This window comes from Sphingobacterium sp. JB170 (assembly GCF_900163865.1).
Lineage (GTDB): Bacteria > Bacteroidota > Bacteroidia > Sphingobacteriales > Sphingobacteriaceae > Sphingobacterium.
In genome coordinates, this window is sequence record NZ_FUKU01000014.1 from 115,344 (window position 1) to 173,014 (window position 57,671).

General features: G+C 42.0%; 52 protein-coding genes and 1 tRNA gene (2 of these 53 cut by a window edge). 25 read left to right on the forward strand and 28 right to left on the reverse strand.

All coding sequences use genetic code 11. The annotated features are described in order from the left end of the window. Positions 1-389, reverse strand: partial view of a ribose-phosphate pyrophosphokinase gene (locus tag FM107_RS04380; RefSeq protein WP_086947308.1) — the beginning only. Its footprint begins 568 nt before the window's first position; only the first 389 of its 957 coding nucleotides appear in the window; the start codon lies at positions 387-389; its stop codon lies off the left edge, out of view. A 625-nt stretch (positions 390-1,014) separates the two neighbouring features. Here FM107_RS04380 and FM107_RS04395 point away from each other — a divergent pair. The 10 genes from FM107_RS04395 (at position 1,015) to FM107_RS04440 (ending at position 15,185) form a co-directional block, all read left to right on the forward strand. After that, complete coding sequence (locus FM107_RS04395) at positions 1,015-4,044, forward strand: DUF2723 domain-containing protein (protein WP_086947309.1); 3,030 nt, start codon at positions 1,015-1,017, stop codon at positions 4,042-4,044. 108 nt (positions 4,045-4,152) lie between these two features. Beyond that, complete coding sequence (gene pyrR, locus FM107_RS04400; RefSeq protein WP_086947310.1) at positions 4,153-4,698, forward strand: bifunctional pyr operon transcriptional regulator/uracil phosphoribosyltransferase PyrR; 546 nt, start codon at positions 4,153-4,155, stop codon at positions 4,696-4,698. Positions 4,699-4,722: 24 nt separating this feature from the next. Continuing rightward, positions 4,723-5,661, forward strand: coding sequence for an aspartate carbamoyltransferase catalytic subunit (locus FM107_RS04405; RefSeq protein ID WP_086947311.1), 939 nt, complete (start codon positions 4,723-4,725; stop codon positions 5,659-5,661). Positions 5,662-5,883: 222 nt separating this feature from the next. Next, entirely contained in the window at positions 5,884-8,913 is a 3,030-nt protein-coding gene (locus tag FM107_RS04410) for a tetratricopeptide repeat protein (protein ID WP_086947312.1), read from the forward strand. A 16-nt stretch (positions 8,914-8,929) separates the two neighbouring features. Beyond that, positions 8,930-10,663, forward strand: coding sequence for a TonB-dependent receptor (locus tag FM107_RS04415; RefSeq protein WP_086947313.1), 1,734 nt, complete (start codon positions 8,930-8,932; stop codon positions 10,661-10,663). 41 nt (positions 10,664-10,704) lie between these two features. Beyond that, the gene (locus tag FM107_RS04420; protein WP_086947314.1) at positions 10,705-11,745 is read left to right on the forward strand and encodes a hypothetical protein; all 1,041 of its coding nucleotides are present in this window, start codon (positions 10,705-10,707) and stop codon (positions 11,743-11,745) included. Between the two features lie 29 nt (positions 11,746-11,774). Further along, the gene (locus tag FM107_RS04425; protein WP_086947315.1) at positions 11,775-12,479 is read left to right on the forward strand and encodes a MotA/TolQ/ExbB proton channel family protein; all 705 of its coding nucleotides are present in this window, start codon (positions 11,775-11,777) and stop codon (positions 12,477-12,479) included. 23 nt (positions 12,480-12,502) lie between these two features. After that, the gene (locus tag FM107_RS04430; protein ID WP_086947316.1) at positions 12,503-12,910 is read left to right on the forward strand and encodes a biopolymer transporter ExbD; all 408 of its coding nucleotides are present in this window, start codon (positions 12,503-12,505) and stop codon (positions 12,908-12,910) included. A gap of 62 nt (positions 12,911-12,972) precedes the next feature. Further along, entirely contained in the window at positions 12,973-13,800 is an 828-nt protein-coding gene (locus FM107_RS04435; RefSeq protein ID WP_306298628.1) for an energy transducer TonB, read from the forward strand. A gap of 95 nt (positions 13,801-13,895) precedes the next feature. Beyond that, complete coding sequence (locus tag FM107_RS04440) at positions 13,896-15,185, forward strand: folylpolyglutamate synthase/dihydrofolate synthase family protein (RefSeq protein WP_086947318.1); 1,290 nt, start codon at positions 13,896-13,898, stop codon at positions 15,183-15,185. Positions 15,186-15,269: 84 nt separating this feature from the next. Here FM107_RS04440 and FM107_RS04445 read toward each other — a convergent pair whose 3' ends face one another. From FM107_RS04445 to rplM, 11 genes are all read right to left on the reverse strand, one after another. Continuing rightward, entirely contained in the window at positions 15,270-16,013 is a 744-nt protein-coding gene (locus FM107_RS04445) for an SDR family NAD(P)-dependent oxidoreductase (protein ID WP_086947365.1), read from the reverse strand. A gap of 119 nt (positions 16,014-16,132) precedes the next feature. After that, entirely contained in the window at positions 16,133-16,744 is a 612-nt protein-coding gene (locus tag FM107_RS04450; protein WP_086947319.1) for an alpha-ketoglutarate-dependent dioxygenase AlkB, read from the reverse strand. Beyond that, on the reverse strand, positions 16,731-17,594 hold the full coding sequence (locus FM107_RS04455) for a methylated-DNA--[protein]-cysteine S-methyltransferase (RefSeq protein WP_086947320.1): 864 nt from the start codon (positions 17,592-17,594) through the stop codon (positions 16,731-16,733). The genes FM107_RS04450 and FM107_RS04455 overlap by 14 nt, the downstream gene beginning before the upstream one ends. 60 nt (positions 17,595-17,654) lie before the next feature. Continuing rightward, complete coding sequence (locus FM107_RS04460) at positions 17,655-18,743, reverse strand: AI-2E family transporter (protein ID WP_086947321.1); 1,089 nt, start codon at positions 18,741-18,743, stop codon at positions 17,655-17,657. Between the two features lie 66 nt (positions 18,744-18,809). Continuing rightward, complete coding sequence (locus FM107_RS04465; protein ID WP_086947322.1) at positions 18,810-19,973, reverse strand: energy transducer TonB; 1,164 nt, start codon at positions 19,971-19,973, stop codon at positions 18,810-18,812. After that, positions 19,954-20,532, reverse strand: a complete 579-nt coding sequence (locus FM107_RS04470; protein WP_086947323.1) for an RNA polymerase sigma factor — start codon at positions 20,530-20,532, stop codon at positions 19,954-19,956. The genes FM107_RS04465 and FM107_RS04470 overlap by 20 nt, the downstream gene beginning before the upstream one ends. Before the next feature lie 41 nt (positions 20,533-20,573). Beyond that, on the reverse strand, positions 20,574-21,653 hold the full coding sequence (locus FM107_RS04475; protein WP_086947324.1) for an SGNH/GDSL hydrolase family protein: 1,080 nt from the start codon (positions 21,651-21,653) through the stop codon (positions 20,574-20,576). 156 nt (positions 21,654-21,809) lie between these two features. Next, on the reverse strand, positions 21,810-22,646 hold the full coding sequence (tsf, locus tag FM107_RS04480; RefSeq protein ID WP_086947325.1) for a translation elongation factor Ts: 837 nt from the start codon (positions 22,644-22,646) through the stop codon (positions 21,810-21,812). A 173-nt stretch (positions 22,647-22,819) separates the two neighbouring features. Next, positions 22,820-23,629 (reverse strand): 30S ribosomal protein S2, encoded by an 810-nt coding sequence (gene rpsB, locus FM107_RS04485; protein WP_086947326.1) that lies wholly within the window; start codon positions 23,627-23,629, stop codon positions 22,820-22,822. An 18-nt stretch (positions 23,630-23,647) separates the two neighbouring features. After that, a complete protein-coding gene (gene rpsI, locus FM107_RS04490; protein ID WP_086947327.1) occupies positions 23,648-24,034 on the reverse strand; it encodes a 30S ribosomal protein S9 in 387 nt (128 codons plus the stop codon). An 11-nt stretch (positions 24,035-24,045) separates the two neighbouring features. Further along, entirely contained in the window at positions 24,046-24,489 is a 444-nt protein-coding gene (rplM, locus tag FM107_RS04495; RefSeq protein WP_086947328.1) for a 50S ribosomal protein L13, read from the reverse strand. 278 nt (positions 24,490-24,767) lie between these two features. Between rplM and FM107_RS04500 the strand changes: the two genes are divergently transcribed. From FM107_RS04500 to FM107_RS04520, 5 genes are all read left to right on the forward strand, one after another. After that, a complete protein-coding gene (locus FM107_RS04500; RefSeq protein WP_086947329.1) occupies positions 24,768-26,477 on the forward strand; it encodes a tetratricopeptide repeat protein in 1,710 nt (569 codons plus the stop codon). Continuing rightward, entirely contained in the window at positions 26,467-27,243 is a 777-nt protein-coding gene (locus FM107_RS04505; protein ID WP_086947330.1) for a DUF4292 domain-containing protein, read from the forward strand. The genes FM107_RS04500 and FM107_RS04505 overlap by 11 nt, the downstream gene beginning before the upstream one ends. A gap of 100 nt (positions 27,244-27,343) precedes the next feature. Further along, the gene (locus FM107_RS04510; protein WP_086947331.1) at positions 27,344-28,615 is read left to right on the forward strand and encodes a murein hydrolase activator EnvC; all 1,272 of its coding nucleotides are present in this window, start codon (positions 27,344-27,346) and stop codon (positions 28,613-28,615) included. Between the two features lie 76 nt (positions 28,616-28,691). Next, a complete protein-coding gene (locus tag FM107_RS04515; RefSeq protein WP_086947332.1) occupies positions 28,692-28,895 on the forward strand; it encodes a twin-arginine translocase TatA/TatE family subunit in 204 nt (67 codons plus the stop codon). Between the two features lie 178 nt (positions 28,896-29,073). Beyond that, positions 29,074-30,555 carry a LysM peptidoglycan-binding domain-containing protein gene (locus FM107_RS04520; RefSeq protein WP_086947333.1) on the forward strand — a complete coding sequence of 494 codons (1,482 nt, stop codon included), beginning with the start codon at positions 29,074-29,076 and terminating at the stop codon, positions 30,553-30,555. Between the two features lie 19 nt (positions 30,556-30,574). Here FM107_RS04520 and FM107_RS04525 read toward each other — a convergent pair whose 3' ends face one another. Next, complete coding sequence (locus FM107_RS04525; RefSeq protein WP_086947334.1) at positions 30,575-31,090, reverse strand: phosphoribosyltransferase family protein; 516 nt, start codon at positions 31,088-31,090, stop codon at positions 30,575-30,577. A 115-nt stretch (positions 31,091-31,205) separates the two neighbouring features. Further along, positions 31,206-31,781, reverse strand: a complete 576-nt coding sequence (locus FM107_RS04530; RefSeq protein WP_086947335.1) for a C40 family peptidase — start codon at positions 31,779-31,781, stop codon at positions 31,206-31,208. A 463-nt stretch (positions 31,782-32,244) separates the two neighbouring features. On the opposite strand from FM107_RS04530, the gene thrA reads away from it, so the two are divergent. The 4 genes from thrA (at position 32,245) to FM107_RS04550 (ending at position 38,487) form a co-directional block, all read left to right on the forward strand. Beyond that, positions 32,245-34,692, forward strand: coding sequence for a bifunctional aspartate kinase/homoserine dehydrogenase I (gene thrA / locus FM107_RS04535; protein WP_086947336.1), 2,448 nt, complete (start codon positions 32,245-32,247; stop codon positions 34,690-34,692). 11 nt (positions 34,693-34,703) lie between these two features. After that, complete coding sequence (locus tag FM107_RS04540) at positions 34,704-35,690, forward strand: homoserine kinase (RefSeq protein WP_086947337.1); 987 nt, start codon at positions 34,704-34,706, stop codon at positions 35,688-35,690. Positions 35,691-35,730: 40 nt separating this feature from the next. Then, on the forward strand, positions 35,731-37,038 hold the full coding sequence (gene thrC, locus FM107_RS04545) for a threonine synthase (protein WP_086947338.1): 1,308 nt from the start codon (positions 35,731-35,733) through the stop codon (positions 37,036-37,038). A gap of 264 nt (positions 37,039-37,302) precedes the next feature. Continuing rightward, complete coding sequence (locus FM107_RS04550) at positions 37,303-38,487, forward strand: class I SAM-dependent rRNA methyltransferase (RefSeq protein WP_086947339.1); 1,185 nt, start codon at positions 37,303-37,305, stop codon at positions 38,485-38,487. Positions 38,488-38,579: 92 nt separating this feature from the next. On the opposite strand, the gene FM107_RS04555 is transcribed toward FM107_RS04550, so the two are convergent. The 10 genes from FM107_RS04555 to FM107_RS04600 all read right to left on the reverse strand — a co-directional run bounded on the left by FM107_RS04555 (position 38,580) and on the right by FM107_RS04600 (position 47,020). Further along, positions 38,580-39,332 carry an SGNH/GDSL hydrolase family protein gene (locus FM107_RS04555; protein WP_086947340.1) on the reverse strand — a complete coding sequence of 251 codons (753 nt, stop codon included), beginning with the start codon at positions 39,330-39,332 and terminating at the stop codon, positions 38,580-38,582. A gap of 37 nt (positions 39,333-39,369) precedes the next feature. Further along, positions 39,370-40,557 carry an aspartate aminotransferase family protein gene (locus FM107_RS04560; RefSeq protein WP_086947341.1) on the reverse strand — a complete coding sequence of 396 codons (1,188 nt, stop codon included), beginning with the start codon at positions 40,555-40,557 and terminating at the stop codon, positions 39,370-39,372. A 105-nt stretch (positions 40,558-40,662) separates the two neighbouring features. Continuing rightward, entirely contained in the window at positions 40,663-41,106 is a 444-nt protein-coding gene (locus FM107_RS04565) for a hypothetical protein (protein ID WP_256959337.1), read from the reverse strand. Further along, a complete protein-coding gene (locus tag FM107_RS04570) occupies positions 41,106-41,930 on the reverse strand; it encodes a hypothetical protein (protein WP_086947343.1) in 825 nt (274 codons plus the stop codon). The genes FM107_RS04565 and FM107_RS04570 overlap by 1 nt, the downstream gene beginning before the upstream one ends. Before the next feature lie 33 nt (positions 41,931-41,963). Next, positions 41,964-42,509: an RNA polymerase sigma factor gene (locus FM107_RS04575; RefSeq protein WP_086947344.1), complete on the reverse strand. Its 546-nt coding sequence runs from the start codon at positions 42,507-42,509 to the stop codon at positions 41,964-41,966. 17 nt (positions 42,510-42,526) lie between these two features. Further along, on the reverse strand, positions 42,527-43,480 hold the full coding sequence (locus FM107_RS04580; RefSeq protein WP_086947366.1) for a transketolase family protein: 954 nt from the start codon (positions 43,478-43,480) through the stop codon (positions 42,527-42,529). 77 nt (positions 43,481-43,557) lie between these two features. Further along, a complete protein-coding gene (locus FM107_RS04585; protein ID WP_086947345.1) occupies positions 43,558-44,406 on the reverse strand; it encodes a transketolase in 849 nt (282 codons plus the stop codon). 246 nt (positions 44,407-44,652) lie between these two features. After that, complete coding sequence (locus FM107_RS04590) at positions 44,653-45,207, reverse strand: NifU family protein (RefSeq protein WP_086947346.1); 555 nt, start codon at positions 45,205-45,207, stop codon at positions 44,653-44,655. 68 nt (positions 45,208-45,275) lie between these two features. Then, a complete protein-coding gene (gene purB / locus FM107_RS04595; protein WP_086947347.1) occupies positions 45,276-46,625 on the reverse strand; it encodes an adenylosuccinate lyase in 1,350 nt (449 codons plus the stop codon). Positions 46,626-46,801: 176 nt separating this feature from the next. Then, positions 46,802-47,020 (reverse strand): hypothetical protein, encoded by a 219-nt coding sequence (locus FM107_RS04600; RefSeq protein WP_086947348.1) that lies wholly within the window; start codon positions 47,018-47,020, stop codon positions 46,802-46,804. 230 nt (positions 47,021-47,250) lie between these two features. On the opposite strand from FM107_RS04600, the gene FM107_RS04605 reads away from it, so the two are divergent. Then, complete coding sequence (locus tag FM107_RS04605) at positions 47,251-48,600, forward strand: acyl-CoA dehydrogenase family protein (protein WP_086947349.1); 1,350 nt, start codon at positions 47,251-47,253, stop codon at positions 48,598-48,600. A gap of 76 nt (positions 48,601-48,676) precedes the next feature. Here FM107_RS04605 and yidC read toward each other — a convergent pair whose 3' ends face one another. The 3 genes from yidC to rplS form a co-directional block, all read right to left on the reverse strand. Next, positions 48,677-50,491 (reverse strand): membrane protein insertase YidC, encoded by a 1,815-nt coding sequence (gene yidC, locus FM107_RS04610; protein WP_086947350.1) that lies wholly within the window; start codon positions 50,489-50,491, stop codon positions 48,677-48,679. A 45-nt stretch (positions 50,492-50,536) separates the two neighbouring features. Then, positions 50,537-52,141, reverse strand: a complete 1,605-nt coding sequence (locus FM107_RS04615; RefSeq protein ID WP_086947351.1) for a CTP synthase — start codon at positions 52,139-52,141, stop codon at positions 50,537-50,539. A gap of 245 nt (positions 52,142-52,386) precedes the next feature. Next, the gene (gene rplS, locus FM107_RS04620) at positions 52,387-52,734 is read right to left on the reverse strand and encodes a 50S ribosomal protein L19 (RefSeq protein WP_086947352.1); all 348 of its coding nucleotides are present in this window, start codon (positions 52,732-52,734) and stop codon (positions 52,387-52,389) included. 305 nt (positions 52,735-53,039) lie between these two features. Between rplS and FM107_RS04625 the strand changes: the two genes are divergently transcribed. The 5 genes from FM107_RS04625 to FM107_RS04640 all read left to right on the forward strand — a co-directional run bounded on the left by FM107_RS04625 (position 53,040) and on the right by FM107_RS04640 (position 56,622). Further along, positions 53,040-53,113, forward strand: a tRNA-Pro gene (locus tag FM107_RS04625). A gap of 308 nt (positions 53,114-53,421) precedes the next feature. Next, complete coding sequence (locus FM107_RS19915) at positions 53,422-53,604, forward strand: Arm DNA-binding domain-containing protein (protein ID WP_256959338.1); 183 nt, start codon at positions 53,422-53,424, stop codon at positions 53,602-53,604. 112 nt (positions 53,605-53,716) lie between these two features. Continuing rightward, complete coding sequence (locus FM107_RS04630) at positions 53,717-54,565, forward strand: site-specific integrase (protein WP_256959339.1); 849 nt, start codon at positions 53,717-53,719, stop codon at positions 54,563-54,565. Between the two features lie 35 nt (positions 54,566-54,600). Next, positions 54,601-55,320: a helix-turn-helix domain-containing protein gene (locus tag FM107_RS04635; protein ID WP_086947353.1), complete on the forward strand. Its 720-nt coding sequence runs from the start codon at positions 54,601-54,603 to the stop codon at positions 55,318-55,320. A 99-nt stretch (positions 55,321-55,419) separates the two neighbouring features. Beyond that, a complete protein-coding gene (locus tag FM107_RS04640) occupies positions 55,420-56,622 on the forward strand; it encodes an IS256 family transposase (RefSeq protein ID WP_086947354.1) in 1,203 nt (400 codons plus the stop codon). Positions 56,623-56,778: 156 nt separating this feature from the next. Here FM107_RS04640 and FM107_RS04645 read toward each other — a convergent pair whose 3' ends face one another. After that, positions 56,779-57,671, reverse strand: the 3' portion of a protein-coding gene (locus FM107_RS04645; protein ID WP_373407988.1) for a deoxyguanosinetriphosphate triphosphohydrolase. 439 nt of this gene lie beyond the right edge of the window; the window shows 893 of its 1,332 coding nt (coding positions 440-1,332); its start codon lies beyond the right edge, outside the window; it ends in the stop codon at positions 56,779-56,781.

The following is a 57,671-nucleotide window of genomic DNA, read 5'->3' on the forward strand; positions in this document are numbered from 1 at the left end:
ATTGTCATGATACGATGGGCGCCGGCAGCCATGATCAGGTTTGCAATTAATTTAGCACCAATCGCTACACGAGGCTTATCTTTTCTATCTTGGCGAGCGTAACCAAAATAAGGAACAACTACCGTAATGTAGTGTGCCGAGGCTCTTTTTGCCGCGTCAATCATTAATAGAAGTTCAAGAAGATTGTCTGCAGGTTGGTTGGTTGATTGAATTAAGAATATGTCACTTCCGCGGACAGATTCGTTGTAAAAAGGCTGGATCTCTCCGTCGCTGAATTTTGACAAGGTCATGTCGCCAAGAGGCTTGCCATACGATTTGGAGATTTTTTCAGCTAACTCCACTGTTCCTGAACCAGCGAACAGTTTCACTGTGTTAAATTGCAAAGGCATTATGCGTGATTTTATGTTGGATTAACTCAATTTTTCCAGTGTTATACATAAGACTAATTAAAGAATGTTGTCCGACTAGGATTCGAACCTAGACTGAATGAACCAAAATCACTTGTACTACCCTTATACTATCGGACAAAACATTTTTAATTACGCTTCTTCGTATTGGGGGCAAAGTTAGCTAAATGTTTCATAAAACAAAATACTTTTTACAGGGTAAAACGATACCAGAGAGGCGGTTATTTGAAACGAAAAAAGAGAGCCGATCTGCTCTCTTTTTTGTTGTCCGACTAGGATTCGAACCTAGACTGAATGAACCAAAATCACTTGTACTACCCTTATACTATCGGACAATCATCTGTCATTACGTAACAGTTGTTTTGTTTTGACGATGCAAATATACGGCTGATTTTATTTTTTCCAAAACTTTTTTCATGATTGACTGTATCGTAGCTGATTTTCAGGGCTATATTTTTTTGTTATGAAATTACCTCTCTCTGGGTTAGATGCCGTTAAAGCGGGGAATTTTGTGTAAACTTTGGTTAAAAGTTGTAAATATTATTTAATAGTCGATTTGTATTCCTTATTTTCGAGCCGTAATATCGGAATACCTTATCAAAATACAATGAGATACAATAAGATTAACAACCTTTTGGGATGGATCTGTGCGGCAATTGCTACGATAGTTTATGTGGCGACGATCGAACGTACGGTCAGTTGGTGGGATTGTGGGGAGTTTATAGCCTCCGCATTTAAAATGCAAATTGTTCATCAACCTGGTGCGCCGCTATTTTTAATGATGGAAAATGTTTTCTCAAATTTAGCAATGGGCGATGGTAGTCGCGTTGCTTTTTGGATGAATATGGGTTCAGCCATTTGTAGTGGACTAACCATTCTTTTCCTATTTTGGACTATTACTGCCCTAGCTCGAAAAATCTTTTCGGGCGTATCTCCTAAAGCAGAGCTCCCCGCTAATCAGGTATTCATTATTATGGCATCTGGAGTAGTGGGCGCCTTAGCTTATGCTTTTACCGATACATTTTGGTTTTCCGCTGTGGAGGCTGAAGTCTACGGGATGTCGTCTTTGTGTACGGCGGTAGTATTCTGGGCGATTCTTAAATGGGAAGCATCCGCGGATGAACCTCGCGCGGACAAATGGCTCATTTTGATTGCATATATTATGGGGCTATCTATCGGGGTTCACCTTTTGAACTTACTCGTAATCCCAGCTATCGCGCTGGTTATATATTTCCGGAAAACGAAACATGCTACTAACGCCGGTATTTTCCGTTCGCTTGGTATAGGCGTGGTGGTACTCGGTTTTATTCTTTGGGGGATCATCCAGTTTTCGGTGAAATTTGCTGCGTATTTTGATTTGTTTTTCGTCAATACATTAGGAATGGGGTTCGGTTACGGAGTTGCATTCTTTGTGATTTTAGTCGTTGGCGGCTTAATTTACGGGATAAATTATTCGATTAAGAAATCTAAGCGTCTTTTAAATATAGCTTTAATATCAACATGCTTTATTATATTAGGGTATAGTTCTTTTGCAATGATTATGATTCGTGCAAAAGCCGACCCGACACTAAATAACAGTGATCCCGACAATGCGTTTACCTTTTTAAGTTACCTGAACAGAGAGCAATATGGCGATGAGCCTTTGTTTAAAGGTCGTTTTTTCGATTCGAAAGTTACGGGCGTAGAAGATGGTAAAAATGTATACCGCAAGGATGGTGACAAATATGTTGTTGCTAAACGTAACCCTACTTATACTTATGATAAGGAAACCTTATTTCCCCGGGTATATAGTGAAAAGAACGGCCATCCGGAATTTTACCGCGAGTTTCTAGGCTTAGGCCCAAATGATGCACCTACTTTTGCCGATAATATCAAATTCTTTTTCGGCTATCAAATCGGACATATGTATGGACGTTATTTCTTGTGGAATTTCGCCGGCCGGCAAAATGACCAGCAAGGGCACGGCTCCTACACGGAAGGGAATTGGATTTCGGGTATCAAGCCCATTGATAATATGTTAGTCGGGGGGCAAAACGTGCTACCCACTTCGGCCAAAGATGATCCTTCTCGCAATACCTACTTTTTCTTGCCGTTGATGATAGGCTTGATTGGTGCATTTTGGCATTTCGGTAAACGGCAGCGTGATGCAGGAGTTGTCGGTTTATTGTTTTTCTTTACCGGGATTGCGATCGTACTATATTTAAATCAAACACCGCTGCAGCCCAGGGAACGTGATTATGCTTATGCCGGATCGTTCTATGCTTTCAGTATATGGATAGGTCTTGGCGTATTAGCAATCGCGGATTTCTTGAAGAAGAAAACAAATGTGAAAGTGGCCGGTTATGTGGCAACTGCTGTAGGCCTGCTTGCAGGACCGGTTATCTTGATTGCCCAGAACTACAATGATCATAACCGATCGGAGAAATCTTTAGCACGAGATATGGCCAGAAATTATTTGGAGTCCTGTGCGCCTAATGCTATTTTATTCAGTTATGGTGATAACGACACCTATCCTTTATGGTACGTGCAAGAGGTAGAAGGGTTTCGTACAGATGTTCGTGTGGTAAATTTGAGTTTATTAAGTGCAGATTGGTATATGAAACAAATGATGAGTAAAGCCAACGACGCGGACGCCCTACCAATTAATATCGACCCTGAGCTCATAAAAGATGGTGTTCGTGATGTTATTTACTATCAGGATTATAATATTCCGGGATACGTGCCCGTACAAGATTTATTGAAAGTGATGCTGTCGGATAATCCGCAGAATAAAGCACAATTACAGAGCGGTGAATTTGTGAACCTACTTCCGACCAAAAAGATGGAGTTAGCTATAGATAAACAGGCGGTGTTGGCTAATAATGTTGTTCCTAAGGAATGGGAGTCGGCAGTAACTGATACGATGCGCTGGACCTATAGCCAAAATTATGTGAGCCGTGCGGAACTATCGATGTTAGCCATTCTAGCGAACAACAACTGGAAGCGTCCGATTTATTTTACGATAACAACGCCGGAAACTAATTATATGGGTTTAGATCGTTTCTTGGTGAGTGAAGGTTTTGCTTTCCGACTGATGCCGATTGATATGGGACTGAACGAGGGAGATCCGAGCTCTATTATTAACGTTGATCAAACATATGAGAATGTTGTAAACAAATTCACTTGGGGAAATATAGGGAATGCCGCGTACATTGATCCGGATTCCTATCGATATATCAGCATGTATGTTGGTTCCATATACGGACAGACCGGGCAGGAGCTGTTAGCTGCAGGGGAGACCGAAAAGGCGAAGAAGCTCGTGCTTGACGCTTACCAAGATATGCCAAAGAAAGCCTTCCTGATGTCCGATGTGATGAGCTACGTTCCGCTGCTTGAAGTAATGTACAAAGTGGGTGTGTCCGATAAAGCCAGCGAACTTGTCCGGCGTAATTTACAGTTTGTAAAAGAGAACATGGCGTATTATGAGGCTGTCGCAGATACAAAGACAAACCTTGAATTTAGGAATATGCGTTATGGTTTAGCATCCATACAGCGTTACAAGCAACTCTTGGATCAGGTCGGATCACCGGAAGATAAAAAACTCTCTGACGAGCTGTATCAGAAGTACATTGAATACTTCCAAGAATCAGGCGAATAAAACAAACAAAATGGCTGTCGAAAGATAGCCATTTTGTTTTCCTAATAATCGCTGGGTGATGCTGATATTTTCGAAAAAATACCGTAAGTTTGCCCAAACAACCCCATAATGAAACAATCGATTTTATTAGAAGGAGCCAAATTTCAGATTACAATCAAACGACTTTGTCAACAATTGATTGAAAATCACGGCGATTTTTCCAACGCCGTTTTAATCGGAATTCAACCTCGCGGTACCTATTTAGCAAAACGTATTCAAAAAGAAATTATAGCCATGACCGGCAAGGATGTTGCCTTGGGGGTTTTGGATATCACTTTCTATCGCGACGATTTTCGAATGAAAGGCGCTAATCCACTTGCAGCGAACAGTACGGAAATCGACTTTATCGTCGACGGTAAGGATGTCATTCTAATCGATGATGTTCTTTGGACAGGCCGTACGATACGCTCGGCGATGGATGCTATGCAGTCATTCGGCCGGTGTGAGAAAATGGAATTATTGGTTTTAGTCGATCGCCGATTTTCCAGACAGATACCTATTCAGCCGGACTATATCGGTATGCAGGTTGATTCTATCGATTCGCAGAAAGTTATCGTTAGCTGGAAGGAGATCGACAATAAGGATAGCATCGTGCTAGTAACGGAAAAGAAATAGAAGCGCTAGTAAAACCTACTTAAAATGTCAACAACCACCGAGCAGCTAAGTACACGACACCTATTAGGGATTAAAGATTTGAATGAAAATGATATCCAGCTAATTCTCGATACGGCGGCAAACTTTAAAGAAGTGCTTAATCGTCCAATAAAGAAAGTTCCTTCATTGCGTGATATCACTATTGCAAATGTGTTTTTTGAAAATTCAACCCGTACGCGCTTGTCGTTCGAACTGGCCGAAAAACGTCTTTCGGCAGATATCGTTAATTTTGCCGCATCCTCGTCATCGGTCAGTAAAGGAGAAACGTTAATCGATACAGTCAATAATATCCTAGCGATGAAAGTGGATATGATTGTCATGCGTCATCCATATGCGGGAGCGGGAGTTTTCTTAAGCAAGCATATCGATGCGCAAATTGTCAACGCAGGCGATGGCGCACACGAACACCCTACGCAGGCCCTGTTAGATTCTTTCTCGATACGCGAGCGCTTCGGCGATGTAGCGGGACGAAAAGTAGCCATCATTGGAGATATTTTACATTCTCGAGTTGCACTCTCCAATATCCTATGCCTTCAAAAATTAGGCGCAGAAGTCATGGTATGCGGGCCAACAACCCTTATCCCAAAATTCATTACGTCTTTAGGCGTCCGAGTGGAGCATGACTTACGAAAAGCACTCAATTGGTGTGATGTGGCTAATATGCTACGGATACAATTAGAGCGGCAAGATATTGCTTATTTTCCTTCTCTACGGGAGTATACAATGCTTTACGGGGTCGACAAAAAGATTTTGGACAGCTTGGATAAAGAAATTACAATCATGCACCCGGGGCCGATCAATCGTGGCGTGGAAATTTCAACGGATGTAGCGGATAGTAAACATTCCATCATCCTAGATCAGGTAGAAAATGGTGTTGCAGTTCGCATGGCTGTACTCTATTTGTTAGCCGGGCACCGGGGTTGATTTAGCGTTTCTGGGAATAAAAAACTAATATTGCCTGACTTTTAGAAGTTAGGCACTTTTTTTGGTAAAATGTTCGTTATAATAGTCAGTTACCAACAGGTGTTAACAACTTTTGCGGAAAACTTAAAGCATTAGTTCTAATTTAGTACCCTGAAGCTATGTGCTTTTTTGGAGCAAACTTCATTTTTAACACGATAATTTAGTTGTTGAATAATCATCAGTATGAATAAAAAAATTTATGGTGTAGGTGTGGCGTTGAGTTTGATGGCGTCAACGTCGTTTGCACAGGAAACGGCATGGCAGAAAATAAACAATGCATATAAGTCAGGTATGGAATTGTTTGAAAGAGGGAAATATAGTTCGGCTGCCAAACAATTTGACCGTGTGGAGGAGATACGAACGAAATCGACTCTTCAGCTCGATGAAACAGAAGAGCTTACCTTAGTTAAAGAAAATGTCCGTTTTTATCAAGCAATCTGTGCCCTCGAGCTAGGCGATTCCAATGCCGAGACACGCTTTTTAAAATATATCAAAGATTATCCAGCGAGTGCAAATTCCAAAGCAGCTTATTTTCAAATTGGAAAATCCTATTACGCTAAAGAGGACTATACGAAAGCCATTGAGTGGTTCCAAAAAATCGATAGCAAAAATCTTGCGGGAGCTGAAAACACGGAGTACCGCTTCAAGCTTGGTTATGCACAGTTTATGACTGGGGATTACAAATCTGCAAAACCACTCTTTGAACGTTTAAAAGACGATAGCGGACAGTACCAAGAAGCATCGATATACTATTACGCTTATTTATGTTACCTGGATGCGGAATATAAGACGGCTTTAAATGAATTTGAACGGTTAGATGGATCAAAGGCCTATGAAAATAGTTACCCTTATTACATCACTGCGTTATATTTCTTGGACAAGCGGTACGACGAAGTATTAGCTTACGCCTTGCCGGTTTTAGACCGCACGAAGCAGGAGAATGAAACCGAACTTTTTCGTATCGTAGCGGCAACCTATTTTATAAAAGGGGATTTGCAGAAATCGAAAGACTATTACGATAAATTCCAAGCAAAAGACCAGGGCAAGACACAAAATAATCAAGATAGTTACCAAATCGGGTACATTGCATATACCTTAGAAGATTATCCCAAAGCGATACAGGAACTAGAAAAACTAACCGAACCGGATGCGTATTATCAAAGTGCGATGATCACGCTGGGTGAATCGTTTTTAAAAGAGGGCAACAAGCAAAGTGCGCGTAGCGCTTTCTTTAGAGCCTCAAAATTAGATTTCGATCCAGAACTAAAGGAAGAGGGATTGTTTAATTACGGGAAACTATCATATGAATTAGAATTTCATCAAGTGGCGCTTGAATCGGTCCAAGAATATTTGGAAACCTACCCAAATTCGACGCGACAAGAAGAGGCGAAAACATTATTAGCCGAAGTGTTGTTGAGTACCAAGAATTATCGCGCAGCGGTCGATATTCTCGAGGGCATCAACAAACGCGGTCCCCAAGCGAACGCGGCTTATCAAAAAGTGACCTACTATCGTGGTTTAGAATTTTACAATGAAAGAGCGTTCGAAAATGCGATATCAATGTTTATCCGATCCGAGGCTAATCGCCACGATGAGGAGATTTACGCGCTTTCATTATACTGGAAAGCGGAAGCCATGTATGAAGTTCGTAAATATGGTGAGGCCGTAGCAAATTTTAATAAGTTTATGCAGCTTCCAGCATCAAGAAAAACAGACGTTTATAGTTATGCCAATTACGCTTTGGCCTATGCCGCTTTTCGGAATGACCGTTATACAACGGCAGCTAATTATTTCGAGCGTTTTCTAGCTACAGGCGGTAAAGAAGGTATTGAGATTAATACCCGTAATGACGCTATTGCCAGACTGGCTGATTCGTACTTTGGAATGAAGAACTATGGCCGGGCGTTATCGTATTACAACCGCCTGATAAGTTCCAAGGCGCCGAGCCAAGATTACGCGTTATTTCAACGCGGAATCATTCAAGGATTGCAGGGTGATAATAATGGGAAGATTTCGCTCTTAAATTCCGTGGTGGAGCAGTTTCCTAAATCCAACTACGCCGATGACGTCGCTTTTGAAGTGCCGTACACTTATTTCTTGATGGGCGATTACGACCGTGCAATTTCTGGACTGCAATTGATGATTGAGGCCTACCCGCGTAGTAGTTACGTACCACGTGCATTGGTAACGATTGGATTGGTACAATATAACAAGGACGACAACGATGCCGCTTTGAAAACATTTCAACGTGTTGTAGATCAGTATGCAACTACTGATGAGGCCAAGCAATCGATGCGTTCGATTGAAAATATCTATTTGGACAAAGGAGACGCGACAGGATATATTCGCTATGCCACCAGCACGAATATTGGGGACCTTACCAATGCCGAGCAAGATGGACATACTTTTAGTGTTGCTAGAACATTATTTGATCGTGCAAACTATCAAGGAGCCGTTGAAGCAGTGAACGCTTATTTTGACAAGTTTTCAAAACCCATTCACGAAAAACATGCACGATTCATTCGTGGAGAAAGCTATGCACAACTTGGACAGGACGACGAAGCGTTACATGATTTTAATATTATCATGAACGACTGGACAAGCGCCTATACTGAACAAACCTTAATCAGTGTTGCCCGGTTGCATCTGAAAAAGAAAGCATACAACGAGGCCGTACAGGTGTTACGTAAACTCGAATTAACTTCCGAGTATAAAGCCAATTACGGTTTTGCAATAAATAATTTGCTGGTAAGTTTCTATCATATTGGAGACCATGTAGAAACGCAGAATTACGCGAAATTGGTTAAGGAGTACGAGAAATCTTCCGAAGAGGATATCGCCTTAGCGCATCTTTATTCTGGGAGGGCTTACCAAGCGACTAACAAAGATGCCGAGGCAGCGAAAGAGTTTAATTTAGCCGCATTGAAAAGCAATACGGTAACTGGAGCTGAAGCGCGCTATCGCGTAGGGGAACTCCAATTAAAAGATAAGCAGTACGACAAGGCAATTGAATCGGCTATGGATATCTCGGATACATTTTCCTCTTACGATTATTGGGTTGCCAAAGGTTTTATCATGATGGCCGATGCATACCTAGGTAAGGACGATAAATTCCAAGCGAAATCAACACTTGAGAGTGTGATTGATAATTATGAAAACCAAGAAGATGACGTGCTTGAAGAAGCGAAATCTCGTTTGGAAAAATTGAATTAATAAGAATTAGGATAGAATGATGAAATTGCATAAAACAGTTTTTAAAAGTTACGCAATAGTGGCGTTGTTTATGGGGCTAGGTGTTCAGGTCTACGCGCAGCAAACAGATCCAGAGCCTGATAAGCCTGTTACTATCGATTCTTTTGATGTCGTTCGTGATTATAAACCACTATTGGCCGATGCTGTTAAGATTCGTCGCAGCCCGGACATGACCAATAAGCGTAGCTATATGCCCAAGCTCACGTACGGGAATATAGCTGATAAAAAACTGGATATAAATACCGGATTGAAGGAACTTAACGTCCAAGAGACGCCGTTTACGATAACCTCGGATCCAACGAGTAATTATGTGAAATTCGGATTGGGAAATTTCAATACAATACTTGGTGAGGGCTATTTTGCATACGATGCCTATGAAGATCTTCGTGTAGGTGGTTTTGTAAAACATCTGAGCCAAAAAGGAAGTTTGGAGGCCCAAAAATTTTCTAAGCAAGAAGTTGGTGTTTTCGGACGTCGAATCTTACCACTATTTACTGTGGATGGGGTGATTGGGTATAACCGTTATGCCACCAACTTTTACGGTATACCATATGCCGATGATGGTGTAACGCTACTTAATCCTTCAACAGAGAAACAAGCTTTTAACGATATTTACTTTACAGGAGAGTTGACTAGCAATTATGACCCTGAAAACGAAAATGCCACGAGTTTCTCCGCAAAGATTGACGCGTATTCCTTTGGTGATAAATATGACGGCAAAGAAACGTCTGTTGCACTATCTGGTTATTTAAATAAAAGAGTGCGTGCATTTAATATTGGAGCGAATGTCGCGGTAGATATTAATAACGTCAAAGGAACTAACGCACCGGGCGGGAATACAACAAAAAATTCCTTCGCAAATTTGAACCCTTATATCCGGTTCAAGGGTGATAACTACGCGGTAACATTGGGCGCTAATTTTGTTCCTGAGTTTGGTGATAGCTCAAGTTTTAATATTTTCCCATCCGCGGAAGTTGACTTTGCACTTGCACCGGAGTATTTCCATATTTTCGGGGGAGTGAATGGCGGTGTTCGTAAAGCATCATACCGAGACTTTGCCAGGGAAAATCCATTTTTAGGACCGAATTTAGCGATACAGAATACTGTTGAAAGAATAAATTTTTACGGTGGTATCAAAGGGAATGCCGGGGCAACCTTTGGCTATAAGGTGAAAGCGATTTATCGTCAATTAGAAGGTCTGCCGCTATTTGTGAATAATGCAGATAGACCATTCCAATTTGATTTGGTGTATGATGGCGATGGAGACGAGGCGGTAAAACATTTTGGAATCGAAGGGGAAATTAATGTAAGGTTATCGGAAATTGTGAATTTAGGCGGCCGGTTAAACATTGATGAATACACGATGGCCCAACAAGAAGAGGCTTGGCATATGCCGAAGTTACGTCTAGCGGCAAACGCAAGGTTCAATATTTCTGAAAAACTATATATCGATGCCGAGGCTTTGTTCCACGGGAAAGCGTATGCGAAAGATTGGGATGACCCAATGAGTGATTTGGGAAACCAGCAAACGTATAGCAAAGCCGAAATTCCATCTTTCGTGGATGTGAGTGCTGGTGCAGAATATAAGGCGACCAAGCAGCTCGGTTTGTTTGTAAAGGCAAACAATCTATTCAATAAGGAATACGAAACTTATCTTTATTATCCTAAATTAGGTTTTAATATTATAGGTGGTTTAAATTTTTCATTTTAAACGCAGAAGGTTTTAACTTTGCAGTTAATTAAAGAATTGGGATGAACTTAGGGAAGAGCGTTTATAATTTACTTAAAAGACAGTCTGAAGTCTACGTCAATGGATTAGGGACCTTTAAAAGGAATCATACACCATCGACTTTTGATGAAAAGCGAAACGTTTATCTTCCTCCCATTGATTATATTGACTTCGAAGGTAATAGCGAAACAGGATACGATTTTGTTAGCTATATCCAACAACTCGAAGAAATCGATCGGTCTGATGCCAAAAGGGAAGTTCAGCAAATAGTGGATGAACTATTGGAAAAAGTCAAGGATCAAGGCCAAGTAAAGCTTGATGATTTAGGCTATTTAGTAAGTTACGGTGAAGGTTATGTGTTTAAAGCATTGGATCTCTCCGGGTTTAATTACGAACCTGTAGCGGCGCTTGACGGTCTTGTGGAAGAAATGCCAAAGGTCACCGATCCAGCAATTAATAGTGCGGACGTAACCGTGGAGCCGGCGCAAGAGGAACAAGTAGTCGCTTTCACAGCTGCGGATAATCAAGATTCAATTGATGCGGACGATACGGATACCGAAGCAGAAGAATACGATGAACGATCTTCTAACAATACGATTTGGTATGTTTTGCTCGCGATTGCTGCTGTAGCTATTTTGGTATTTTTATTCGTTAGGAATCAAAATACATCGACGGAGTCTGCACGTACCGATAGTACAGCGAGTCCGTTAGAGCAGTCCACCGATATAGCCGCTCACGATTCGATGGCGGCAGTAGTGCCGGTGGATAGCCTTGCTCAAGTTGATACTTCGACGAGGAGTGCCAAGGACGTTTTGATTCCTGACGGTCATACATGGCAAATTGTGATTGGTTCGCATCGAACATTGGCGCAAGCTTACGAACAGGCGGAATCCTACAACAAAGCAGGGTTTCCCAAAGTGCGCGTGGTGCCAAGTAATCTAGCAAAAAATAGAAAAAAGGTAATTTGGGATTCCTACGAAACCAAGGCGCAACTTGACTCGGCTTTAGTTTATGTGCAAAGACACATCATTAAGGATGCATGGCCTGATAAAATTACGCGATAAATAAAAATTAAAAAACACGAAATAAGACTATGGCATTTATGCAAGAAAATTTAACGGTGGATACATTGAATTCGGTTCCGCAGCAGGTGATTGATTTAGCTCCGGCACAAGACAATTTAAGCTTAATTGAAATGTTGATGCGAGGAGGATGGATTATGATTCCGATCATTTTCCTTTTGTTTTTAGGTCTGGTAATCTTTTTTGAACGTTACCTCACGATTCGTAAAGCGTCGAGAGCCGATACGGGTTTGCTTTCACAAATAAAAAGTAATGTGATGTCGGGCCGCTTGGATGCTGCTATCGCTGTTTGCCGCTCTAGCAACTCCGCTTTATCGCGCATGCTTCAAAAGGGGCTCTTACGTGTAGGGCGTCCTATTAAAGATATTGAAGGTTCAATAGAGAATGCGGGTAAATTAGAGGTTTCTAAATTAGAAAAAAATATAAATATCCTTGGGATTGTAGCGGGTATTGCACCTATGCTAGGTTTCGTGGGAACGATATTTGGTGTAATCCAAATTTTCCGCGAAGTGGAGATTGCTGGGGGAATCGATATCGGTACGGTATCGGGTGGATTATATGTAAAAATGATTTCGTCGGCAAGCGGATTGACCGTTGGTATCTTAGCATATATTGGTTACCATATTCTTAATATGATGGTCGAGCGACTCATCTTACGGATGGAAACCGATGCTGTAGAGTTTATCGACTTGTTAGATGAACCGGGAGTTCAATAGTAAACCTTTAGGATTAAAATTCAATGAATTTAAGAAATAGACGACATAAGCCCAGCGCAGAGGTGCAAACTTCGGCACTAAACGACATTATGTTTTTCCTAATGTTGTTTTTCCTGTTAGCTTCGGCCGTATCCAACCCGCAAGTAGTAAAGCTACTGTTACCGAAATCAAGCGCCGGCGAGCAGTCAGTTGCTAAAAAGACAGTAACCGTTTCGATTACGTCGGATCTAATATATCATTTCGATAAACAGGTCGTTAGTTTGGATCAGATGGAGCCGTTGATACAGTCACAGATAATCAATGGAGAGGAACTTACCATCATGCTTTACGCGGACAGTACAGTTCCTATTCAGAATGTTATTTCCGTTATGGATATTGCTAATAGAAATAAGGTGAAGCTGGTATTGGCCACAGAACCGGTAAAAGAGTAATTCAAATCCTGAGGAAGGAAAAGGGCATGTGTCGTTTCCGGCCTAGGGTAAAAAAATAGATTATGAGCATGTATTATCAATCGCAAGAGGAAAACAATATGCCCAAGGCATTGGGACTGTCAACAGCGGTAATGGCAGTGCTCGCGCTAATAGGATTTTTTGTAGTATTCAGTAGCGATATCCCCCAGTACGGTATGGGAGGAATTATCGTGAATTACGGTACCGCTGAAGAGGGGATGGGGGACGATTATATGAGTGTGGATGAACCTTCAATGGATGAGCAAGCAAATAGCGTTCGACCAGACAAGATCGATCCAGAAACAACACCTACGCCTACTCCGGCGCAACAAGTGGCCGATAAGGTTGTAGCAACACAAGATATGGAAGATGCGCCTGCGGTTCCAAAAAAGGAGAAACCGGTTGAAGCGAACGCGCCCGTGGCGACGGCGGAAAAAAAGGATGCCAAACCAGCCGTCAATCCCAACGCACTTTATAAAGGTAAGAAAAACAACTCCACTGGCACCGGAGACGGCACAGGTTCGACAGCCGGAAACCAAGGAAGTAATTTAGGGGATCCTCTGGCAAGTAATTACGGTGAAGGCGGTTCGGGTGATGGTGATATGATGCTGTCTATTGCGAACAGGCGTTTTGAGGTTCCGCCTAAAATCGAGGATAATGGTCAGCAAGCTGGCCGAGTGGCTGTGGAATTCAAAGTGAATAAGAGCGGTGTCGTTACCTACGCGCGTGCCGGGGTGAAGGGGACGACTATTTCTAGTCGAACGCTGATGGAAAAATGTGAACGTGCTGTTATGGGGGCGCGTCTAAATGAATTGCCAAATGCACCCAATTCGCAAACCGGTGTAATCGTTTTTAATTTTAAATTACGCTAAGTTTACCGCTAATCATTAAAATAATTTCAAAACGGTGTTTCGACGTTCTATTAACGTAGGTACACCGTTTTTGGCGTTAATATCATTATTACAATATGCAAACCTTCGAGGAAATCATCAATTATCTGTACGCTCGCCTTCCGATGTTCACGCGTGACGGTGCCAGTGCGTTTAAAACCGACATAGGCAACATTTCGCGTTTGTGCGCTGCGCTGGGCTTTCCGCATGATCGTTTTAAGTCTATTCATGTTGCCGGTACCAACGGTAAAGGGTCGAGCTCCCATAGCTTGGCATCCATATTGTCGAGCGCAGGGTTTAAAACGGGGTTATACACCTCGCCACATTTAGTGGATTTTAGAGAGCGTGTGCGTATTGATGGGGCCATGATCCCAAAAGATTATGTTGTTGATTTTGTAAATCAGCATTTGTCGCTTATTGAATCGATAAAACCTTCGTTCTTTGAAGTCACCGTAGCGCTTGCTTTCGACTATTTTGCGAGGGAGAACGTCGATTTCGCACTCATTGAAGTTGGACTTGGAGGGCGGCTGGATAGCACAAATATTATAACACCGACGCTTTCACTGATAACCAATATAGGTATGGACCATATGAATATGTTAGGCGATACAGTACAGGAGATTGCCTACGAGAAGGCGGGCATTATTAAGCCAGGCGTACCGGTGGTTGTTTCCGAACGCGATGAACGTGTAGCCTCTGTTTTTCAGCAACGCGCGAAAGATCTTGACGCTCCCCTGCGTTTTGCTTCCGATGAATTACGTGTACATACTTTTCAGCGCACCGAGAAAGGATTAGCCGTCGAGATCGAAGATAATGTTGGTCATCACGCGCAGTGGGTGATGCAACTTGGTGGACTTTATCAACTGAAAAATTTGATCGGTGTGCTTACAGCAGTAGATCAATTACGCAAACAAGGTATCGATATTTCAGACGACCATATACGGGACGGACTAGCGCATGTCGTAGAAAATACGGGTATCCACGGACGCTGGCAAAAAATTGGTCAACACCCTTTGATAATATGTGATACAGGACATAACGAAGATGGAATCCGTGAGGTAGTGAATAATATAAACGCTACGTCGTACGCTACGTTGCATGTTGTCATTGGGGCGATGCGTGATAAGGATTTAAGCCATATGCTTCCCCAGTTACCAAAGGACGCTATTTATTATTTCTGCAGCCCAGAAATATCTCGCGCCCTTCCGGCAAAGGAGTTAATGGAGCACGCTGCCGCGTACGATTTAGTAGGATGTTTTTATGATTCGGTTCATGAAGCGTTTCACACCGCGAAAATCAAAGCGCATAAAAACGATATGATCTTTGTTGGTGGAAGCAATTTTGTTGTTGCGGAGGTATTGACGTAAGGATTTCACGAATATCCCTACGTCGTAAATACATTCTTCCAACGATAGCTGTCCAGTGTTAGCCAGCTATGGGAGCCTCTAAGGTTATTTCGCTAAATACCCGCCATCGATAGGGTAATATCCTCCCGTAGCGAACGACGATTTCTCCGAAGCCAACCATAACGCTAGTTCAGCGACTTCACGTGGGCTACCAAGGCGTTGAAGTGCGTGTTGTGACGCTAAATATTGCTGAGTTTCATCGTTTATTTCGTTGTCGATCATTGGTGTTTTAATGAATCCTGGGCCGATCGCGTTAATACGAACATCACGCGTACCATATTCCCAAGCAGTAGATTTTGTCAGTCCCACAACCCCATGTTTTGCTGCTGCGTAGGCCGAAGAGTTTGCAAACCCTACTTCACCCAGTATTGATGCCATATTGATGATTGATCCGCCGACCTTCTCCATCTCGGGCAATTGAAAATGCATACCGTAGAACACACCATTTAAGTTGATATCAATTACTTTGTTCCATAAATCGAGAGGGTAATTCCCGACGTCCGTGGACGGACCTCCAATCCCTGCATTGTTGACGGCAATGTGTAGCGCCCCAAAATTCTCTACCGCTGCGCTCACTATTTTCTCACTGTCTTCTGTGGAAGCTGAGTCTGCTTTAATGAATACGAGGTTGCCTTCGGAATTTTCCTCTAACATCGCGAGACCTAATTCTTCATTGATGTCTGCAATAACCACTTTTGCACCTTCTTCGAGGAATATTTCTACGATCGCTTTTCCTATTCCCGATGCTCCACCTGTAACGATTGCCACTTTGTTTTCTAAAACGCCCATAATATTCATTTTTAGTAATTTACGAAAAACAATGACGACAATGTCGGATTTTAGCGCAGGGCTTGGGCAATGTGATGCTTACTTTACAAACCCGTTCGTCCGTGACATTTTTTTGATAATCAATGATTTTCGATTGTTCGAAAGGTGAGGTTTATACGGGGCTGGTGAACTTTTGTGGTTGGGGGGAGCCGGTGCATCCAATGGTCCTGGGTTACACCTTTCATTAGCAAGAGACTACCGTGTTCGAGTATCATGTATAACGTCTCTTTACTGCCTTTATGTTTAAAACCGAATTTTCGTTCCGCCCCTAAAGTTACTGAAGCAATTACGCCATGTTTTTTTAGATCTTTTTCGCCATCACTATGCCAAGCCATGCCTTGCGAGCCCTCCTCGTATAAGTTACAGAGACAGGAATTAAACAGTTCGCCCGAGATCCGTTCGATTATCGCTTTTATCTCCAGGAGTGTGGGGTGCCAAGTTAGTGCCTTTTTTTGTATGCCCGAGTAGGTATATTCAAAAGGGAAGTCACCATACCATGCGACCTTTCGTTTGGTTAATATATGTTTGCCGAAGATTACAGCTTCATCGGGTTTCCAATTTAACTGCGTGAGCAACGTGTTATAATACGTATCGGTAGTCTGGGGTGGGAAGATCGGTCCATGATAATTAACTTCACCGTCGTAGGGTAGCAAATTTTTTTTGCCATCCGGGTATGTATCAAACAGATTCATTCGACGTCTTGTTTAGTACCATACTCTCCCATACGATAAGAGCAGTTTTTCGCGTGAGTCCCCAGCGGTATCCACCTAACAGTCCAGAGGATTGGATCACACGGTGGCATGGGATTAGGAAAGCGATGGGATTATTGCCGATCGCTGTGCCGACAGCACGAGCGGCATTTTCATTGTCGAGCTCTCGTGCTATGTATTGATAGGTCGTTAACTTCCCCATAGGAATCTTTAGCAATGCCTCCCATACTTTTAATTGAAATGCTGTCCCTCTGAGGTGTAGCTTTATCGTCTTTAAATTCGTCCAGTCACCGGCGAAAAAATCTAAAACCGGTAGGTGCGCCGGGTCGTTGTATTTTTGTATCACGGCACACGAGAAGTTTTTTCGTAACGTAGCGAGCGAACCGGCAGCATCATCTTCGAAAGCTACCATGCAGATTCCTTTCTGTGTTGACGCAATAAGGGCGGTGCCGAATGGAGTCGGATAATAGCCATAACTTATTTGCAGTCCTTTCCCGGCCAGCTTATATTCTGCTGGGCTCATTCCTTCAATATTTAGAAATAGGTCATGAAGTCTGCTAGTGCTTGACAGACCGGTGTGGTAGGTCGCCTCCGCCAGACTCGTTTGATGTTCTTTTAAGAGCTTCTTTGCATGCTGCAGGCTGATGTACTGCAGGAACTTCTTAGGGCTTGTTCCGGCCCAGTCTTGAAATATGCGTTGGAAATGAGTTGGACTTACGTGTACATGACTTGCAATATCCTCGAGCGTTGGTTGCAGCTGGAAGTTTACCTTCACATACTCGATGGCTGATGCTATACGGTTATAATTTACGATATCTTGTTGCTTATCCATACCCAAAGTTCGGATGTCTCACCGGATATTAAAATCTGTTTCTTGCTATAGAATTAATTATTAACGTGCTCTGTCGTCATCATGACCGTTCGCATGCTGTTCATGGTGATCGATCACATTATGGACGATTCCCTTTCCATACTCGTTACTATAAATTTTTATCAGTAAACCAATTGAGGAGAGTATCAGTGGACCAAAAATAAGTCCCAACATGCCAAACAAGTTAAGTCCTAATAGCACGCCGAATACGGTAATCATAGGCGGAACATTGCCGATTGTTTTGAGAATCGTAAACCGAAGGATATTATCAATCCCCCCAACGAGTAATAAACAATATATAAATAATCCTATTGCATTTCCCGTATCACCCGTGGCGAGCGTGATGACCGATACAGGGATATAAATGGTCATCGTACCTAATATGGGTATTACCGAAGATATTCCGGTCAATAGACCCAAAAGAATGAAATTATCAATACCGAAAATCCAATATCCAATCATAGCAACCACCCCTTGACAAAACCCCAAAATTGGTATGCCAATAGCATTGGAGCGAATCATTAAATTAACTTCGTCCCAAATTTCGCCTTTACTGGTTTTGCTGAATGGTATGGACTTGTATAATGTTGTTTCCATTTTTTTGGAATGGATCTGCATAAAAAATAGCACGAAGAACGCAACGACGATATTAACCATAACCTCCGCCACAGAATTAATGATGTTTGGTAAGTAACGCGTTGAGCGTTGCATAAAGTTTAACAGTGCCGAGTCAGACATATCGATATCCTTTAATAACGGTTTGTCACTCATGAATACTTTTAAGGCATTGAATTTAGCGATTATTTCAGTTTTGTTCGAAAGGAATTCATTGATCTGTGGTACCATGTAATCAATCAGTGCCCATAGCGGTAGGATAATAAATACGATGGAAAGCAAAATGTAGAGTATGCTTGTTAGCACTTTGCTCCACCGACGTGTTTCAGTCAGCTTGAGATACGATCCTCGAAATAAAATATAGAGCGTGATCGCACCGAGAAAACCCGGGAGGTAATATATCAGGTTCTTGAAAACCAAAATACTAATCAGTATAATGATAATGATTAGCATTACCTGATTGATCGAATTGTTATTGATTTGTTTGTATTTCATTTGTCCGCACTAGTCAGTAGCAAAATAAGAAATTTGTATCGGTTTTGAAACTCGTGCGGGTCGATTTTAATTATTAAAGTCGATTTTAAATTTTGCGTCTGTGTACTTACGCCCCTTTACCCACCGCGGCCCCTGTTTAATTATCGAAATAGCAAGGTTAGATAGCGTATCGGAGCTCGATTGGAGCACTTGAATGTGTTCTGGAAGACCATTGTTATTGATCTCGATGGAAACAGTTACACTTCCATTGCTATTGGGGTATTCCGCAGTAGCTTTTTTTAAGTAATCGTGATACGAGTTCCAACCGATAATCGGTTCGGAACGTCGTGGTGGTATCACTGGAGTATGATTGCTTTCATTTATTTGATCGGCCTTCTCTAGGCTTTCCTCCGCTAGCTGGCCATCAACCTGTTGTCGTGTACGTGCGATCTCGGTTTGTGATGATACTTGGGAGATCGAATAAGGCGCTGAGATAGAGGACGGGGGCGTTGTAAATCCATAGATGTTTTCTTCGAGTGTATCGGCTATATGGGATTTTCTTGCGTTTACACGTGCATTTGTTGCCAGCGCACTCTCTCGATTGGTGTGAATCTCGATGATTGGCGAGTGATTGACTGGCTCCTCACGCATTGCCAGTCGTTGTGAGTCTTTTTTCGCTGCGATACCGTGAAGGTTATCGTCCCCGATACCAGGTACAGTCTCGTTGATGGTGATTCGCGGAAGGTCTTTAACTTCTTTTTTTTCGGCAACTTGAGTTTTTTTCTTTTTTCTGTTCGTAGATCTTTGCTGCACGGCAATTGTTTGCTCATCGGGCATGATGGAAACTTCTTCTTTTATTTCCGCTGTACCTGTGCTGTCGGCAGCATCTCTTGGCAGAGGCGCAGCCGGTTCCACGTGGCTGAGCTTGTGCTCAACTAAAATTTGCTGCCGGTCGGCCATAAAATAATACCCCACTCCAATAACGAGCGCAATAGTTGCGGCGATAGATAGCGGTCTTAGAAATCTGATTTTTCTAGGGGTACTGGCCGCTGCGCGATCATCAATTCGTTGAAGAATGCCTTGGCGATCGAACGAAGGTTTGTTGGCGTGTTCAGCTTGAATCCCGAGAATTAAGTCCATAAGCATTTCGTCATCATGCGACGCACGCTCTAATGCATACATCTCCCCTGCGGAAAGTTCTCCATTTACGTATTTGCGAATATGGGCTATATCAAAGCGTTGATTTTCCATTTCTATCGATACATATTTTTAAGTTCCTTTTTCCATTTTGGATGAAGCTTTTTACTTCTTTGAGGTTATATCCCGTTATTTCGGTGACTTCTTTGTAACACTTCTGTTTAAGGAAAAATAAATTGATGCTCACCTTTTGCTTCTCCGGGAGCTTGCTTATACAATCTTCAAGCAACGTGAGTACTTCTTCTCGTTCTTCGTTTGTATCTTCTGGATGCGTTAAAGCAGAAAATTCCACAAAATCAGAAGTCAACATTTCCATTTTATTTTTCGTTGCGCGTAATGCCATTAAACAATGGTTCTTACTCACGACGTACAACCATTTTGGAAAATCGCGAATGTCCTGTTTGTTTATTTTGGTGATCAGTAGTTCAAAAATCTGCATCGTTGCATCTTTGCTACGCTCTACCTCATTAAAATAGCGTAAACAAACATAATAAACCATCTCGCTATGTTTAGCAAAAAGTTCACCAAGTACGTTAAGATCACCTTCTTTTTGAAATTTTTTTAAAAGCTGATTGTCATCTTTCAGTTTACCGGAACGATCTGATATCCTCATTTATGATCGAAAATTAGCGGGTTTAATTTTTTAAATACCAGTTATATATTTTCTAGGATTTCTTTTATTTTCGGCGCTATAATATCAATCATCCGAGAAAATCCTACATCGGTAGGATGTGTGCCATCTACGGTTCCTTCGGAATCGTGACCGATTAAATCGTCGGCCGGGATGTAATAAAGGTTCTTTTCACCACTCGCTAGAAGCCGGGTGTATTCTTTTTTGAAATTACCGTTTTGCTCTAGCAACCGTTTCTGCCACTTTAAATTGTAGTTACTGATTTCTCGGTTGATACTCTCGATCATCAAGATTGGGGTATTGGGATGCTTCTTACGAAGTTCTTTTACAAAGGCGAATGTACGTTCAGTGACCTGCTCAGGCGAACTATTTGGGACACAGTCCATAATAATCAGGTCTACACTTGTTATCTCGTTGATCATCTGCGCCAACGAAAGTTCCATTTTTGCATTACCGCTAACGCCAAGATTGATTACCTCCGCATTTAGTTTACGTGCTAATTGCGCCGGATAGGCAAGTCCCGGACGGCTAGCAGACGCTCCGTGTACAATGCTCGAACCGTAGATTACTATTTTCGTATTAAATTGTTGTGTGGTGGGGCTAAAGGAAGCTTCTTGGTCAATTTCAAGTTCGAAGGTTATTAATTCTTTATAGAGGGGGAAATAAAGTAAAAATTCTTTTTCCCGATCGTCCATTTCCTCGATGATGGGAAACTTGCTTGATGGGCTTGTCAGACTCGGGCGTGCCGCGCCAGCGAATTGCCAGCCTTGGGGTTCTTTGACATACACATCGAATCCTCGGGACATAATTGCCGTCGAGTTATTTCCGAGCTTTGCATCTTTGGTAGTCCAATTTATGGCGAGCTTCTTCGTATTGCTACGAAAGCTGGTATACATGCCCGGTGCGTTGGTTAGTAATGTTTTCACTCGACTGGGTAAGGTATTGTATTTTGCCGTGTCTACGCGGTGAAAATGTGGGCTGTCCTGAAACACTCTCCCTTGTATTGTCAATTCTTGTGCGGGAATAATTTGTTGAGCGGCGAGATTAGAAATGGAGGAGCACAGTAGGCAGATCAGTATGTTATAAATTGTTAGTTGTTTCATTTTGAGAATTTCGGTATTCAAATTTAACAAAACTATTGTAAATGCGACGAGTACGAATATCGAATCGGGCTGATGGCCACTAAAAAAAGCCTCGTCCACAAAGGACGAGGCTTTTACGGGGAAGTTAGTTTCCCGAATATTTACGATCAGACGAGATTAAGCGCCTAATTGAACACGTTTGAAAACAGTAACGGTCAAACCTTTAGATACAGAGTCTAAGAATTGAGCGATGTTTTTCGAGGAATCTTTAACAAACTCTTGGTTTAACAAAGTTGTGTCTTTGTAGAATTTGTTTAATTTTCCTTGTGCAATTTTTTCTGCCATTTCAGCTGGTTTACCTTCTGCAATGATTTGCTCTTTAGCAATCGCGATTTCGCGATCGATGGTGCTCTGATCAATACCATCTTTATCGATAGCAATTGGGTTCATAGCAGCAATCTGCATAGCAACATCTTTTCCCGCTTCGTTCGCTCCTTCAGCATCGGCTGAAAGCCCTACTAATACACCTAAACGGTAGTTTCCGTGGATGTAAGCAATTACCTTATCTGCAGTTGCAACTTCGTACTTGGAGACGTCAATTTTTTCTCCGATAATCCCTGTTTGTTCGATTAACGCGTCAGCGATTACTTTACCATCAAGCGTTAATGCTTTAAGAGCTTCTAAAGATGCTGGTTTTTCTGTTAAAGCGACATCCGCAATTTTTTGAGCGAAAGCGACGAAATCCGCATTGATCGCAACGAAATCAGTTTCACAGTTGACTTCAACAACAATACCAGATTTACCATCGGCTGCTGACTTCGCAATGATTACACCTTCGTTAGAATCGCGGTCTTGACGGCTAGCAGCTACTTTAGCTCCTTTTTTACGTAAGTAGTCGACTGCGGCTTCAAAGTCTCCATTAGCCTCTACTAACGCTTTTTTACAATCCATCATACCAGCGCCAGTTTGTTGACGCAATTTATTTACATCTGATGCAGAAATTTGTACTGACATGTTTATTTTCTTTTTTTTATATACAATCTTAAAAACTCATTCAACACCATTATTGTTTGATGTGGAATATTAAGCTTTTGTTAAATAGCAAAAAACCGGATAAGGCATCGGTAGACCCATGAAGATAAACTTCAAAAAGACTAACACTTGCTTATCCGGTTTAATATAGAATATTATTCTCCGTCTTTCGCTTTGCGGGGACGTTTTCCAGCGTTAGCTTCAGGAGCTGCTTCAGCAGTGTCCACTGCTACTTTAGCAGCTACAGCTTCTTTTTCAGCTTCTTCTTCTTTATCGCGTTTACGTTCTTCCAAGCCTTCTTGAATTGCTTTTCCAATAATCGCAGCGATTAAGCTAATAGATTTTGTAGCGTCATCGTTAGCTGGGATTGGGAAGTCAATGTTTGTAGGGTTAGAGTTTGTATCTACCATTGCAAAAGTAGGGATGCTCAATTTCTGTGCTTCAGCTACAGCGATGTGTTCTTTCTTCACATCGATGATAAATAAAGCAGCTGGTAAGCGGTTTAAGTCAGCGATACCTCCTAAAAGGCTTTCTAACTTGATACGCTCGCGTTGAATCATCAATTTCTCTTTCTTCGATAATACATCGTACGTGCCGTCTTTCTGCATTTTGTCGATGTTCGACATTTTTTTGATTGACTTGCGTACGGTAGCGAAGTTTGTAAGCATACCACCTAACCATCTTTCGGTTACGAAAGGCATGTTTACGTCTTGTGCTTGTTGAGCAATGATTTCTTTTGCTTGTTTTTTCGTTGCTACGAATAATACTTTACGACCTGATTTTACGATTTGTTTGATAGCTGCAGCAGCTTCTTCTAGTTTCGTAAGTGTTTTATTTAAGTCGATGATGTGGATACCGTTACGTTCCATGAAAATGTACTTAGACATTTTCGGATCCCATTTACGTGTAAGGTGACCAAAGTGCACACCTGCATCCAATAATTCTTGATAAGTTGTTCTTGCCATTTTTTGATCCTCCTTTGATTAACGCTTGCTGAATTGGAATTTTCTACGTGCTTTGCGGCGTCCTGGTTTCTTACGCTCAACCATACGGTCATCGCGAGTCACTAGCCCTTTTGCACGTAAAGCTGGTTTTATTTCTGGGTCTAGTTCGACTAACGCTTTAGCAATTGCTAAACGTACTGCTTCAGCCTGTCCTTTGACACCACCACCTTGAACGTTAACTTTCACATCAAAATTTCCAGCAGCACCCGCTACTTCAGTCGACTGAGTAACGATGTATTGCAATGGCAATGTTGGGAAATATACTTTATAATCTTTACCGTTTACGATAATGTTCCCGCTACCAGCAGTTAAGTAAATGCGGGCAACAGCGGTTTTTCTTCTACCCGAAGTATTAGTTGTTGACATGTTTGCTCTCCTTAAAATTTAACTGATTTTGGATTTTGTGCTTCATGTTTATGCTCTGTTCCTGCATATACATAGAGATTCTTGAATAATTGACGTCCTAAACGATTTTTAGGAAGCATACCACGTACAGCTTTCTCAACGATGCGTTCTGGGTGTTTAGCCAATAATTCTTTTGGAGAAACAAAACGCTGACCACCTGGGTAGCCCGTGTAGCGAACGTAGACTTTATCGCCTAACTTGTTTCCTGTCAATTTAATTTTGTCTGCGTTGATAACAATTACGTTATCTCCACAGTCTACGTGTGGGGTGAATGTAGGCTTGTGCTTACCACGAATTACTTTCGCAATTTTACTTGCCAAGCGCCCCAAAATCTCTCCTTCAGCGTCAACAACAATCCACTCTTTGTTGACGGTGTTCTTGTTGGCAGAGACAGTTTTGTAACTTAACGTATTCACTTGCTTTTATTTAATTAATTAATAAATCTTTTATCCTCTTGTAATCAATACAATTAGGATTGCAAAGGTACGGTAATATATTGTAATAAAAAAAGTATTTCATATTTATTCGGTCGCTTTGCGCGTAACGAGTTTACGGCAAAAATGGAATTTTAACATGTTTTAAGAGTATTTACCTAAAGTTTTGCTTTTTTTTGTCATCTTTAGGGGATGGCCGGTTGGCCGCAACCGATTAATCGGTTGATGTTTTTCGATTTTTAGAAAAGGAATAGATATAAATGTATAAAAAGTTAATTTGGATAGGAGTATGCGTGTTAGCAAGTCTGGGGGCATTGTCGCCTAGTTATGCGCAGCAGGTCGAAGTGGGGGATAAGCCGTATAAGCAAGACTTAGTCGAAGTGGAAAGCTTTCTTCGTGTGGGTAATTTGGAGGGAGCTATTCAAAAGCTCGATAGTGTGATTGCGAAATATCCAGAAGCTGCGGAAGTTTATTATGCCAAAGCGCTTCTGTTTGGGCAGGCGCGGAATTTAGAGGTGGCTATCCCGCTAGCGCAGCAGGCATTTGAATTAGAGCCTTCGAATTTAATGTTTGCTAACTACTTGGTGGAGCTCTATAAGGGCAAGGGTGATTTTGGTACCGCAATAACGATATTGGATAAGGTTATTGCTTCAAATCCCGAAAACGAGCCTATCTATCGCGAGAAGGTAATGCTCCAGCATGCCAATAAGCAATCCGAGGAAGCGTTGGCAACATACGATGCCACTACCAAGCGATTTGGCAAATCCGACACGCTGGACGTTATCAAAGCGGAGATATTAGTGGATTTGGATCGCAAAGTTGAGGCCAAAGAGCTATTGATACCTTGGACGAAACAAAAATCAACTGTTCGGCAGGTGTATAGTACATTAGGTTATATTTATTTGGCTGATAAAGATTCTAAAGAAGCCGTTCAGGTTCTTACTGACGGCATAACAAACAGCCAGGAAAATCTTTTATATCTAGATATCGCAAATGCTTATGCTGCTGCTGGCAAGGATGCGCAGGCGTTTCAGGCCATAAAGAAAGCATTCGAGGCCGATGACGTAAATTACATGGATAAGCACCGGGTGATGTATAGCGTCTTATCGGGAGGCTCCAACTTGGGTTTGGAACAGATGCAAGAGCTGGCAAATATTTTGGTACTCAAACACCCTCGGGTCGCTGACAGTCATGTCGCAAAAGGAGATGTGTTGTGGCGACGCGGCAATATGCAAGAGGCGCGGTCCTTATTCTTAACGGCGGTAGGAATCAATAAAAATCATGTAGATGCATGGCGCATGTTGATGAATGTGGAGCTAGGGTTAAACGAAGCAGAGCAAGCAATCGCGCATGGTTTCGAAGCGCTCGAGGTGAACCCGAACAACCCGATGCTGCTTTATTTTACAGGATTATCCTATTTAGTTAAGGACGATACGGATAATGCGCGTAAAATGATGGAGTCGGCACTAGATAACAGTGGGAAGGAAAATCAATATTTACAATCCTTAATATACGCCGGGCTGGGGGATCTTTATCATAAACTTGAAATGGCTGATGTCTCGGATGTCGCTTACGAAGAAGCGATAAAGCTCGATAGTACAAATGCCACGGCAATGAATAATTATGCCTATTACCTCTCCGAGCGAAACGAAAAATTAGATCTCGCAGAAAAGCTTTCCATGCAGTCCAATACGATCGATCCTGCCTCCAGTACGTTTCAAGATACCTATGCTTGGATACTTTTTAAGCAACAGAAGTATCCCGAGGCGATCAAGTGGATGGAGAAGGCGATCCAGAGTGGTGAGCCCAATGCAGTTTTGTATGAGCACTACGGGGATATTCTTTCAAAATTGGGCCGCTCTAAAGACGCGCTCAAACAGTGGGGTAAAGCCTTAGCGATGAGCGAGGGAAGCGGTATTAATATTGAAAAATTGAAAACAAAAATAGCAACAAAAGCGTATGTGGAATAAATTTCTGTGGTTACTCGTGGTTGTCATTTTGTTTGCCGGATGTAAAACGCGGCAGAAAGTAGCGAAAGTAGAGAAATCCGATTCGAGTGTCATCTCGGCAGGCGCGGAAAGCATTCGAAGCTTTGAAATGAATAACCTCGATTTTCATACTTTCTCCGGCCGGGCGAAGACTAAAATTCAAATGAATAAGCGAGAGCGCGATGTGACCCTAAACATTCGGATAGACCGCGACAAGGCTATATGGATTTCTGTCACCGCTATTTTAGGCGTGGAGGTTGCGCGAGTGCTCATTACACCCGATAGCGTGAAAATTATAAATCGCTTACAAGGCGAGTATCTAAAGAAGCCTTTTAGCTACGTTTATAACTATGTGAACCCCGGGGTTACCTTTACTACTTTGCAAGACCTTCTGCTCGCTAATGTGTCGTCTCAACTTTTGCGTGCGAGCAATGTGCAGGTTGCGAGTGCTCAAGACGAATTTATTGTGGTGGGTATTAAAGATCAACTATCCTTTCAATACCGCATAAATACAGACAATAGGCCATTTAATTTTATACTTGAAGAAGTGGGGGGGATGTCTAATTTAGAGGCATACTACGCTAACTATATCAGTACCGAGGGTTATAATTTTCCGCAGAATATGGCGTTAGATATAGCGGGGGAGAACATGTCAATTGGTGCGAAATTAAATTTTGATCGGGTGCGCTTCAATGCGCCAGTAGAAATGCCTTTTACCGTTTCAGAACGCTATAAGGTTATAAATTAAGCCCATTTAATATAAAAAGTATAAAATAATTGGCTGTATAACATGTATGTTCTACTTTTGTAAGCTAAATTTAACCGATTATATAGAGAGAAAACGGTTCATGGATGTAAAAAAAATATTAGTTAGCTTCTTTATTGTTTGTAGTTTGGGTGTTGTGTTAGTTTCAGCGCAGAGTAGCGCCGAGCTTAAGAAACAGCGCGAGAAGATTGATATCGAAATAGCGCAATTAACAAAAGTATTAAGGGCAAAAACAGCCGAAAAAATGCTCTCGCAGCAGCAAGTCAATGCACTGAGTCGGCAGCTGAATTTACGGGAAGATAAGATTAAGACCATCAGTACCGAGTTACGTATCATCAATAAAAATATCCAAACAAACGTAAAGGCTGTAGACAACTTAAAAGCCGAACTTGAGAAGATGCGCGACGATTACGAGAAGATGATTCTCTTTGCGTTCCGAAATAAAAATGGATATAATAAGTTGATGTTTGTATTTGCATCCAGAGATTTTAATCAAGCATTTAAACGTGTTAAGTACCTTCAACAATTTAGTGATGCGCGTCAAATAAAGGTCGCGGAAATTGAAGTCACTCGTAAGGAGATCGAATTGAAAATTGCGCAACTCGAGCGTGACCGGCAAATGCAGAATAAACTTTTAAAAGAGCAGGAAGACGAAAAAGCAACAATTGCGAAAGATAGAGCTACACATTCTAAAGAACTGAGTCAACTTCGTAAAGAAGAATCGAGCTATCAAGGCCAATTGACCAAGAAACAACAGGAGAAGCGCAGGATTGACGCCATGATCCAACAGGCTATTCGTCGTGAGATTGCGGCAGAGCGTAAACGTGCCGAGGAAGCTCGTAAAAAGGCGGCCGAGGAGGAAGCTAAACGTACCGGGAAGACTGTTTCGGAAGTTGAAAAAGTGACGCCGCGTAAATCGGACAGCGAGATCTTGCGGTCGACTCCAGCCGCGGCGAAATTATCTGCGGATTTTAAATCGAACCGCGGACGACTGCCTTGGCCAGTTGCACAGGGACAAATCGTGCGTAACTTTGGGTTTGAGAAGGTCGAACGCAACGTACAGCTCGATCATCCAGATGTCGCCATTCGTACGGCAACAAATGGTGCTGTCAAGGCCGTTTTTGATGGTGTAGCGGTGCAGGTGTTTGGTAGCTTTATTGTCATCAACCACGGGGAATACTATACGTCCTATTCAAACTTGAAGAGTGTGTCGGTGAGTAAGGGGCAGAAAATATCCAGAGGGCAGCAAATCGGGACGGCTGATGCCGATCCTGATGCCGGATACTCGGTCGTGAATTTTGGGGTTTATCAAGGACAAACAGCAATGAATCCAAATTCGTGGCTAGCAAAATAGTTACAGGGATTTCTTAAATTTAATTATATATTTGTAAAACGTTGAGAATGAAAGCAACGTTAAGATTTTAAAAACTATGTACACATCGGGATTATTATTTATCGGGACACAGGAGATTATTATCATAGTGGTTTTGGTTTTGTTACTATTCGGAGGTAAAAAGATTCCAGAATTAATGCGTGGCTTAGGTCGTGGAGTTAAGGAATTTAAGGACGGTCAGCGTGAGGATGGTTCGAAGAAGGAAGAAGAGTCGAACAAGAATACAACGCAAAATCCATAATAATATATATTTCTGAAAACGTACTAGAGAGTTTTATGTGAGTCACACATAAAACTCTCTAGTTTTTTATGACGTTTTTGGTACAATGAATACTAATGGTGTGTTTTTTACGTTCTACTGTTATTGGAATACATAAGTATGATACCTAAAACGTGTATTTTTCATAAAATCGAAACCTATGATAAAACGATATTTATGGGCATTTACTTTTTGTGCCTGTAGTATTTTTACTCCTGTTCGTGCGCAAGATATGGACGCTTCTGTATTAACGAGCGACGAGCTAAATTTTCGTGATATCGCTTCCATTCAACGAAATGCCATCTTTTCGGGAATCGATACGCTTAAAAAATTATCTTTTACAGCCCCTTTGCGTACATCGCAGGACTCTGTTATTTATAGCAGACTCCGTAAAATCCAACGGAGCGTACCCCTAGCATTTAACGAGCAAATAAAGTCCTATATTGAGACTTATAGTTCACGGAATTATAATCCCTATTTAGCAAAGCTCGATGGGCTCTCGCAATATTATTTCCCCATTTATGAGCAAATATTTAGAGAGGCCGGTGTACCAGAGGAAATGAAGTACTTATCGGTGATTGAATCGTCCCTTAATCCGCATTTGGTTTCGCGTGCTGGTGCCGTGGGATTGTGGCAGTTTATGTATGCTACGGCCAAAGAGTACGATTTGACGATGAATAATGCGATCGATGAGCGGAAAGATCCATACGCCGCAGGTGTTGCTGCTAGTCGTTATTTCAAAGAGTCCTATGCGGAATTTGGGGATTGGTTACTTGTTCTAGCTTCGTATAATTGTGGAAAGGGAGGAGTGCGTCGTGCGATAAAGCGTTCAGGACTACATAACCCTGATTTTTGGCAGCTATCGCCCTATTTACCAAAGGAAACGCGTAATTATATTCCAAAGTTTATTGCGATGAACTACGTTTTGAAGCATGCTAGCGAATATAATATTGAAGCGATACCTTCGAACTTTGCGTGGATACCTAAACCAGTGATGGTGGAACATAACGTCGATCTTAATGATGTTGCACGTGCGGTAAATCTACCAATAAAAACACTAAAGGAATTTAATCCGGCAATAAAAAAGGAGACTGTTGTTGCTTCTGCCACCAACCCAATTCGGGTGATTGTGCCTAAAACTGCTCAATTGAACGATAGTTTACTTTACGTCGCTCTGAATCATCAGTTTGACACCGAACCATCACAGCAGTTATTAGCAAGCGCGCGTGTTGTGCCTCAAGATCAACCGGGCGGACGTGTGAACATCGTGCATGTAGCTAAAAGAGGTGAGTCGTTAAGTACATTAGCTGCAGCGTTTCAAGTGACAGTTCAAGATTTGAGAGCTTGGAATGATTTATCGAACGATGCGCGTATCGAAGGACGGGAGTTGATCGTAAACAAAACGGCGGATAAGGCATTCAGTACGCGTATTGCTGCCGCTACGAATATTAAAAAGGTACCTGCGAAAAGCAACAAAACTAAGCTTTCTTATCTCACACATACAGTGCGTAGAGGGGAAACACTCTCTCATATTGCCAGCAGTTATAAAGGGAGCACTGTTACGACAATAAAATCGGATAATCGATTGAAGAATTCCAAACTACGGATTGGACAAAAATTGAAAATACGTAAAATAAGTTAGCTAGCTTGGCAAGCGCACATTAGGCAAGCCAAGTAGCATCTTCTTTATTGTCGTATTCCTGTAATTCCACTTCGACTTTTTCTTTCAAAATCGTCGAGAGTTTCATGCCGTAATAATCGCTGAATATGGGGAAATCATGGTGTGATCGGTCAACCAATACCGCTGTGCGCATCTTCTTTAGCGGTACATCAAGAAATAACCCTAGGGCGTATGCAAGCGTGCGCCCGCTGTTTAATACATCGTCAATAAGAATGATCACTTTGTTTTTAGCGATTTCTATCGGTTGATCTGTGCTTGCCTCTAGGCTTCTTTTGTTTTTTGCGATCACCACTTTCAATAACTCGAAATCTTTATCTGGCGCAATCCGGCAAAGGATCTTATGCAATCGTTGTGCAAAGACATAGCCGCGCTCAGCGATTCCCGCTAGGACTAACGTATTTTCCTCGAAATTGTCCTCTAAAATCTGGTAAGCAATTCGGATCGATTTCTGTTCGATCTGTTTTTTATTTAAAATAAGTGTTCTTTTTGTAGACATATTATTTTCTTGATTGCTGTTGGGTAAAAATAATAATTCTTTGTGAACTAATTGGGGTTAAAACAAGAAAGGTCTGAAACTAACAATTTCAGACCTTTTTAGAATATTTTAACGATTAGTTTAAGTTCTCGCCGTCATCTTCTGTGTCGATATTTGCCGTCATTGTTTTTGACTCTTCCGGCCGGCCACCTTTGTAATAGTAACGTCTCCAGTAAGCTTCAGTAAGGTTGCTTACCATCACACCTCGACTGGATGATGCATGTGCGAACTTGTCATCTCCCAGGTAGATCCCAACATGAGTAATCTGTCTGCTGCGAATCTTAAAAAAAACAAGATCTCCGGGTTGAAGATCATTTTTTCTGATAGGCGTTACGTTGGCATATTGATTGCGACTGTTGTAACCGATGGTGGTGTTGAAAACATTTTCATAAACGGCTAATGAAAATTTTGAACAATCAATACCGCGCTTTGTATCGCCGCCCAGTCGGTAAGGTGTTCCAAGCCATTCATACACAAATTGGTAAAGCTTTGTGTTCGCCATCGCTGTTGAAGCAACACCCATAATTTGAGAGAAGTATTCTTTTGCGAGGTTGTCGGGGTCGGAGTCTGTTGATTTTTTACTTGTTTGTGCCTGCGACACTAGACATAAGCCTATTAGGAGCATTCCTGCTACTAGTTTCTTTGTATTCATTATGTTCGCTTAATTTACAACGTTTTACCAAGTTGCCGTTTATGTATCACATAGACTGAAGCAAATCTAATACATAATGTCCCATATTCCAAACAAATACAGGCGTTTTAAAGGATAAATTAACAGATTTTAACACTTTTTTTCGTTCTTTGACAGCAATTGACTAAAATAAGAGGTGTAGATGGTATGCTACAAACGCAAAATATATTTTTATTAAATTTTCAAAGAAAACGAAAAATTATTTGACGAATTCAAATTTTATGTCTTATCTTTAAATCGATTTTAAAAATAACATGAATATACACACGATTATTACAACAATTATTATTACCACCGGCATGTATCATCGGAGGAAGTAATTCTATTGTATTAAAAAGTGTACAAGTTATATAGAACCTTCCTCCACCGGGAAGGTTTTTTTTGTTTTCACGCACACTATTTTAGAACTATATAAAAACAGAAAATGAAAGTATTAAAGTTTGGGGGCACCTCGGTTGGTACCGTTGAAAGCATAAGTGCTATGCTGGATATCGTCAAGAAAGCTTACGAACAAGATGAGAAGCCGCTTGTCATTCTATCGGCAATGGCGGGTGTAACTAATCTATTAACGAAAATGGCGGAGAATGCCGCCGCACGCGTCTCGTTTGAAGAGGATTTAGCCGTCTTAGAAGAACGCCACTTCCATGTCGTAAAGAAACTCATCGCGATAAAGTTTCAGAACCCTGTATTTACGAAAATTAAACTGATGCTTAATGATCTAGAAGATATTTTGCAGGGAATTAGTGCGCTCAAAGAGCTTAGTCCGCAAAGTAAAGATCTAGTTGTTTCTTTCGGTGAACGGCTATCTAATTATATGGTATCCAAAATTATGGAACAGTATGTTCCGCAAACCGAGTATATAAATGCTTCACATTATGTGAAAACGGATTCGAGTTTTGGACATGCCCACGTGAATGAAGAACTTACCCAGCAGCTGATACAGTCCCTGATTCATACCCACGCGCAGAAGTTAATTTTTGTTACCGGTTTTATCGGATCCAACGAACATGGGCGCGTTACGACCTTGGGTCGAGGTGGTTCAGACTATACCGCTGCGATATTCGGATCGGTTTTGAATGCATCGGCGATTGAGATTTGGACCGATGTTAACGGTATGCTGACGGCCGATCCCCGGATCGTTAAAAAGGCGTTTTCCCTTCCCCTGTTATCCTATACTGAAGCTATGGAGCTCTCTTACTTTGGAGCGAAGGTTATTTATCCGCCAACGATGATTCCGGCGTTCTTGAAAAAAATACCTATTGTCATCCGTAATACCTTTGAACCGGATTTCTCGGGAACTATTATCCAGTTCGAATCGGGGAGGTCCGAATTTCCTATTAAAGGCATTTCTTCAATATCGGATATCTCCGTGGTTAACCTTTCGGGTAGCGGGATGATTGGTAAGTCTGGGTTCAGTGGTCGACTTTTTACACTTTTAGCACGTGAGCAAATTAATGTGGTGTTAATCACGCAATCGTCATCCGAGCATAGCATTACTTTTGCGGTTCATCCGGATGATGCGACCAAAGCGGTTAAGCTTATCGGTATCGAGTTTGAGCTCGAGCTGGAAGCTAATAAGTTGACCCTGCCGACTGTCGAAAATGACCTCTCGGTGCTGGCAATTGTGGGGGAAAACATGAAACGTACGCCTGGAATGTCGGGCCGCTTGTTTGCCGCCCTGAGTAGGAACGGTATTAATGTGCGCGCCATTGCACAAGGGTCCTCGGAGCTGAATATTTCGGTTATCATCAGAAAGGAAAACCTTGCCAAGGCGCTAAATGCAGTGCATGATGCATTCTTTGCTGCATTGAAAACCACGTTGCACGTATTTGCTCTTGGTACAGGGAACATTGGTTCGACCATGTTTCGCCAGATTCATGAGCAGCATGAATTTTTATTAGAGAATAATGACGTGGAGATCAAAGTAACGGGAATCTCCAATTCGCGCAAAATGCATTTCGATACCGATGGCGTGGATTTGTCAACATGGGAACAGGTACTCGATAGCTCCACCGAGATTGCTGACCTCTCGGCCTTTATTGAGCGAATGAAAACAATGAATCTGCCAAACTGCGTGTTTGTTGACAATACAGCGAGTAAGTTGCCATCGACTTATTATGTGGATATTTTTAAATCTAATATCTCGATTGTAACGTGTAATAAGATTGCAAACTCAGGTTCCTTTGAACAGTATCGTATACTGCGCGATACCGCTCGTAAGTACGGCGTAGATTTCTTTTACGAAACGAATGTGGGTGCGGGATTACCTATTGTTCGAGTATTGAAAGATTTGATGCTCAGTGGGGATCGAATCGTAAAAATAGAGGCCATCCTTTCCGGCACGATCTCTTATATCTTCAACAACTTCGTGGGGGACGCTTCATTTTATGATGTCGTTAAACAAGCACAGGGCTTGGGTTATACGGAACCAGATCCACGCGATGACCTAGGGGGGGTAGACTTTATGCGTAAGATGCTTATCCTTGCTCGTGACGCAGGTTACGTAATCGAGCCTGCGGATGTCGATTTGGGCGCAATTCTTCCTCAAGCGTGTTTGGAGGCGAGTTCTGTCGATGACTTCTACGCCGAATTATTAAAAGCAGATCATTATTTTAAAGACTTGAAATCGCAGGCAAAGTCCGAAGGTAAAGTTATACGTTATATTGGTAAACTTGAAGAGGGTAAAGTATCTATTGCGCTCGAGATGGTAGATGAAAACCATCCTTTCTATGCGCTATCGGGATCGGACAATATAATTTCCTTTACAACCGAGCGGTATAAAGAAAGACCACTTGTGGTTAAGGGTCCAGGTGCCGGTGCAGAAGTTACGGCCGCAGGCGTGTTTGCAGACCTAGTAAATGTTGGTGCGTAAAAATAGAAATCATGAATACATTAGAAAAAAAGATACATAAAATAGATTTCAATCAAATACTTACTAAAGTGCGCGTTTTCGCTCCAGCGACTGTCGCCAATATGATATGCGGTTTTGATATACTTGGCTTTGCTGTCGAATACCCTGGTGATGAGGTGCATATGTACCGCGTTGAGCAGCCCGGCGTGAGGATTAAATCCATCGAAGGGGATGATGGGCGGCTTCCGCTCGATGCAGACAAGAATACCGTGAGCGCGTGCGTGAAGAACTTGCTTGTCTACTTAGGCATCGAGAAAGAATTGGGAATCGAAATTTCACTGATAAAGCATATGCCTATCGGGAGCGGACTGGGGTCAAGTTCAGCCAGTACAGTTGCTGGTCTTTTTGCCATCAATACGCTATTGGGTAATCCACTGACCAAAGAAGAATTAATGCCGTTTTGCGTCGAAGGTGAACGCATCGCATGTGGTCACGGACATGCCGACAACGTGGCGCCAGCATTGATGGGCGGAATTACGCTCATTCGGGGGTATAGCCCCTTGGATGTTATTAATTTACCGGTACCTGAAGAACTATATGCAGGCATCGTATTTCCACAAGTGGATGTTCCCACGCGCGAAGCACGTCAGCTCATTAAAGAAAAGGTGCTGCTTAAGGATGCAGTTACCCAGTGGGGAAATATAGCGGGTTTAATAGCCGGGTTATATCGATCAGACTACGAGCTGATCAGCCGGAGCATGCACGATGTGTTAATCGAGCCTACACGGGCCATACTCATTCCAGAGTTTCACACCATGAAACAGATTGCCCTTGAGGCTGGTGCATTGAGTTTTGGTATCTCAGGTTCGGGCCCATCGGTGGTCGCGATAACGCGAGGGAAAGAGGCTGCTGAGCTGGCTACCACACGCATTCAGGAACATCTTAACAATTGCGAAATTGCCAGTCTGAAATTCGTGTCTTCGGTGAATGTTCAGGGACCGAAAGTATTACCGGATTAAGTCTCAGAAATGGTCTATTTATCACAAATATAATAGAAAAATGAAACTATATAGTACAAATAATCATGATCTGCGCGTATCTTTTGAGGACGCCGTTTTTAACTCACTGCCCACGGATAAAGGCCTATATATGCCTGAAAATATACCGCAATTAGATCCGTCTTTTTTACGAAATATTCAGCAGTATTCACTTCAAGAGATCGCATTCCATATTGCAAATGCTTTTATCGGCGAAGATATCCCTGAGGCGGATTTGAAGGCTATCATAACGGATGCAATTAATTTTGATGCGCCCGTGCGATTTCTAGATAGTAAAACTGCCGTGCTGGAACTCTTTCATGGTCCATCTTATGCATTCAAAGATTTCGGTGCTCGATTTATGAGCCGCATCATGGGGTACTTCTCCAAGCAGGACGATCAATTGCTTGATGTATTAGTGGCAACCTCGGGCGACACGGGTGGAGCAGTCGCGCTTGGCTTTTTAGGTGTTTCAGGGACCAGAGTAACGATTTTATACCCTAAAGGTAAAGTATCCAAGGTTCAAGAAGAACAGCTGACAACCAATGGAATGAATATTCGCGCAATTGAGGTTGAAGGCACCTTCGACGACTGTCAAAAGCTCGTGAAAACGGCATTTAATGACCAGAACCTTAAAGGTCATTTACGTTTGACTTCCGCCAATTCTATTAATATAGCGCGTTTGATTCCGCAAACATTTTACTATTTCTGGGCCTATGCGCAGTTAAAATCGCAGGGTGCGAGTGATATTGTTTTCACCGTACCTAGTGGAAATTTTGGTAATATTGGGGCGGGACTGTTAGCCTATAAGATGGGGCTGCCTGTGAAGCATTTTGTCGCCGGAACCAATGTAAACGATACGGTTCCTCGTTTTTTGGAAAATGGGCGATATGAACCAATGCCTTCGCAACAGACTTTAGCCAATGCGATGGATGTCGGTGATCCGAGTAACTGGGTCCGAATACAAGCAATGTTTGAGAATGATCTGGATCAACTGCGGCAGGTTATTTCTTCTTACACCTATACCGATGCACAGACAAAAACGGCGATGGATATGTTATTCACAACGTATGGCTACATCGCTTGTCCGCACACAGCGATTGCTTATCTAGCCTCTGAAGCATTTCGGGCGGAACATCCAGGCGATTATGCTTCCGTATTTTTATCGACAGCGCATCCATGTAAATTTCCTGACGCGATATCGAGTGACGTGTTTGAGCAAATTCAATTACCAAAAGGAGCCGGCGAGCTAGAGGGCAAACCTAAGTTGGTAACAGAAATGGAAGTGGATTACGAAATCTTTAAGGCCTATTTACTGGCCAATAATTAGCGGTATACGTTTTTTGAATCGACAAGAGTGGGCGCTATAGCGCCCACTCTTGTCGTATAGAGTAATCCGCAGGCATTTGTCGTATAGCTATAAAATTGAATGAATGTCCTTGTTTATGCACCTTGGATCAGTGAAAACTGATTGCTATTTCTCCTAACGATCGTATTGATGAAATTCGTGGTCGTGGCAGCGCTGTTAACTTTTTTTTTCATTAGTTGACCGATTGTAGTGGTAGCTTCGTTCTTATGGTTTATTTTTGTAGCGATGATTAATATAATCCTTAATAAGGGAAAAGATAAGGCTGCATGGCAGCTGCACCCGTGGGTGTTTTCAGGTGCAATAGACGAAATAGAGTCAAAACCCCAGAACGGTGAAGTCCTAAAAGTTTTTAATAGTGATCGTGAATTTATCGCCTACGGCGTGTATAACGAGTATTCTCGAATTGCTGTCCGACTATTGGAGTGGCATCCAGAGCGTGTGGTCGATGAGCAGTGGTGGAGGGATCGGATACAGCGTGCAATTGCATTGCGTTCTCATTTGCTGCATCAAGAAAACAATACGGTTAGATTGATATTCGCCGAGGCAGATTTTCTCCCGGGGTTAATCGTGGATAAATATGCCGAATATCTTTCTATTCAGGTACACTCCTCGGGGATAGAAAAGGTTAAAGATATTATCATCGATGAGCTTGTTAATCAGCTTGAACCAAAGGGGATTTATGAGCGTAGCGATTTACGATCGCGGGAGAACGAAGGGATGCCGGATGAAAATGGACTTTTGTATGGCCAATTTCCTCCCGCGTTCGTTGATATTGTTGAAAATGGCATCGTGTATCAAGTCAATATCATCGAAGGACAGAAATCGGGATTTTATTGTGATCAGCGCGAAAACAGGATGCTCACGGCAAGTTATGCCAAAGGGAAACGCGTCCTTGACTGTTTTTGCTATTCAGGCGGATTTACTCTGAATGCTTTTAAAGCCGGTGCCCAGAGTGTGGTATCGGTAGATAGTTCTGCTTTAGCGATCGACACACTGGTAAAAAATGTGACTCGTAACGGATTTGATCCGGATCATCATTCCGCTATACAATCGGATGTGAATAAGTTTTTGCGCGAGCTTGGTGAACAGGGCGAAAGGTTTGATCTAATCGTTCTGGATCCCCCGAAATATGCGCCGTCCCGGTCTTCACTTAACAGGGCTTCTAGGGCGTACAAGGATTTAAATAGGCGAGGATTGATGTTGCTAGAGAGTGGAGGCCTGTTGGCCACTTTTTCTTGTTCGAGTGCCATGGACATTGATACTTTCAAACAGGTTGTTGCCTGGGCAGCATTAGACGCTGGTAAGGAAATTCAATATATCAGGCAATTTAATCAGCCCGAAGATCATCCGGTAAGAGCATCGTTCTCCGAGGGAGAATATCTTAAGGGATTACTTGTTCGCGTGGTTTAAGCAGTAAAAAACAGACATACACCTTGGAGCTTTTCGAGGAGCAGTCTGTTTTTTTATGCGTGTTCGTTTCCTAACAGCGTTTGATTGATTTTTTATTTTATAAGATCGAGCCAAGCTTGAGCCATAAGGTTTGATCCCGCTAATGTAGTATGTACCCCATCGGTTGTCCAGTAGTCTCCTGATCCGCGGGACGCTGCTTTGTCAAATACCGTTTGATAAGGTAGGAATGTTACGTTATACTCCTTCGCAATTTCTTTTGCCGCTTTTTGATAGCCCGTGAAATCTGGATACCATGCATCGGTGACGCTTTTTACGCCGTTCACACCAAAGGGCTCACAGATAATTAGCTGTACCTCTGGAAGGGCAGAGAGGGTTTTATCGAGAAGCTCTTTATATTGTTGCTTGTACTGTTGCGGAGTGTTTTTTGCCCCGCTGTCCATGGTCCTCCAGAAGTCGTTGACGCCAATATGGACACTAAGTATCGTTGGTTTTAGCTGTATGGCGTCTACATCCCAACGTTTAATTAGGTCCGGTACGCGGTTACCACTAATCCCGCGATTATACACTTGAATATTTTTATCGGCAAATTTATTTAATAAGCTGCTTGCAGCGATCAGGGCATACCCGTTTCCAAATGCAGACGTATTGTTTGGACCTAGCTCTTCACGATTACGGCCTGTATCGGTAATTGAATCCCCTTGAAAGAGAATGATATCATTTTCCTTTACTGTAATTTTTCCTGCCGCCTTTGCGCCCGAATCGGTCGCGAAAACGGGGTTTGAAGCGATTGCAGTTGCACCGAGCGCAAGCATGCTTTTGGCTATAAATTTTCTTCTTGTTTCCATCTATTAAATAGGTTTATGTTTACCGAAGTTAATCTTTTTAGCAGAATTTTTCAACACCTTGGAGGATAATTTCACAGGCTTTTCTGATTTCCGGCTCACTAATTGTGAGGGGCGGAGCAACGCGAAGAGCGGTTTCACAGTGTAGATACCAGTCAATCATCAGGCCCTGAGATGCGCAATACGAACTAACTTGATAAACTTGATCGAAAGTTTCCAACTGCAAGCACATCATTAAGCCCAACCCACGTATTTCTTTGATTTTAGGCGTGTCAAGGAGTTGGCGGAATAAAATTGCTTTTTCTTCCACGCCCGCCAAGAGGTGCTGCTCTTTAATTACCGCTAACGAAGCTCTCGCTGCTGCGCAGCTCACCGGATGACCGCCGAATGTTGTAATATGGCCAAGCATAGGGTTATCCTTTATGACATCCATTATTTCTTTACGGCTAACGAATGCGCCCAGCGGCATGCCTCCTCCAATACCTTTGGCTAACATCAATATATCCGGTACAACATTAAAATGCTCAAAACCGAACATCTTACCAGTTCGTCCAAAACCAGTTTGTATTTCATCAAAAATGAGTAAAGCGCCGGTGGCGGTGCACTTTTCACGTAGTGCACGCATGAATTCGACAGTAGGGATCCTTACGCCCGCTTCGCCCTGAATAACTTCGAGTATTACTGCTGCGGTTTGTTCGGTGATAAGATTTAAAGAGCTTTCGTCGTTCAATTTGATGAAATCGATCTCGGGAAGTAGTGGTGCATAGGCTGTCCTGTACTCGGGGTTGCCGATGAGACTCAGCGCTCCCTGCGTGCTGCCGTGGTAGGCTTTTTCGGCCGCAAGTATTTGACGCCGGCCTGTATATTTCTTAGCGATCTTCATGGATCCTTCAACTGCTTCGGTTCCGCTATTGGTGAAGTAGACCGATTGAAAGCTCGAGGGAAGTTCGGCTAATAATTCGCTCGCGAATTGTACTTGGGGGGCTTGAACGAATTCGCCATAAACCGTCACGTGCAGGTATTTCTCCAGCTGATCCTGGATGGCGGCAATCACTTTGGGATGGCGGTGTCCAATGTTACTAACGTTAAATCCGGAAACCAGATCCATATATTGCTGACCATTTGGCCCATATAGGTAAACGCCTTCGGCGCGTTCGATTTCGAAAAGTCGTGGCGAAGAAGAGGTTTGTGCTGTGTTTTGTAGAAAGAGTTCTCTATTGCTAATCATGATATAAACAAAGGACAAAATTAACTCAATACTTTGAAACGTCAGTAATTAAATTGTAAGAATGCAAACGGACATAAAATAAAAAAAGAAGCTTTTTAGCTTCTTTTAACGATTTCTACGTTGGAGTTCTTTATAGAGTAGTTCTCGGAAATTTTGTTCGATCTGAAAGAACTGAGACGCCCTAGCTGATCCAACGATTTTTGAGAATTTTTGACGATATTCTTTTTTTACTTCGAGTTCCCGTGCGTCGTACGACAGTACGTCTCGCCGCCTGGAGCCGCTGAAAGAATTGACACCCTTAGGGACCGACGTGGTCGATTTACCCTTTTTTTCAGATTTCAGTGCCCATACCTTTTTACTGTACTGGTTGTATACCGGGAAGAAACGCTGAGCCTCCGCCTGTGTCAGGTTTAGCTCTTTGGTAATATAAGCTATTTTTTCATTTTCAATAGCTGTAAACCGTTTAGAATCTCTCGGTTGAGCATTGACATGCAGCAAGCATAGAAACACGGCACAAAGTGTAACGATGATATGTTTATAACGTAACATTATAGCGTGTAATTTAAATAGTCTTCGATTTCGTCATATTCTACTTTACTACCTATCCCTTGGGATGCGGTAGGCTGATAGAGGTATTCCATTATTAATAACATATCGTCACTATCTGTTGAAGATGATAGATAGTTTATGATTTCTTTTTCAGAGATCGAGCTCAAATGAGACTCGGTCACATTGACCTGGTTATGGTCGGTGATTGTCTGGTAAGAAGTAATTCCTAAAATTGCCGTGACACACGCAGCGGCAGCATATTTTATCCATCCTTGGATATTAAAACGAACTACTCTCGGTGCGCTTTTTACTTCGCGGTCTTGTGCGGATACCGCTACGGTTATCTTGTTCGTTAGTTCTTCAAAATAATCCGAAGGGACCTCAAAGCCATCCGTTTTTAGAGTTGGGGAAAGGGTGTTTTTAATTATTGATGCTTGGACACGTGCTGGCAGTTCTTGAAAATACCCCTCGGGTGTTGTAAACTCGTTTTCGTCTTTACGCAAGTTATCTATGCGAGCATTGGATATGATACGGCTCGAAAGGTTCGCAAAATAACCTTCGGGAACCGTGTTACCCATGGCTTGCCCTGAAAGGGAATCCAATTTTACCTGCGAGATAATCGTACTATTGAGCTGCTTGAAATAATCTATTGGAACGCTGAACGGCATTGTCTTTGAAGCGGACTTCTCAAGATCAACTTGTATGCTAATTTTAGCGGTAAGATCATCAAAATAGCCGGCGGGTATTTGGAAAGGATTTGAACGCAAGGAATCGACGAAGTTTTTGTCCTCGAAACCGTTATGATATGTGTTTTTTTCCTTCATGTCACATCTTAGAGCTAAAAATATAGCCAAGGTTTAATCGTTACTCGCAAAATATTTTTCTATTTTTTTGACCGCTAAGTGATAGGACGCTTTTAAGGCTCCAACACTCGTTCCCAGGATGTCTGAAATTTCATCATATTTCAAATCCTCGAAATATTTCATGTTAAATACTAGCCGCTGCTTTTCGGGAAGCGTTATTAAAGCTTGTTGAAGTTTCATTTGCGCTTGGTCACCATTGAAGTAGCTGCCTTCGGCTAAGGTTTCTGCGAGATATCCAGCGGTGTCGTCATCGAGTGATATATTCTGTTTTTGTTTCCTTTTGTTTAAAAAAGTGATGCACTCATTGGTCGCGATACGGTAAAGCCAAGTGTATAGCTGTGAATCTTCCCTAAATTTTTCTAGGTTTCGCCATACTTTTATAAAGACTTCTTGGACAACATCGTCCGCATCGTCATGATTAATGACCATGCGGCGGATGTGCCAATATATTTTCTGTTGGTATTTATTGAGTAAATAGCCAAACGCCTCTTCGCGCGTGCGTTCATCAGCAAATTTTGAAATGATTTGGGCGTCTTCCATTTATTTGAATCGATGATTTATTTTCTGGTTATCACTTTACGCGCTGCCGCTACGATCGCAGCCGCATTTAAACCATATTTTTCCATCAGCTGAGCGGGTTTACCCGATTCACCAAAGCTGTCATCAACTGCAACGTACTCTTGTGGCGATGGTTTTTTAGTTGCCAACAATTGTGCGACACTATCACCCAAACCGCCAAGACGGTTGTGTTCTTCTGCCGTCACAACGCAGCCGGTTTTATGTACCGAATCAAGGATAGCTTTTGTATCTAATGGCTTAATCGTATGAATATTTATAATCTCCGCGTTAATGCCTAATTTCTCGAGTTCTTCACCAGCTTGAATAGCTTCCCAAACTAAGTGGCCTGTTGCGATGATCGTAACATCCTTACCTTCATTAAGCATAACCGCTTTGCCAATTTCGAAATTCTGGTCTGCAGGAGTGAAGTTAGGTACGACAGGGCGACCGAAGCGTAGATAGGCCGGGCCTTGGTAGTTTGCGAGTGCAATTGTTGCGGCTTTAGTTTGGTTGAAGTCACATGGATTTATGACCGTCATGCCTGGAAGCATCTTCATTAACCCAATGTCTTCAAGAATTTGGTGCGTTGCGCCGTCTTCTCCAAGTGTCAGTCCCGCGTGGGAAGCACAGATCTTTACGTTCTTTCCCGAGTAAGCTATAGATTGACGAATTTGGTCATAAACGCGCCCTGTGGAAAAGTTTGCGAAAGTTCCCGTGAAGGGGATTTTGCCACCAATAGTAAGGCCAGCTGCGATTCCCATCATGTTTGCCTCCGCAATACCAATTTGGAAAAAACGTTTTGGAAATTCCTTGATAAAATCATTCATCTTTAAGGAACCGACTAAGTCAGCACATAATGCCACTACATTTTCATTCTGTTTTCCGGCCTCTAATAAGCCAGCACCGAAACCAGAACGCGTATCTTTTGATTCAGTATAAGTGTATTTCTTCATTTTAGTATTCGTATTTAGCATATCACATCTTCCATTTTAACTGTTATGGGTGTGCTCATCTAAGTCTACCGTATCTATTAATAATCGCCTATGGTTCTAGGAATTTGGTTAAGCGCAAGTTCGAGTTGCTCGTCATTCGGTGCAACACCGTGCCATTTATGAGATCCCATCATGAAGTCCACGCCATTACCCATTTCGGTGTGTAACAAAATGATAACAGGCTTTCCTTTGCCAGTACACGATTTAGCTTCGTCAATACCTGCAACAACTGAAGCCATATCATTTCCTTTTTGTACCTCAAGAACATCCCATCCGAAAGCTTCCCATTTAGCACGTAAGTCACCTAAAGAAAGTACTTGATCGGTGGAACCGTCAATTTGTGCTCTATTGTAGTCCACAGCGGCAATGATATTGTCCATTTTGTTGTGTGGAGCATACATAGCTGCTTCCCACACTTGGCCTTCTTGAAGCTCACCATCACCCATTAGTACGTACACTAAACGGTCGTCATTATTCAATTTTTTAGCTTGAGCAGCACCAATTGCTGCGGATAGGCCTTGTCCTAACGATCCTGAAGCGATGCGTATACCTGGCAGATGCTCATGTGTCGTTGGATGTCCTTGCAGACGAGAATTAAGTTTTCTAAATGTGGAAAGTTCACTTACAGGGAAGTATCCTGCACGCGCAAGGGTGCTATAGAAAACGGGAGAAATGTGCCCATTGGATAAAAAGAATAGGTCTTCACCTATACCATCCATATTGAATGATGGATCATGTTTCATCGCGTGGAAGTACAATGCAACGAAGTAATCTGTACATCCTAAAGATCCTCCCGGGTGGCCAGATTGGCAAGCATGCACCATACGAACAATATCTCGTCTTACTTGTGAAGCGGTTTGTTCAAGGTTATTGATATCTGCACTCATTTTTTAATATAATGTTTCGATTATTTTGCGGATAAAGTTAATGATTTTTAATCTTCTAGGGGAAAAAAGCTGAACTTAATTCCGGTCGCTCAAAGCGGGTGAATGGAACAGCGGAAAAGCAAATAGATAACCCAATTTTAGGCGTGTTGCGATGTGCCGGTCCAGTGCCGGGAAGGTAGCATAAAAAAGAGAGCTATCGATCAGTCGATAGCTCTCCTTTTTATGCTTAATATTCAATTTTGGTTGTTACATTGCCTCTGCAACGACTTCTTCAACCTCAGGGACCATTCTTTTTAATAATCCTTCGATTCCGGCTTTTAGTGTAATCGTTGAAGAAGGACATCCTGAACAAGAGCCACGGAGCTCCACGGTAACGGTACCTTCTGTGAAAGATTTGTAGGCAATGGCGCCGCCGTCTTGTTCTACCGCAGGACGAACATAATCGTGTAAAACTTGTTGGATTTTAACCTCAAGATCTGTACCGTCAAATTCAATGTCCTCAGAATGTTCTAGCGGCTTCACAGCAAGTTCGGACTCTACAGCCCCTTTAACAAATTCTTTTAACAAGGGTTCAATATCAGACCAGTCGACGTTCTCTGCTTTGGTGACGGTGACAAAGTTACTCGCAAAAAATACGCCATCTACAAAATTGAACTTAAAGAGTTCGCGCGCGAAATCCGATTCTTGTGCTTTTTCCTTATTTGGATAATCCAAACTACCATTGATCAATAGTTTGTTGACCAAAAACTTCATTGTTGAAGGATTTGGGGTAGTTTCTGTATATACGTTAATAGTTGCCATTTTTCGTCTCTTAAAAAATCAAATATACATCAATTCTGAGCTTTCTCAAGTCATCTGCACGTCAAAGGTTACAGAACAATGCCGGTATAATTACTTGGGGAGATAGCTTTTATCTCATTTTTCACGTCTTCGGACACATTAAGCCCATCTACAAAGTTGGCGATAGTATCCTGCGTGACATGTGTATTGGTTCGCGTTAAATCTTTTAATGCCTCGTAAGGCTTTGGATAGCCTTCGCGACGCAAGATCGTTTGTATTGCTTCGGCGACGACAGCCCAATTGTTATTCAAATCATTTTGCAACGCCGTTTGATTTAAAATTAATTTACGTAATCCGCGAAGCGTAGACTTGATGGCGATAAGTGTGTGCGCGATGGGCACGCCAACATTCCGAAGTACGGTGGAATCGGTAAGATCTCGCTGCAAACGCGAAATAGGGAGTTTGGCAGACAGGTGCTCAAAAATTGCGTTTGCAAGCCCGAGGTTACCCTCTGCATTTTCAAAATCAATCGGATTAACTTTATGAGGCATTGCCGAAGAGCCGATCTGTCCCGCGGTGATTTTCTGCTTGAAGTATTCCATGGATATGTATGTCCACATGTCGCGACAAAGGTCGACTAAGATCGTGTTTACACGCTTTAATCCATCACAGCTTGCCGCAAAATTATCGTAGTGTTCAATTTGTGTCGTCGTTTGTGACCGGGTAAGCCCCAGTTTGTCGTTGACGAAATTATTCCCAAAGGCCACCCAGTCGGTTTGCTTATAAGCAACATAATGCGCATTGAAATTTCCTGTTGCGCCACCGAATTTTGCTGAATAAGGTACCTGCTTTAAAAGTTCTAATTGCTTTTCGATGCGTTCAGTAAATACCTTGATTTCTTTTCCCAGCCGCGTAGGCGATGCTGGTTGACCATGTGTTCGCGCGAGCATCGAAACGTCATTCCATTGCCCTGCAAGCGATTTTAGTTCTGTTGTGAGCTCTTCGATCGCCGGGAAATAAACGTTATTTAGTGCTTCTTTCCACGAATAAGGTATCGCCGTATTATTAATGTCTTGTGAGGTAAGCCCGAAATGAATAAATTCTAATGAATCGTGAAGACCGAGTTGTTCAAATTTGCTTTTTATAAAGTACTCGACGGCCTTTACATCGTGATTGGTGGTCTTTTCCTGTTCTTTAACCCACCGGGCATCTTCAATAGTGAACTTTTCGTATATTTCACGTAGCCTATCGTTTAAGGAACCGTCGAAATGTGCGAGCTGAGGAATACCCGTTTCACACAATGCAATAAAATATTCCACCTCAACCAATACGCGATATTTTATCAGAGCAAACTCTGAGAAGTAATCAGAAAGTTCTTTCGTGGTATTATAATAACGTCCATCTATTGGAGTGACAGCAGTAAGGGCCGATAGCGTCATGGCTTTATATTAAAATTAAATAGTAGTACCCTTTTTCATCAAGGGCGTCGTTAGCTTAGCCTTTAAGCTTTTTGCAAAAGTAATAAAACTCCCGCAGAAGAACGTGGAAATGGTTGTAAAAAGAAAAACCCGCACTTTTCGTGCGGGTTTTAAAGTATTTTTAGATAAGATTCGGATTACTGAACGTTTTCTAATGAGTCAGCAATTGAATCACCTTCTGCAGTAATTGAATCAGCTACATTGTTTAATGAGTCAGCGATTGAATCAGTAGTGTTTTCAACTACAGTTCCTAATGAATCAGCAGCTTGCTCAGTTGAAGTAGATGCACCACCACATGAAGCGAACGCGATTGTTAACGCTAAACCTAAAAATCCGAATTTGAATAAATTTTTCATCTTTTTAATTTTCTATTTTATTGAAACAAATTTGTTTAATTACTATTTAATACCGGTAACCGAAAAAGGTAACCCACTGCTCAAAAAAAAATAACTCATCTGAGTTCTACGATATTAATCGTTGGTTTTTTTTGAGCCGGGGCAAATATATAACAGTTTTATCGAAATGCAATAATAAAAAACTATTTTGATAAAAATTTTGTTACACCATTGATAACCCCTATTAAATCATGATAAAAAAGATCAAGAATATTGTGCGTTTGTTGAAGTCGATAGATTTAGAACAAATAGAGAAAATTTCGCAAAAGGTTGACCTGGCAGCGGTCATGACCGCGGTGTCAAAGATGGATGATAACCAGCTTAAAGGCGCGATGAAAATGCTTACAGGATCGACCAAGAAGCGTGAGGCACCACCGATTGACGCCGATTTTTATGCTGTAGAGGCTAAATTATCGCCAGAAGACCGTGCCTTACAACTTAAAGTACGTGAATTCTTGGAGCGAGAGATAAAACCGCTGGTTAATAAGTACTGGTTGCATGATGAGTTCCCCTTTGAAATTATACCAAAGCTCGCCGAGCTGAATGTCTGCGGATATGTGTTTAAAGGGTATGGTTGTGCGGGCGGCTCCTCGCTAATGGATGGCATCATAGCGGCAGAGTTTGGACGTATAGATCCTTCCATCGCCACCTTTTTAGGTGTTCAAAGCGGACTTGCCATGGGATCGATTTATATGTGTGGGTCGGAAGAACAGAAACAAGAGTGGCTGCCTTCGATGCAGCGTTTAGAGAAGATCGGGGCGTTCGGGCTAACGGAGCCGGAAGTAGGATCGGCTACGGCAGGAGGCCTTACGACGACCTGTCGCAAAACAGAAAATGGATGGGTACTCAATGGGCAGAAAAAGTGGATCGGAAACTCGACGTTCTCCGATATGACCATTATTTGGGCCCGAGATTTGGATGATGGACAAGTAAAGGGGTTTATCGTTCGCAAAGAAAATCCTGGCTTTATGGTGGAGAAGATAAAAGGGAAAATGGCTTTGCGGATTGTTCAAAACGGACTAATAACGCTGACCGACTGTGTTGTTCCTGAACACGACCGTTTGCCTAAAGCAAATAGCTTTAAAGATACCGCTAAGGTGCTTCAGATGACGCGAGCTGGCGTGGCGTGGATGGCAGTAGGATGTGCGCGTGGCGCATACGAGAATGCGCTGGAGTACACCCTAAACAGAAAGCAATTTGGTAAACCTATCGCTGCCTTTCAACTTATTCAAAATCACCTGGTGGAGATGCTTTCTAATTTGACGGCTATGCAGACTTTAACTTTTCGGTTATCCGAGCTCCAAGATGAAGGCAAGCTTAAAGATGAACATGCCTCGCTGGCCAAGGTGTTTTGTACATTGCGTACCCGCGATATTGTTTCACGTGCGCGGGAGGTGATGGGCGGCAATGGCATTTTATTGGAATATAATGTCGCTCGCTTCCTAGCAGATGCGGAGGCAATATACTCGTATGAAGGAACAAAAGAAATTAACTCACTGATTGTCGGAAGAAGTATAACGGGCATTAGCGCGTTTGTGTAGAAGGCTAGGTATATAAAACGAGAGCTCGATAAGTAAAATTTATCGAGCTCCTGTTCTAAATATTATATAGAATATATTATTTCTTCTTCTTCTGGGCGGCTTGCTGTTGACGCATCATATCTTCCATTTTTTGTTGGAATGTAGATTTCTTTTGTGCCTTAGGATTCTTTTTATTGACCTCTATTTTCGCTAAGATCTTATCGTCATTAATAAATTGACGGATGATAACTTGCGTTAAGAATGTTAAAACAGCAGCTAGGAAATAGTAATAGTTCAAACCGGCAGGGAAGTCATTTAAAATGAAAATGAACACCAAAGGCATGATATAGCCTATGTATTTCATTTGATTATTCGCCGCACCTGAAATCGCGTTATTATACCATGTTGAAAGCAGCGTTGTTAATGTCATCAATACGCACATCAACGAAAGGTGACTAACTCCGAAAATCGGAGCGAACGTTATCGGCGCGTCATAGGTTGATAAGTCTTTTACCCAAAGGAAGCTCTCCCCGCGTAATTCGAATAAGTTCGGAAAAAACATAAAGAAAGCAAGTGTGAATGGCATCTGCAGTACCAGTGGTAAACAGCCTCCAAGTGGATTAACGCCGGCTGTTTTATAAAGCTTCATCGTTTCTTGCTGTACTAACATAGCATTGTCTTCGCCTACCTTCTCCTTTATTTGGTCAATCTCTGGTTTAAGAACCCGCATCTTAGCCATCGACTGATATGATTTGAAGGTAAGCGGGAATAACACCCCTTTCAATAGAACCGTCAAAATCAAGATGATTATACCGTAGCTCAGTTTGAAACCATCTAAGAACGAGAAGATCGGTGCGGTAAGGAATTTATTGATCCAACCCATTGGTCCCCATCCCATGTTAATGATTTGTTGTAAATCGTCACCCTGGCCTTTGAGTACTTTGTATTGGTTGGGACCGAAGAAAAACCGGAATGCGTATTGGTTATCTTTTTGAGCAGAGAAATCAAGGTCAGCTAGAAGCTTGTAGTTTTTTACGACTGCTGAATCCGTGTCGTATGCCACGGTAAGATCAGCATTTTTTAATGCTTGGTCTGCACGTAATACTGCCGAAAAAAAGTGCTGTTTATAGGCCACCCAGTTTAGGCTCTCTTCGGCTTTCTCATTTTCATCCTTGGTTTCACTCAAATAATCCACCTCTCCACTATTGGTACGGTAGAAGATCGTTGATTTATCTCGTTCAGATTTTGCATTTAACTCTTTGCGTAGAAGATTTGTCTGCCAATTTAGCGTAATGGTATTGGTTTTGACGTCCATCAAGTTTTGTATTCCTACCGCCTTAACATCTAGGCCGATGTTATAATCGTTGCCCGTTAATGTATAGGTATACTCGAGGTATTGCGTCGGTGAATAGTTCAAGCGGAAGCTAATCGAGTTCGATGATTCTCCGGTGACCGTAAGGTCTCCTCCGTTGGGGACGAAGTTCAGTTCACTCGTATTGATGTTTTCGTTGTTCGCTTTGAATAAGAAGCCAAATTGATTGTGTCCCTCGTTTAGGATCATCAGTGGTGTACCGTCAAAATTCGTCTCATCTTTTAGCTGTACGGACCTAATACTTCCACCTTTGGAGCTGATTTTTGCGATAATTAGTTCATTTTCCAGCGTGATAACCTGCTCCTCGGTTACTCGAGCTGCACCGAACGGTTTGCTGAGTAGTTCGGTAGTATCTATTGTTATTGGTGTCGCCGCTTTTAAAGTGTCGTTCAAAGGAGCTATCCCTTCTTTTGCTCTTTTTATAGAATCTTGGAGTCTTTGCTCTTGTTTTAATTCTTGTTCGGACGGTTTCATCAAGTAAAATGAACCTGCCAAAATTCCAAAAATCAGCACTAATCCAATCAGGGTATTTCTATCCATTTTTTATTTATTAATAGTTTTTATTTTCAACCTACTGTCGAACATTTACTTTTTGTTTGACAAACAAGCGGCTACAAAGCTAACAAAAAGTGGGTGAGGATTTGCAACCGTTGATTTTAATTCTGGGTGAAATTGTCCCGCTACAAAGAACGGATGGTTTTTGAGTTCAACAATTTCCACGAGCCCTGTGGAAGGATTGATTCCTGAAGCTACCATTCCCGCCTCTTCATACTGTTTCAGGTATGCGTTGTTAAATTCGTAACGGTGTCTATGGCGTTCCGAAATTTTTGTTTTTCCGTATATATGATGTGCTTTGGAACTTTTTTTGATTTCACAATCGTACGCACCAAGTCGCATCGTTCCACCCATTTCTGTGATGTTCTTCTGTTCTTCCATTAAATTTATAACAGGATGCGGGGTGTTTTCGTCCATCTCAAAGCTGTTTGCTTCTGTTAACCCCAGGACGTTTCTGCCAAATTCGACTACTGCACATTGCATTCCCAGACAAATGCCGAAGAAAGGTACTTTTGTTTCCCGTACATGTTTTATTGCCGCTAGCTTCCCCTCGAGTCCACGTTCACCAAAACCGGGAGCAACCAAAACACCATCTAAATCATTTAGCTTCTCATGTACATTGTCTGCGGTAATACTTTCTGCAGCAATATAATTTACTTTGACCTTCGTTTCATTAATAGCTCCAGCATGGATAAATGCTTCAGTAATTGACTTGTATGCATCGGGTAGTTCAACGTATTTTCCTACGACGCCTATGTTAACTTCGTTTGTTGGGTTTTTTAACTTTCCAAGGAATGTTTTCCAGCTGGCTAAATCAGGGTCGATTTTCGTTGATAGTTTTAACTTCGTGAGCGCTGTTTTGTCTAATTGCTCGCGGAGCATGTTTAACGGTACGTCATAGATTGTTGGTGCATCAATAGACTCCACTACGGCATTTATGTTGACGTTACAGAATAATGCTAATTTTTTGCGAATATCTTGGTTGAGTTTATGTTCGGTACGACATACAAGGATGTCGGGTTGGATTCCGTATTCTAACAGTGTTTTTACAGAGTGTTGCGTAGGTTTTGTTTTTAGCTCGCCAGCGGCTGCCAAATAGGGTACAAGTGTAAGATGGATGACAAGGGAATCATGGTTTCCAAGTTCCCAGCGAAGTTGACGTACAGCTTCAATGAATGGGAGGGATTCGATATCACCCACCGTACCCCCTAATTCCGTTATTACGATGTCATACTCACCGGTTTGACCCAGCAGTTGCATGCGTCGTTTGATTTCATCGGTGATATGAGGTACAACTTGAACCGTTTTGCCAAGATACGCTCCCGCGCGTTCCTGTTCAATCACATGTTGGTATATCCGTCCCGTGGTAACATTGTTTGCTTGGGAGGTGGGGACGTTAAGGAAGCGCTCGTAATGACCTAAATCTAAATCCGTCTCTGCACCATCTTCGGTAACGTAACACTCCCCATGTTCATATGGATTAAGTGTTCCTGGATCGATATTGATATATGGGTCAAATTTTTGAATGGTTACTTTTAAACCTCGGGCTTGTAAAAGTTTGGCAAGAGAAGCTGCAATTATGCCCTTTCCTAACGACGAGGTCACGCCGCCCGTAACGAAGATATATTTACTCATAGCAATAGTGGAATTTCAAAATTTTGAACCAAAAAGATGGTGCTAAATCTGCTTTATGTACGGGATACAAAGGTACGTTTTTTCCAAGACTAAGCGAAATTTTAAGAAAAAATATCAAACTATATCGTTGCTTGAAAAACCCGATGGGAGGATTGTCGGGACAGATCACTCTGCCGATGGGAAGTGTATCCAAAAAAAGCCCCTATGAAAATAGGAGCTTTTATATTTTTTGAAAGTGTTCGTAATTAAACGCGTTTTGTTCTGATACGTGCAGCTTTACCAGTTAATCCGCGTAAATAGAATAATTTAGCGCGACGAACTTTACCGTGGCTGTTCACTTCAATTTTCTGAATGTTTGGCGAGTTTATAGGAAAAATACGTTCAACTCCTATTCCATTGGAAATTTTACGAACAGTAAAAGTAGCATTAGTACCTTCGCTGTTTAGTTGGAGGACGACGCCTTGGTACACCTGAACACGCTCTTTGTTTCCTTCGCGAATTTTATAATGGACACTGATGGTATCTCCGGCTTTGAATGCGGGGTTTTCATTTTTTACTACCGCTTGTTCTTCTACAAATTTTACTAAATCCATGATTTCGAGTAATTATTAACGATTTTATTCCTGTAAAAATCGGACTGCAATATTACGACATTTTTTTATAAAATAAAAACGTCTACTGGTAATTTTGGTAGTCTGATTACAAGTGCGTGCAAAGGTAGTAAAAATAAATTCATATTATAGATCTATTTTTACTTTTTGTTTTAGTGACTAGTATTGGGGTACACGTAAAATTATCTCGCAATAAATGAATGTTTTAGGAGGAATTGTAAAAAAAGTGTTGACATAATCCGAATAACGCCGTATGTTTGTGCCACACAAAAAAAGTGATACCTAATCGGGGTGTAGCGTAGCCCGGTATCGCGCCACATTTGGGATGTGGAGGTCGTAGGTTCGAATCCTGCCACCCCGACGGAAAAGCCTTCAAAGGCGGTCAAACCCCCTTAAATCGTATGATTTAAGGGTTTTTTTTTTTAGTTACCCCAATTTGTTCAAGTAAAACCAAAGAAAATGGGACCTATTCGGCTACCCATTGACGTTACCTATCTTTGTGTCCCAGAAAATTGGTTAATAATCTGTAGATCAGTTGGTTGTTATTGTTTGTTTTGGTGCTCTTTGTAGCCATTTGGTACCCTGTTCTAGTTTTTTCCGGGACCCATTGATACCAAATGTTCATAAATGAACCCAAATCATGGACATGTAACCTTTAAAATAGTTGATATGAAAACACAGAATTGCACATTTGGAGTGATCTTTTACCTCAAGAAACAAAAGACATCAGCACAGGGTACGGCACCTATTTGCGCTAGAATAACAGTTAACGGAAAACGTACGGAGATTTCGGTGAAACCCACCGTTTCCGCCTCCCAATGGGACGTTACAAAAGGAATGGCAAAAAGGTAGCCGGCAGCAGCGGAACTCAACCGGTTTCTCGATCGGCAAATCGGGGCCGACGCACGTGGGGTTAATCGATTAACATAATAGGGAACAGGGGAACAGACTTGCTTTCGGTACGATGAAGAACTACTATACCACGCAAAACTATATCAAAAATTTCCTGAAAGAAAAGTACCGCCGGACTGATATAGCCCTATCTGAACTGAATTATACATTTATTGCTGATTTCGAAAGCTACCTGCGGAGCTATAAACCTAAAGACCATCACAGACCATTGAACAATAGTGGCATCATGAAGCATATTGAACGATTGCGAAAAATGGTGAACATGGCCGTCATGGCGGACTGGCTGCCCAAAGATCCTTTTGCCAAGTTCCGCAAGCGTTTTGATAAAGTGGAACGTGGATGCCTTACTAAAGCGGAGCTTGATAAGCTTGAAGGGAAGCAATTCAAGATCGAGCGTCTGCAACATGTACTGGATATGTTCCTTTTTAGCTGCTATACAGGATTGGCGTATATCGATCTTTCCGAGCTTACACCCGATCACATTGTTACCGGAATTGACGGAAACCTCTGGATATCCATGAGCCGGGCAAAGACGGAAACGAGCGTACGTGTGCCATTGCTGCCGAAAGCAAAAAGCCTGATGGAAAAATACGCAGACGACCCAAGGGCGGTCAGTAACGGTACAGTATTCCCGGTAATATCCAACCAACGGATGAACGGCTACCTGAAAGAGATCGTGGAGATATGCGGCATCAAAAAGAATTTGACGTTCCATATCGCAAGGCATACTTTCGCCACCACGGTCACGTTGAGCAATGGCGTGCCGATTGAGAGTGTCTCGAAAATGCTGACGAGTATCCGTACCACGCAGATCTACGCCAAGGTAGTTGAAAACAAGCTGAGCGAGGACATGGGAAGGTTGCAGGAAAGGCTGGCAGGAACATTACAGATAAACGGTTAAAAAGCGTATTTTTGTTAACCATAGTATGAAAGGATATGCCTGAACAACAGAATATAGAATACAAACAGTCGTGGCGGGACGAATACTTGAAATGGGTATGTGGTTTTGCCAATGCACAGGGAGGTCGGATATACATTGGTCTCGATGACAAAGGAAATGTTACCGGGGTGGATGACTATAAAAAGCTCATGGACGATCTGCCCAACAAGATCGTCCAACAGTTAGGGCTTGTCGTGGATGTCAACCTGCATGAAAAAAGTGGACAGTATTACTTAGAGGTAATCGTGTCACAGAGCACGGTGCCCATTTCCTATCACGGTGTACACCATTACCGTAGTGGAAGTACTAAACAGGAGTTGAAAGGAACGGCATTGCATAATTGGTTGTTGAAAAAAAGTGGAAAGAGTTGGGGAGATATTCCCGTTGCTGGTGCTACAGTCGATGATCTGGATATGGAAACCATACAGTCATTCTTAAAGAAGGCTATCAGTAAAGATCGTATTCCTTCATCAGCTGCCGAAGAAGATGTTATGCTACTTATGAAACGTCTTAACCTGCTTACCAAAGACGGAGAGCTGACCCATGCTGCAATATTGCTGTTTGGTAAATATCCCTATTCCATTTCTCCGACCACCAGTTTCAAGATCGGTAGGTTTGGCAAGAGTTCCAGCGACCTACTGTTTCAGGATATTATAGAGACCAACCTGTTAACCATGATCGAAAAGGTCATGGAAAAACTGGTAGTATTTCATTAACTGTGTAAGTAGAAAAGTTATTCTGAAAAGTTTTGAGCCATTAAGCTCAAAAAAACTTTTTGGAAAAAACTTTTTGATTATTTTTAACCCTTACATAGTATGATTGACAAAGAACGATTATTGAACGACAAGGATTTCTACAAGTCCTTTAAAAACGGCGAGGATCTTACCTCTTTTTTTAAGCAGATGCATAAACGAGCAGTAGAACATATGCTCGAAGCAGAACTTGACGGCCATTTGGAAAATGAAAAGCATGAGAAAAGTGTTGATGGCAATTACCGAAATGGGCACGGGACAAAAAAAATAAAAACCAGTTACGGCGAAGACGAAATCAAAGGCCCCAGAGACCGTGATGGTACCTTTAACCCCGGTTTGGTTCCCAAAAGGCATAATATCATTGAAGGCTTAGAGAACGTGATCATCTCACTTTATGCCAAAGGAATGAGTGTTAGCGATATTGAGGAACAGATCCGGGAGATGTATGACTTTGAAGTGTCCACTTCCACTATTTCAAGGATTACCAATGCATTAGCCAGTGAAGTGGTTGCCTGGCAAAATAGACCGCTTGATGATCTATATCTGATCGTCTGGATGGACGGGATTGTCTTCAAAGTTCGTGAAAACTCCAAAGTCATCAACAAAACAATCTATTTGGCAGTCGGACTTAATCGTGAAGGACGAAAAGAAGTACTTGGTATGTGGCTAGGCAAGAACGAGAGCAGCAGCTTTTGGATGAGTGTTTTAACCGATTTGAAAGCGCGCGGAGTAGAAGACATTCTGATCACGGCAACCGATAATTTAAATGGCTTTACAGCAACCATTCGCAGCGTATTTCCACAATCGCAGACCCAGATCTGCGTGGTCCATCAAATACGAAATGCCTGCAGATATGTGGTATGGAAAGACAAAAAGCAGTTCACAGCCGATATGAAGCATATTTACACGGCAGTAAACAAACAAGCAACTGAATTGGCCTTGAAGGACTTTTCTGAAAAATGGGAATCCAAATATGGCTACGCTATCAAATCCTGGAAAGATAATTGGGATGAATTGACCGTGTTTTTTGACTTCCCGCTAGAGATCAGAAAAATCATCTATACAACAAACTTGATAGAAAATCTCAACGGAAAAATCAGAAAGTACACCAAGAATAAAATGTCATTCCCAACAGATGACGCTGTTTTGAAATCGGTATTCTTGGCTTTAAGAGAAGCAACTAAAAAATGGACGATGCCAATTCACAATTGGGGAATAGTACTTAACCAATTTATTCTTATTTTTGAAGAAAGGCTCAGAATATAACTCCGAGCCTAAATTTTTCTGTTTACACAGTTAATGGGATAGTGTCCCGGAATGCCATGCGATTAATCGCTCCCAATCGAGCTTTATATCCCTAAATAACCACCGGAACTGTGGGCAGCTTACTCCGGTGTATGCAACTTACTGTTTAATCGTCGATCAGATTTCTATTCCTCTCAAATTCCGATAAAGTTTCAATGCAAATAGATCAGTCATTCCGGATATGAAATCTATTATATGCATCACCTTACTATAATCAGAAGCTTCTTCATCAAAATAAAATTGAAAGGGGAGCAGCTCTAAGACTTTCTTATGTTCTTTTTCTCGTTCTTTTTTGGGTGCGAGCGCGGCGGTAACAAAATCCTCCACTAAACCAGCCATAATACGAAATCCTGCGAGTTCAAGTTTAACTACGCCCTTATAGTTGTAAATTTTTTCAACTGAAACTTCGTTTATTTTTTCTAGACTTTGTTTCACTTCTTCGATATCTTCGATTAAAGTATTATCATACTCTCCAGCCAGTATCTTGGACGAATTTTCGATAAATACCTCCGCACATTTTAATGTCAAGGTATTGATTGCTTTTGCACGTAGGTATGACACAGCCTCGTTTCGGTCATGCTGCAATTCTTTCAATTGATCAGATACCCATGAACATTCCTCTTTTGGGTTCGTAAGGACTATTGGCAAAAGGAGATCTTCCACTTCTTGATAGGACACAATACCTAACCTATGAGCATCTTCTAGGTCAATGATATTATAACAAATATCGTCGGCAGCTTCTACAAGATATACAAATGGATGTCGTTTATATCGAATAAAATCCCTTTCACCATCATCATTTATCATATTTAATTCTTTCGCAACTTCTAAAAAGACATCCTGGTCTATTTGAAAATATCCATATTTTTTAAGGTGTTTTCTGCCATTTTTTCCTTCGGAAGACGATGAGCTACATGGATATTTTAAGATTGATCCTAAAGTGCTATAAGTAAGCCTAAACCCTCCCTTGGCCTTCCCATTTTGCTGCATAGTGAGGATTCGTAATGCAT

Excerpts from the sequence above, each read along its gene's own strand:
- FM107_RS04565 (WP_256959337.1), bottom strand. The coding sequence starts at position 41,106 with ATGTTACGTTATAAACATATCATCGTTACACTTTGTGCCGTGTTTCTA.
- FM107_RS04560 (WP_086947341.1), bottom strand. The coding sequence starts at position 40,557 with ATGATTAGCAATAGAGAACTCTTTCTACAAAACACAGCACAAACCTCT.
- FM107_RS04530 (WP_086947335.1), bottom strand. The coding sequence starts at position 31,781 with ATGAATACAAAGAAACTAGTAGCAGGAATGCTCCTAATAGGCTTATGT.
- FM107_RS04570 (WP_086947343.1), bottom strand. The coding sequence starts at position 41,930 with ATGAAGGAAAAAAACACATATCATAACGGTTTCGAGGACAAAAACTTC.
- pyrR (WP_086947310.1), top strand. The coding sequence starts at position 4,153 with ATGAAACAATCGATTTTATTAGAAGGAGCCAAATTTCAGATTACAATC.
- FM107_RS04585 (WP_086947345.1), bottom strand. The coding sequence starts at position 44,406 with ATGAGTGCAGATATCAATAACCTTGAACAAACCGCTTCACAAGTAAGA.
- FM107_RS04555 (WP_086947340.1), bottom strand. The coding sequence starts at position 39,332 with ATGGAAACAAGAAGAAAATTTATAGCCAAAAGCATGCTTGCGCTCGGT.
- FM107_RS04455 (WP_086947320.1), bottom strand. The coding sequence starts at position 17,594 with ATGGATAAGCAACAAGATATCGTAAATTATAACCGTATAGCATCAGCC.
- FM107_RS04430 (WP_086947316.1), top strand. The coding sequence starts at position 12,503 with ATGAATTTAAGAAATAGACGACATAAGCCCAGCGCAGAGGTGCAAACT.
- FM107_RS04550 (WP_086947339.1), top strand. The coding sequence starts at position 37,303 with ATGATTAATATAATCCTTAATAAGGGAAAAGATAAGGCTGCATGGCAG.
- FM107_RS04460 (WP_086947321.1), bottom strand. The coding sequence starts at position 18,743 with ATGAAATACAAACAAATCAATAACAATTCGATCAATCAGGTAATGCTA.
- rpsI (WP_086947327.1), bottom strand. The coding sequence starts at position 24,034 with ATGTCAACAACTAATACTTCGGGTAGAAGAAAAACCGCTGTTGCCCGC.
- thrC (WP_086947338.1), top strand. The coding sequence starts at position 35,731 with ATGAAACTATATAGTACAAATAATCATGATCTGCGCGTATCTTTTGAG.
- FM107_RS04420 (WP_086947314.1), top strand. The coding sequence starts at position 10,705 with ATGAACTTAGGGAAGAGCGTTTATAATTTACTTAAAAGACAGTCTGAA.
- FM107_RS04615 (WP_086947351.1), bottom strand. The coding sequence starts at position 52,141 with ATGAGTAAATATATCTTCGTTACGGGCGGCGTGACCTCGTCGTTAGGA.
- FM107_RS04425 (WP_086947315.1), top strand. The coding sequence starts at position 11,775 with ATGGCATTTATGCAAGAAAATTTAACGGTGGATACATTGAATTCGGTT.
- FM107_RS04520 (WP_086947333.1), top strand. The coding sequence starts at position 29,074 with ATGATAAAACGATATTTATGGGCATTTACTTTTTGTGCCTGTAGTATT.
- thrA (WP_086947336.1), top strand. The coding sequence starts at position 32,245 with ATGAAAGTATTAAAGTTTGGGGGCACCTCGGTTGGTACCGTTGAAAGC.
- FM107_RS04540 (WP_086947337.1), top strand. The coding sequence starts at position 34,704 with ATGAATACATTAGAAAAAAAGATACATAAAATAGATTTCAATCAAATA.
- FM107_RS04445 (WP_086947365.1), bottom strand. The coding sequence starts at position 16,013 with ATGGGCGTTTTAGAAAACAAAGTGGCAATCGTTACAGGTGGAGCATCG.
- FM107_RS04575 (WP_086947344.1), bottom strand. The coding sequence starts at position 42,509 with ATGGAAGACGCCCAAATCATTTCAAAATTTGCTGATGAACGCACGCGC.
- FM107_RS04395 (WP_086947309.1), top strand. The coding sequence starts at position 1,015 with ATGAGATACAATAAGATTAACAACCTTTTGGGATGGATCTGTGCGGCA.
- FM107_RS04475 (WP_086947324.1), bottom strand. The coding sequence starts at position 21,653 with ATGAAACAACTAACAATTTATAACATACTGATCTGCCTACTGTGCTCC.
- FM107_RS04500 (WP_086947329.1), top strand. The coding sequence starts at position 24,768 with ATGTATAAAAAGTTAATTTGGATAGGAGTATGCGTGTTAGCAAGTCTG.
- rplS (WP_086947352.1), bottom strand. The coding sequence starts at position 52,734 with ATGGATTTAGTAAAATTTGTAGAAGAACAAGCGGTAGTAAAAAATGAA.
- FM107_RS04470 (WP_086947323.1), bottom strand. The coding sequence starts at position 20,532 with ATGAGGATATCAGATCGTTCCGGTAAACTGAAAGATGACAATCAGCTT.
- FM107_RS04640 (WP_086947354.1), top strand. The coding sequence starts at position 55,420 with ATGATTGACAAAGAACGATTATTGAACGACAAGGATTTCTACAAGTCC.
- FM107_RS04405 (WP_086947311.1), top strand. The coding sequence starts at position 4,723 with ATGTCAACAACCACCGAGCAGCTAAGTACACGACACCTATTAGGGATT.
- FM107_RS04580 (WP_086947366.1), bottom strand. The coding sequence starts at position 43,480 with ATGAAGAAATACACTTATACTGAATCAAAAGATACGCGTTCTGGTTTC.
- FM107_RS04525 (WP_086947334.1), bottom strand. The coding sequence starts at position 31,090 with ATGTCTACAAAAAGAACACTTATTTTAAATAAAAAACAGATCGAACAG.
- FM107_RS04515 (WP_086947332.1), top strand. The coding sequence starts at position 28,692 with ATGTACACATCGGGATTATTATTTATCGGGACACAGGAGATTATTATC.
- FM107_RS04435 (WP_306298628.1), top strand. The coding sequence starts at position 12,973 with ATGAGCATGTATTATCAATCGCAAGAGGAAAACAATATGCCCAAGGCA.
- rpsB (WP_086947326.1), bottom strand. The coding sequence starts at position 23,629 with ATGGCAAGAACAACTTATCAAGAATTATTGGATGCAGGTGTGCACTTT.
- FM107_RS04440 (WP_086947318.1), top strand. The coding sequence starts at position 13,896 with ATGCAAACCTTCGAGGAAATCATCAATTATCTGTACGCTCGCCTTCCG.
- FM107_RS04590 (WP_086947346.1), bottom strand. The coding sequence starts at position 45,207 with ATGGCAACTATTAACGTATATACAGAAACTACCCCAAATCCTTCAACA.
- FM107_RS04635 (WP_086947353.1), top strand. The coding sequence starts at position 54,601 with ATGCCTGAACAACAGAATATAGAATACAAACAGTCGTGGCGGGACGAA.
- FM107_RS04605 (WP_086947349.1), top strand. The coding sequence starts at position 47,251 with ATGATAAAAAAGATCAAGAATATTGTGCGTTTGTTGAAGTCGATAGAT.
- FM107_RS19915 (WP_256959338.1), top strand. The coding sequence starts at position 53,422 with ATGAAAACACAGAATTGCACATTTGGAGTGATCTTTTACCTCAAGAAA.
- tsf (WP_086947325.1), bottom strand. The coding sequence starts at position 22,646 with ATGTCAGTACAAATTTCTGCATCAGATGTAAATAAATTGCGTCAACAA.
- FM107_RS04415 (WP_086947313.1), top strand. The coding sequence starts at position 8,930 with ATGATGAAATTGCATAAAACAGTTTTTAAAAGTTACGCAATAGTGGCG.
- FM107_RS04505 (WP_086947330.1), top strand. The coding sequence starts at position 26,467 with ATGTGGAATAAATTTCTGTGGTTACTCGTGGTTGTCATTTTGTTTGCC.
- yidC (WP_086947350.1), bottom strand. The coding sequence starts at position 50,491 with ATGGATAGAAATACCCTGATTGGATTAGTGCTGATTTTTGGAATTTTG.
- FM107_RS04465 (WP_086947322.1), bottom strand. The coding sequence starts at position 19,973 with ATGGAAAATCAACGCTTTGATATAGCCCATATTCGCAAATACGTAAAT.
- FM107_RS04410 (WP_086947312.1), top strand. The coding sequence starts at position 5,884 with ATGAATAAAAAAATTTATGGTGTAGGTGTGGCGTTGAGTTTGATGGCG.
- FM107_RS04600 (WP_086947348.1), bottom strand. The coding sequence starts at position 47,020 with ATGAAAAATTTATTCAAATTCGGATTTTTAGGTTTAGCGTTAACAATC.
- FM107_RS04450 (WP_086947319.1), bottom strand. The coding sequence starts at position 16,744 with ATGAATCTGTTTGATACATACCCGGATGGCAAAAAAAATTTGCTACCC.
- purB (WP_086947347.1), bottom strand. The coding sequence starts at position 46,625 with ATGACGCTATCGGCCCTTACTGCTGTCACTCCAATAGATGGACGTTAT.
- FM107_RS04630 (WP_256959339.1), top strand. The coding sequence starts at position 53,717 with ATGAAGAACTACTATACCACGCAAAACTATATCAAAAATTTCCTGAAA.
- FM107_RS04510 (WP_086947331.1), top strand. The coding sequence starts at position 27,344 with ATGGATGTAAAAAAAATATTAGTTAGCTTCTTTATTGTTTGTAGTTTG.